The organism is Dorea sp. AF36-15AT, assembly GCF_003477705.1.
Taxonomy (GTDB): domain Bacteria; phylum Bacillota; class Clostridia; order Lachnospirales; family Lachnospiraceae; genus Claveliimonas; species Claveliimonas ammoniilytica.
The window spans coordinates 807,400-865,070 of record NZ_QUDV01000001.1; the positions used below are offsets into that span (position 1 = coordinate 807,400).

General features: G+C 43.4%; 53 protein-coding genes (2 of these 53 only partly in view). 7 read left to right on the forward strand and 46 right to left on the reverse strand.

From position 1 onward, the window contains the following. The 12 genes from DWZ93_RS03840 to mgtE form a co-directional block, all read right to left on the reverse strand. On the reverse strand, nucleotides 1-1,419 hold the 5' portion of the coding sequence (locus tag DWZ93_RS03840; protein WP_118383496.1) for a xanthine dehydrogenase family protein molybdopterin-binding subunit. It extends 873 nt beyond the left edge of the window; the window shows 1,419 of its 2,292 coding nt (coding positions 1-1,419); its start codon is at nucleotides 1,417-1,419; its stop codon lies off the left edge, out of view. A gap of 1 nt (nucleotide 1,420) precedes the next feature. After that, entirely contained in the window at nucleotides 1,421-1,882 is a 462-nt protein-coding gene (locus DWZ93_RS03845) for a (2Fe-2S)-binding protein (RefSeq protein ID WP_118383562.1), read from the reverse strand. Beyond that, nucleotides 1,882-2,676 carry an FAD binding domain-containing protein gene (locus DWZ93_RS03850; protein ID WP_118452015.1) on the reverse strand — a complete coding sequence of 265 codons (795 nt, stop codon included), beginning with the start codon at nucleotides 2,674-2,676 and terminating at the stop codon, nucleotides 1,882-1,884. Before DWZ93_RS03850 ends, DWZ93_RS03845 begins: the two co-directional genes overlap by 1 nt. 139 nt (nucleotides 2,677-2,815) lie before the next feature. After that, nucleotides 2,816-4,207, reverse strand: a complete 1,392-nt coding sequence (locus DWZ93_RS03855; protein WP_118383494.1) for a uracil-xanthine permease family protein — start codon at nucleotides 4,205-4,207, stop codon at nucleotides 2,816-2,818. Nucleotides 4,208-4,316: 109 nt separating this feature from the next. Then, nucleotides 4,317-4,901 carry a nucleotidyltransferase family protein gene (locus tag DWZ93_RS03860; RefSeq protein ID WP_118452016.1) on the reverse strand — a complete coding sequence of 195 codons (585 nt, stop codon included), beginning with the start codon at nucleotides 4,899-4,901 and terminating at the stop codon, nucleotides 4,317-4,319. Then, complete coding sequence (gene yqeB / locus DWZ93_RS03865) at nucleotides 4,891-5,757, reverse strand: selenium-dependent molybdenum cofactor biosynthesis protein YqeB (RefSeq protein WP_118452017.1); 867 nt, start codon at nucleotides 5,755-5,757, stop codon at nucleotides 4,891-4,893. The genes DWZ93_RS03860 and yqeB overlap by 11 nt, the downstream gene beginning before the upstream one ends. Beyond that, entirely contained in the window at nucleotides 5,747-6,385 is a 639-nt protein-coding gene (gene yqeC / locus DWZ93_RS03870) for a selenium cofactor biosynthesis protein YqeC (protein ID WP_118383491.1), read from the reverse strand. The genes yqeB and yqeC overlap by 11 nt, the downstream gene beginning before the upstream one ends. Before the next feature lie 269 nt (nucleotides 6,386-6,654). Next, the gene (rpmF, locus tag DWZ93_RS03875) at nucleotides 6,655-6,834 is read right to left on the reverse strand and encodes a 50S ribosomal protein L32 (RefSeq protein ID WP_118383490.1); all 180 of its coding nucleotides are present in this window, start codon (nucleotides 6,832-6,834) and stop codon (nucleotides 6,655-6,657) included. Nucleotides 6,835-6,837: 3 nt separating this feature from the next. Beyond that, nucleotides 6,838-7,365 (reverse strand): YceD family protein, encoded by a 528-nt coding sequence (locus DWZ93_RS03880; RefSeq protein ID WP_118383489.1) that lies wholly within the window; start codon nucleotides 7,363-7,365, stop codon nucleotides 6,838-6,840. A 66-nt stretch (nucleotides 7,366-7,431) separates the two neighbouring features. Next, nucleotides 7,432-8,619 carry an acetate/propionate family kinase gene (locus DWZ93_RS03885; protein ID WP_118383488.1) on the reverse strand — a complete coding sequence of 396 codons (1,188 nt, stop codon included), beginning with the start codon at nucleotides 8,617-8,619 and terminating at the stop codon, nucleotides 7,432-7,434. Nucleotides 8,620-8,642: 23 nt separating this feature from the next. Next, the gene (gene pta / locus DWZ93_RS03890; RefSeq protein WP_118383487.1) at nucleotides 8,643-9,641 is read right to left on the reverse strand and encodes a phosphate acetyltransferase; all 999 of its coding nucleotides are present in this window, start codon (nucleotides 9,639-9,641) and stop codon (nucleotides 8,643-8,645) included. A gap of 102 nt (nucleotides 9,642-9,743) precedes the next feature. Continuing rightward, nucleotides 9,744-11,084, reverse strand: coding sequence for a magnesium transporter (gene mgtE, locus DWZ93_RS03895; RefSeq protein WP_262581535.1), 1,341 nt, complete (start codon nucleotides 11,082-11,084; stop codon nucleotides 9,744-9,746). A 229-nt stretch (nucleotides 11,085-11,313) separates the two neighbouring features. On the opposite strand from mgtE, the gene DWZ93_RS03900 reads away from it, so the two are divergent. Continuing rightward, entirely contained in the window at nucleotides 11,314-12,555 is a 1,242-nt protein-coding gene (locus DWZ93_RS03900; protein ID WP_118452019.1) for a nucleotidyltransferase, read from the forward strand. A 2-nt stretch (nucleotides 12,556-12,557) separates the two neighbouring features. Here DWZ93_RS03900 and DWZ93_RS03905 read toward each other — a convergent pair whose 3' ends face one another. Then, nucleotides 12,558-13,172, reverse strand: a complete 615-nt coding sequence (locus DWZ93_RS03905) for a histidine phosphatase family protein (protein ID WP_118383486.1) — start codon at nucleotides 13,170-13,172, stop codon at nucleotides 12,558-12,560. A gap of 123 nt (nucleotides 13,173-13,295) precedes the next feature. On the opposite strand from DWZ93_RS03905, the gene DWZ93_RS03910 reads away from it, so the two are divergent. Continuing rightward, complete coding sequence (locus tag DWZ93_RS03910) at nucleotides 13,296-13,775, forward strand: S-ribosylhomocysteine lyase (RefSeq protein WP_118383485.1); 480 nt, start codon at nucleotides 13,296-13,298, stop codon at nucleotides 13,773-13,775. A gap of 52 nt (nucleotides 13,776-13,827) precedes the next feature. On the opposite strand, the gene DWZ93_RS03915 is transcribed toward DWZ93_RS03910, so the two are convergent. The 4 genes from DWZ93_RS03915 to DWZ93_RS03930 are packed head-to-tail and all read right to left on the reverse strand — an operon-like array spanning nucleotide 13,828 to nucleotide 17,891. Continuing rightward, entirely contained in the window at nucleotides 13,828-14,418 is a 591-nt protein-coding gene (locus DWZ93_RS03915; protein ID WP_118452020.1) for a DUF5662 family protein, read from the reverse strand. Nucleotides 14,419-14,442: 24 nt separating this feature from the next. After that, complete coding sequence (locus DWZ93_RS03920) at nucleotides 14,443-15,144, reverse strand: TraX family protein (RefSeq protein ID WP_118452021.1); 702 nt, start codon at nucleotides 15,142-15,144, stop codon at nucleotides 14,443-14,445. A 2-nt stretch (nucleotides 15,145-15,146) separates the two neighbouring features. Beyond that, entirely contained in the window at nucleotides 15,147-16,817 is a 1,671-nt protein-coding gene (locus tag DWZ93_RS03925; RefSeq protein ID WP_118452022.1) for an alpha-amylase family glycosyl hydrolase, read from the reverse strand. 48 nt (nucleotides 16,818-16,865) lie between these two features. Beyond that, nucleotides 16,866-17,891, reverse strand: a complete 1,026-nt coding sequence (locus DWZ93_RS03930; RefSeq protein ID WP_118383481.1) for a sugar ABC transporter substrate-binding protein — start codon at nucleotides 17,889-17,891, stop codon at nucleotides 16,866-16,868. A gap of 197 nt (nucleotides 17,892-18,088) precedes the next feature. Between DWZ93_RS03930 and DWZ93_RS03935 the strand changes: the two genes are divergently transcribed. Next, nucleotides 18,089-18,394 carry a DUF1292 domain-containing protein gene (locus DWZ93_RS03935; RefSeq protein ID WP_118383480.1) on the forward strand — a complete coding sequence of 102 codons (306 nt, stop codon included), beginning with the start codon at nucleotides 18,089-18,091 and terminating at the stop codon, nucleotides 18,392-18,394. On the opposite strand, the gene DWZ93_RS03940 is transcribed toward DWZ93_RS03935, so the two are convergent. The 9 genes from DWZ93_RS03940 to DWZ93_RS03980 form a co-directional block, all read right to left on the reverse strand. Next, nucleotides 18,377-20,218, reverse strand: a complete 1,842-nt coding sequence (locus DWZ93_RS03940; RefSeq protein WP_118452023.1) for an ATP-dependent helicase — start codon at nucleotides 20,216-20,218, stop codon at nucleotides 18,377-18,379. The two genes, DWZ93_RS03935 and DWZ93_RS03940, sit on opposite strands and share 18 nt — an antisense overlap. A gap of 3 nt (nucleotides 20,219-20,221) precedes the next feature. Then, on the reverse strand, nucleotides 20,222-21,682 hold the full coding sequence (gltX, locus tag DWZ93_RS03945; RefSeq protein WP_118452024.1) for a glutamate--tRNA ligase: 1,461 nt from the start codon (nucleotides 21,680-21,682) through the stop codon (nucleotides 20,222-20,224). Between the two features lie 83 nt (nucleotides 21,683-21,765). Beyond that, complete coding sequence (locus tag DWZ93_RS03950; protein ID WP_147364653.1) at nucleotides 21,766-22,506, reverse strand: hypothetical protein; 741 nt, start codon at nucleotides 22,504-22,506, stop codon at nucleotides 21,766-21,768. A gap of 118 nt (nucleotides 22,507-22,624) precedes the next feature. Next, nucleotides 22,625-23,560 carry a thioredoxin-disulfide reductase gene (gene trxB / locus DWZ93_RS03955; RefSeq protein WP_118452026.1) on the reverse strand — a complete coding sequence of 312 codons (936 nt, stop codon included), beginning with the start codon at nucleotides 23,558-23,560 and terminating at the stop codon, nucleotides 22,625-22,627. 22 nt (nucleotides 23,561-23,582) lie between these two features. Beyond that, on the reverse strand, nucleotides 23,583-25,016 hold the full coding sequence (gene purB / locus DWZ93_RS03960) for an adenylosuccinate lyase (protein WP_118452027.1): 1,434 nt from the start codon (nucleotides 25,014-25,016) through the stop codon (nucleotides 23,583-23,585). 15 nt (nucleotides 25,017-25,031) lie between these two features. Then, a complete protein-coding gene (gene purF / locus DWZ93_RS03965; protein ID WP_118452028.1) occupies nucleotides 25,032-26,459 on the reverse strand; it encodes an amidophosphoribosyltransferase in 1,428 nt (475 codons plus the stop codon). 92 nt (nucleotides 26,460-26,551) lie between these two features. Next, a complete protein-coding gene (locus DWZ93_RS03970; RefSeq protein ID WP_118452029.1) occupies nucleotides 26,552-27,319 on the reverse strand; it encodes a hypothetical protein in 768 nt (255 codons plus the stop codon). Then, entirely contained in the window at nucleotides 27,294-28,577 is a 1,284-nt protein-coding gene (locus tag DWZ93_RS03975; RefSeq protein ID WP_118452030.1) for a DUF5716 family protein, read from the reverse strand. The genes DWZ93_RS03970 and DWZ93_RS03975 overlap by 26 nt, the downstream gene beginning before the upstream one ends. A 3-nt stretch (nucleotides 28,578-28,580) precedes the next feature. After that, nucleotides 28,581-31,895 carry a DUF5717 family protein gene (locus DWZ93_RS03980; RefSeq protein WP_243061100.1) on the reverse strand — a complete coding sequence of 1,105 codons (3,315 nt, stop codon included), beginning with the start codon at nucleotides 31,893-31,895 and terminating at the stop codon, nucleotides 28,581-28,583. A 99-nt stretch (nucleotides 31,896-31,994) separates the two neighbouring features. On the opposite strand from DWZ93_RS03980, the gene DWZ93_RS03985 reads away from it, so the two are divergent. Next, entirely contained in the window at nucleotides 31,995-33,107 is a 1,113-nt protein-coding gene (locus tag DWZ93_RS03985; RefSeq protein WP_118452031.1) for a pyridoxal phosphate-dependent aminotransferase, read from the forward strand. Nucleotides 33,108-33,165: 58 nt separating this feature from the next. Here the strand turns inward: DWZ93_RS03985 and DWZ93_RS03990 are convergent, their stop codons facing one another. From DWZ93_RS03990 to DWZ93_RS04015, 6 genes are all read right to left on the reverse strand, one after another. Next, the gene (locus tag DWZ93_RS03990; RefSeq protein ID WP_118383472.1) at nucleotides 33,166-33,810 is read right to left on the reverse strand and encodes a potassium channel family protein; all 645 of its coding nucleotides are present in this window, start codon (nucleotides 33,808-33,810) and stop codon (nucleotides 33,166-33,168) included. A gap of 16 nt (nucleotides 33,811-33,826) precedes the next feature. Further along, complete coding sequence (locus tag DWZ93_RS03995) at nucleotides 33,827-35,209, reverse strand: TrkH family potassium uptake protein (protein ID WP_118452032.1); 1,383 nt, start codon at nucleotides 35,207-35,209, stop codon at nucleotides 33,827-33,829. 91 nt (nucleotides 35,210-35,300) lie between these two features. Continuing rightward, the gene (locus DWZ93_RS04000) at nucleotides 35,301-35,660 is read right to left on the reverse strand and encodes a cupin domain-containing protein (protein WP_118452033.1); all 360 of its coding nucleotides are present in this window, start codon (nucleotides 35,658-35,660) and stop codon (nucleotides 35,301-35,303) included. A gap of 120 nt (nucleotides 35,661-35,780) precedes the next feature. Further along, the gene (locus tag DWZ93_RS04005; RefSeq protein WP_118452034.1) at nucleotides 35,781-36,356 is read right to left on the reverse strand and encodes a cell wall hydrolase; all 576 of its coding nucleotides are present in this window, start codon (nucleotides 36,354-36,356) and stop codon (nucleotides 35,781-35,783) included. A 179-nt stretch (nucleotides 36,357-36,535) separates the two neighbouring features. Continuing rightward, nucleotides 36,536-39,733, reverse strand: a complete 3,198-nt coding sequence (gene carB, locus DWZ93_RS04010) for a carbamoyl-phosphate synthase large subunit (protein WP_118452035.1) — start codon at nucleotides 39,731-39,733, stop codon at nucleotides 36,536-36,538. 1 nt (nucleotide 39,734) lies between these two features. After that, a complete protein-coding gene (locus DWZ93_RS04015) occupies nucleotides 39,735-40,811 on the reverse strand; it encodes a carbamoyl phosphate synthase small subunit (protein ID WP_118452036.1) in 1,077 nt (358 codons plus the stop codon). A 205-nt stretch (nucleotides 40,812-41,016) separates the two neighbouring features. Between DWZ93_RS04015 and DWZ93_RS04020 the strand changes: the two genes are divergently transcribed. Continuing rightward, nucleotides 41,017-42,297, forward strand: coding sequence for a peptidoglycan-binding protein (locus DWZ93_RS04020; RefSeq protein ID WP_118452037.1), 1,281 nt, complete (start codon nucleotides 41,017-41,019; stop codon nucleotides 42,295-42,297). Between the two features lie 67 nt (nucleotides 42,298-42,364). Here DWZ93_RS04020 and DWZ93_RS04025 read toward each other — a convergent pair whose 3' ends face one another. The 14 genes from DWZ93_RS04025 to DWZ93_RS04090 form a co-directional block, all read right to left on the reverse strand. Beyond that, nucleotides 42,365-42,889: a nuclear transport factor 2 family protein gene (locus DWZ93_RS04025; protein WP_118383467.1), complete on the reverse strand. Its 525-nt coding sequence runs from the start codon at nucleotides 42,887-42,889 to the stop codon at nucleotides 42,365-42,367. Nucleotides 42,890-43,180: 291 nt separating this feature from the next. Beyond that, the gene (rseP, locus tag DWZ93_RS04030) at nucleotides 43,181-44,212 is read right to left on the reverse strand and encodes an RIP metalloprotease RseP (protein WP_118452038.1); all 1,032 of its coding nucleotides are present in this window, start codon (nucleotides 44,210-44,212) and stop codon (nucleotides 43,181-43,183) included. A gap of 55 nt (nucleotides 44,213-44,267) precedes the next feature. Beyond that, a complete protein-coding gene (locus DWZ93_RS04035; protein ID WP_118452039.1) occupies nucleotides 44,268-45,068 on the reverse strand; it encodes a phosphatidate cytidylyltransferase in 801 nt (266 codons plus the stop codon). Then, entirely contained in the window at nucleotides 45,061-45,777 is a 717-nt protein-coding gene (locus DWZ93_RS04040; protein ID WP_118384181.1) for an isoprenyl transferase, read from the reverse strand. The genes DWZ93_RS04035 and DWZ93_RS04040 overlap by 8 nt, the downstream gene beginning before the upstream one ends. A gap of 73 nt (nucleotides 45,778-45,850) precedes the next feature. Beyond that, a complete protein-coding gene (gene frr, locus DWZ93_RS04045) occupies nucleotides 45,851-46,402 on the reverse strand; it encodes a ribosome recycling factor (RefSeq protein ID WP_118384182.1) in 552 nt (183 codons plus the stop codon). 19 nt (nucleotides 46,403-46,421) lie between these two features. Then, on the reverse strand, nucleotides 46,422-47,117 hold the full coding sequence (gene pyrH / locus DWZ93_RS04050; RefSeq protein ID WP_118384183.1) for a UMP kinase: 696 nt from the start codon (nucleotides 47,115-47,117) through the stop codon (nucleotides 46,422-46,424). Nucleotides 47,118-47,205: 88 nt separating this feature from the next. After that, the gene (locus DWZ93_RS04055; protein ID WP_118384184.1) at nucleotides 47,206-47,691 is read right to left on the reverse strand and encodes a cytidylate kinase-like family protein; all 486 of its coding nucleotides are present in this window, start codon (nucleotides 47,689-47,691) and stop codon (nucleotides 47,206-47,208) included. A 72-nt stretch (nucleotides 47,692-47,763) separates the two neighbouring features. Next, the gene (locus tag DWZ93_RS04060) at nucleotides 47,764-48,702 is read right to left on the reverse strand and encodes a tRNA dihydrouridine synthase (RefSeq protein ID WP_118452040.1); all 939 of its coding nucleotides are present in this window, start codon (nucleotides 48,700-48,702) and stop codon (nucleotides 47,764-47,766) included. Between the two features lie 115 nt (nucleotides 48,703-48,817). Next, the gene (locus DWZ93_RS04065) at nucleotides 48,818-50,329 is read right to left on the reverse strand and encodes a CoA-transferase (RefSeq protein WP_118452041.1); all 1,512 of its coding nucleotides are present in this window, start codon (nucleotides 50,327-50,329) and stop codon (nucleotides 48,818-48,820) included. A gap of 75 nt (nucleotides 50,330-50,404) precedes the next feature. Continuing rightward, entirely contained in the window at nucleotides 50,405-51,301 is an 897-nt protein-coding gene (locus DWZ93_RS04070) for an ABC transporter permease (protein WP_118384189.1), read from the reverse strand. Next, nucleotides 51,298-52,212 carry an ABC transporter ATP-binding protein gene (locus tag DWZ93_RS04075; RefSeq protein WP_118452042.1) on the reverse strand — a complete coding sequence of 305 codons (915 nt, stop codon included), beginning with the start codon at nucleotides 52,210-52,212 and terminating at the stop codon, nucleotides 51,298-51,300. Before DWZ93_RS04075 ends, DWZ93_RS04070 begins: the two co-directional genes overlap by 4 nt. A 207-nt stretch (nucleotides 52,213-52,419) precedes the next feature. After that, nucleotides 52,420-53,964, reverse strand: coding sequence for an ATP-binding protein (locus tag DWZ93_RS04080; protein WP_118452043.1), 1,545 nt, complete (start codon nucleotides 53,962-53,964; stop codon nucleotides 52,420-52,422). Between the two features lie 83 nt (nucleotides 53,965-54,047). Then, nucleotides 54,048-54,617 carry a hypothetical protein gene (locus tag DWZ93_RS04085; protein WP_118452044.1) on the reverse strand — a complete coding sequence of 190 codons (570 nt, stop codon included), beginning with the start codon at nucleotides 54,615-54,617 and terminating at the stop codon, nucleotides 54,048-54,050. Nucleotides 54,618-54,672: 55 nt separating this feature from the next. Beyond that, nucleotides 54,673-56,505 (reverse strand): hybrid sensor histidine kinase/response regulator, encoded by a 1,833-nt coding sequence (locus tag DWZ93_RS04090; RefSeq protein WP_243061102.1) that lies wholly within the window; start codon nucleotides 56,503-56,505, stop codon nucleotides 54,673-54,675. A gap of 147 nt (nucleotides 56,506-56,652) precedes the next feature. Between DWZ93_RS04090 and DWZ93_RS04095 the strand changes: the two genes are divergently transcribed. Continuing rightward, on the forward strand, nucleotides 56,653-57,021 hold the full coding sequence (locus DWZ93_RS04095; RefSeq protein ID WP_005330465.1) for a BlaI/MecI/CopY family transcriptional regulator: 369 nt from the start codon (nucleotides 56,653-56,655) through the stop codon (nucleotides 57,019-57,021). A 21-nt stretch (nucleotides 57,022-57,042) separates the two neighbouring features. Then, on the forward strand, nucleotides 57,043-57,671 hold the 5' end (the start) of the coding sequence (locus DWZ93_RS04100) for a BlaR1 family beta-lactam sensor/signal transducer (RefSeq protein WP_118452045.1). 1,171 nt of this gene lie beyond the right edge of the window; 629 of the gene's 1,800 nt are visible here — the first part of the coding sequence; it begins with the start codon at nucleotides 57,043-57,045; the stop codon falls past the right edge of the window.

Consider the following 57,671-nt stretch of genomic DNA (forward strand, 5'->3'; position numbering starts at 1 on the left):
CACATCCAGGTTCGAGATACAGGAACCCTGCATTGCCATTGCCACACCAGCTGTACGGACTTTCCCATTCCCCATATCCCTTACCGGATACTTCTCTTCCCAGTTAAAAATCTGTCTACAGCGGTCCATACAGCGATCCAATGCACAGGCATTCGCCGTCTCTCCAAAATATGCAGGCATAAACATGCCTTCTTTTACCATGTTCTGATCACGAAGTACGGTCGGATCCATATGCAATTTTTCTGCCAGTTCATTCACTGCAGATTCCAGCGCAAAAATTCCCTGCGTTGCCCCATAACCCCGGTATGCACCCGCCGCCTGAAGATTCGTATATACAACATCATAATCGAAACGGTACGCTTCCAGTGAGCCGGTATACATCGGGATTGATTTATGTCCGGACAATCCAACCGTCGTCGGTCCATGTTCTCCATAGGCACCGGAATTAGACAATGTATAAATATCAATCGCACGAATCTTACCATTCTTATCTGCGCCCAGACGAAGCTTGATCTCCATCTCGTGTCGCGGCGATCCTGCGATCTGTGATTCTTCTCTTGTATAGATGATCTCGGACGGACGCCCTGTCTTCCAGGTAACAAATGCAGGATAGACATCACATACCGACGTCTGCTTCGCTCCGAAGCCACCACCAATACGAGGTTTCTCAACCCGGACTTTGCTCTTGGAAATGCCAAGTGCGCGTGCGATAATTCGTCTGGTGTGGAACACGATCTGCGTAGATGAGATCATATGAAGTCTTCCATAGCGGTCGATTTCTGCATAACTTCGGAATGTCTCCATCATTGCCTGATTGAAGGCTTTCGTGTGATATACATGATCAATGACCACGTCACAATCAGCCATCACGGCATCCACATCACCCTTAGAATCTCTTTCTGTGGCAACCAGATTCCGTTTATGGTCTCCACCCCATGGGCCATACTGCACCCATTCTTCCTCCGGATGCACCAGAATCTCGCTGTCTTTTGCTGTATGATAATCAAGTACCGCTTCCAGTATCTGATATTTTACCTTAATTAATTTCATTGCTTTCAATGCAGCTTTTTCTGTCTCCGCTGCAATGATCGCTACCGCGTCTCCGCTGAATCTGACATGACGGTCAAGAATCAGTCTGTCATACGGTGATGCCTCTGGATAGGTCTGTCCTGCATTCGTAAACCTCTGATCCGGCACATCCTCCCAGGTATAAATATCTACAACCCCAGGCACTTTTTTTGCAATGGCAGTATTAATCTCTTCCACAATTGCATTGGGATGCGGACTTCTTAAGATCTTGACAACCAGCGGATGATTATTCACCAGATCATCTGTGTAGACTGGCTTACCAAGCAAAAGCTGCATGGAGTCCTTTTTACGGACAGACTTGTTAATCGACTTATATTCTCTGTGTTCCATCCTATTTTTCCTCCTTACGGCTGTTCAAGAAACTTCTGATTCCTCTGAGTTGTCCTTCATATCCGGAACAGCGGCACAGATTACCTGCCAGAAATGCGCGGATCTCATCATCCGTCGGATCCGGATTCTCACGCAACAGCGCAATCGTATTCATCACGAATCCCGGATTACAGAATCCACACTGATCTGCACCCTGATCTGCAATAAATCCTACAAATTCTTCTGCTTCTTCCTGCAGCCCCTCCAGTGTGTCCACACGATGTCCATCTGCTCTTGCTGCAAGTACGGAACAGGAAAGTACCGGAACTTCATCCATTAATACCGTACACAGGCCGCAGTTAGAGGATTCACATCCCCGCTTCACACTGTAGCAGCCATGCTCTCTCACAAAATCTAACAGTGCCATATCCGGTTCGATCTGATCCTGTATTTTCTTTCCATTCAATATAATCGTAATATCCATCATGCTCTCACACCCCCAAGTTCCATAACACCACGTCCGGTCAGTATTTTCACGAGGTGCGTCCGGTATTCGGCACTCCCTCTCATGTTACTTCCTGTCGTCACCTGTTCTGCTACGTATTCCGCAAATGCTTCTGCTTTTTTTTCTGTCACTTCGCCATCCAGCAGATGTCTGTCATCATGAATACATACTGCCTTACCAGGTCTTGCTCCGATTACTGCCTTACAAACTCCGTCCATACATGATACTCCGCAGGTAAGAATCGGGAAATCTGTCTTCTGCACACGCATTGCCTGATAACTGAATACTCCGGGTTTCTTTTTTACGATGACCCGCACCAGCAGATCTCTGTCATACTGCATCCTGGCAAATTGCTCCAGCGGAATCACACCGCCCTTATATAATTCTACATAGGTATCCAATGCCATAAATGCAGTCAGTACATCGGAGAACCCGAATCGTCCCCAGATACTTCCTCCTACAGTAGCAAGATTACGAAATTGTACACCGATAATATCTTTGACCGCTTTTGCAACAATGCCATCACAATAATTTTCAAAACTCTCATGCATCTGAAGCTGCCGCAGTGTTACCATTGCGCCGATAGAGAATTCCTCTTCATTTTCTTCTATCTTGTCAAGTCCCAGATCACACAGATCAATAGCAACCGGAACATTGCCAGACTCCATTCTCGTCCAGAGCATACCTGCCAGGATTCTATTCTTCTTTTTCTGATTTAATGTATATGCTTCTTCAAGGCTTTGTGCCCGTACGTATTTCTGAATATTTATCACGGTGATTCCTCCTTATTTTTATCCAAGCATAATAACTTAATTTATTATAGCAACTGAACCTCATATTGACCAGAAAAAAAATCCCAGACAGTCAAAATTCCTGTCTGGGACACTTCTACTTCCTATCTGTTTCCAATATTTATTTATCCTTCGGCAGCAGGATATTCAATACAATTGCCACAACCGCCGCTGGAACGATACCAGATCCGCCAAAGATCAACGAAATCATCTGTGGCGCATTTGCAAGAATCGCTGAGTTACTTCCAATACCGTATCCTACGCCAAGCGCAACGGATACAATACTTAAGTTTCTTCCAGTCAATGGTTCTTTCGTAATCAGCTGAATACCACTGATGACAATAGATGAGAACATCATAACTGCTGCGCCGCCAAGTACAGCCTGTGGCATAATAGACACAATTGCACCAAGCTTCGGAATCAGTCCGCACAGAATCAGGAATACTGCTCCTGTAGATAATGCAAAGCGGTTCACAACCTTGGTCATAGATACCAGTCCTACATTCTGGCTGAACGAAGTATTCGGAAGTACACCGAACAATGCAGCAATTGTGGAGCCAAGTCCATCACACATGACACCTCCGGACAGCTCTTCTTCTGTTGCCTCACGGTCCATACCACCCATAATTACACCGGAAATATCTCCGACAGTCTCTACTGCTGTTACAATAAACATGATCATAACCGGAGCAATAGCACGCATGTCAAATACTGGCTTCACCGGCATCAGCTTTGGAATCTCAAACCAGTTAGCAGATGCTACTTTATCCCAGTTCAGTACCCATGCCTTAGTAAATTCCACGCCGTCTGCTGTCACACCTGTCGTCGGAAGAACAAATCCCATGATAAATGCTGCTATATATCCCACGATGATACCGATCAGGATGGAAGAAGAACTGAGCAACCCTTTTCCCGTATGTTTAAAGATCAGAATAACTACCAGTACCAGAATTGCCAGGAATAAGTTCTCCGCAGATCCAAAGTCATTCGCAGTACTGCCGCCACCAAAAGAATTCACACCTACCCCGATCAGACTCAGTCCGATAGAAAGTACAACTGTACCTGTTACGACAGATGGAAAAAATCTTCTTAATGGTTTCAGGAAAAATCCAAGAACGGTCTCAAACAGACCACCCAAAATTGACGCACCCATGATCGCGCCATAAGCAATCACGCCGCCTCCCATGCTGGAAGCTACTGCATTAAACACCCCGATGAATCCGGAAGATGTACCCATGATGATCGGTACTTTTCCACCGATCGGTCCTATACTAAACAACTGAATCAGAGTAACGATACCTGCGATCAGCATCGCATTCTGAAGCAATGATACCTGTAAGTCTGCAAACTCACCACCGGATAAGCCACAGGCGCCTGTAATGATCAGGAGCGGAGTCAGGTTGCCGACAAACATTGCCAGTACATGCTGCATTCCCAGAGGTATTGCTTCTTTCAGGGACATCTTGCCCTCAAACTGAAATGCCTCCGGAGCTAATTCGAATTTTTTACTCATATTACTCTTTCTCCTTCGTGTGATAAATCTTGGGTTATTATATCAAATTATAAAATTTTAGTAAATTTAGTAAAAGTTCTAAGTATTAATAAGATATACTTATTAATACTTAGAACTTCAAATCCTCTCTACAATCAATATCCTCTAACTCTCGCTCATTACCTGCTTCCACATAGACACATTTATGTCTTCGCAGAACTTTCCTTCCGCCCTCGTCTCCTCGCAGTTCCATCAACTCTGGAAGCAGTGTTGCCGAAAACATCACCGGATTGCCCATACGGTTTTCACACTTTACTGACGCGCACTCTCCCGTATCACATCCTGCATTTATCAGCTTTTTTACTGTATCCGCAGTAAGCCCTGGCTGATCTGCCACTACAAACATCACAAAATCCTCAGGTTCCACATATTCCAATGCCAGAATACCTGCTTTGATGGTATAGGAGGCTCCATTTTTACTGTCCGGATTATATACAACATGAATATTTTCTTTCCACAATCTGTCATAAATTGCCCATTCCTGCACAACTACAGTAAGTGTTGTATCCGGATAGTTTTTCTGTACTTCTATTAATGTCTCCAGTCCATAACGATACAACGCCTTTCCATTAATAGTATATAAAAGCTTATTCCCCTGAAAACGTCTGCTGTTGCCTGCAGCCATATAGATCATGTGTACTTTCCTATGCTTCATCGGGATTCCTCCCAAAAAACAGGGAACTGTTTTCTTCCATAAGCTTACCGCAGATCACTTCCAGTACACTTCCGGCAATACATCTGGCCTTATCAGAGATCGTAAAGCAATTCTCCAGTTCTTCTTTACGTGGATCGATGTCTGCGATCTTAAATCCCTTTGATACATGATAACCGGTGCGGATCAATCCACGCAGGATACCATTCAGGGTAGCCTTAACCGGAACTCCTTCCCCTGTCATTGACAAATCTTCATAAATTTCAGCTATAATCTGCCCCTTTTCAACCGGGTCACCAATCTTACTGATATTCTTCATATATCCTGCACCAGATGCATGAATCACCCGTTCTTTATCATAGCCGCCGACCTTTCCCGGAATCCCGGTATTAGCAATCGCTGCCCCTTTCGTAATCACACGTCCGAGATTGTGTCCGCGCATAGATTCAATGACTACATCTACATCTGAACCTGCAGTAAATCCAGGTCCCACTCCAATCGTGAGCGGAGCCATATCTTTATATGTTCCCAGATTCTTCTTAGCAATAATCGCATCTACAACTGCAACCGGCTTCAATTCTTCAATCCATTCTCCCTTCGGATCTATAAGAACCGGAACTTCTCTTTTCTGCCACGCAGTGAGAATATCCTCCATATTCTTCACACGAACAGCCTTCATGCCATCCACATACGTCTCACCATCATAGACTGCTTCGCTGAAACACACTTGTCTACGAATGGAACTTGGCTGCTCCGATTCCAGACACACTACCTGAAGTCCTGCCTTCGCCAGACGATGAATGATCCCTGTTGCAAGATCTCCTCCGCCTCTGCACACGACAATTCTATTATAATCCATACTTTTCCCCTGCTTCTTCATATCCGATATAATGTAATTCTCCATTTACTTTCTCTGTAAATAATATCTGCATTTCTATAGAATTCTCTTCTGTCAGAAGTTTCTTCATATATCCATCTCGGATTATCACATTCAACATTTCAAATGTCAAGCCATCCTCTTCCCGCCATCCGAATCTTTTTATCAGTTCTTCATAACGAAATACTGTCTTTTTTATTGGCTCTCCTAGGGTCCACAGTCCCATTACAAGGATAATCTTTGTAGAGTATGGATATATTACCGGCTCATGAGCTCCGGGATATTTTACCGGCAGATGTTTCGAACCATCTGCTTCTATCAGTGTAACATCTGCATGATCCATCGCACGTCTCAGCACATCTTCCGAGAGAGTGGTAATCTTATCTGAGTTCTCCCCGTCCAGCTTCCCAGCCATACAGCTTCCCTGTTGTTCCATTTTTGCGATAATCTGCTCTGCATTACAGGATATATCCGTCTCCGGCTCCCGGAACATGTGGGTTGTTGTACAGATCAGTACTTTATTATTCTGTTTTCTGTATTCATCAGCCAATCGGTGAATCAGCGTTGTCTTACCTCCGGCACCAATGATAGATATTATTTCCTTATGCATAATCTTATTCCTATATACTATGATGCCAGGGTCAAAAGGTCTAAATCCACATGAGCTCGCTCATAAGTGGATGAAAGACCTTGGGACCCGCCCCAATATGAGCCTAAAAGTGGGATGTTAATCCCACGATATGCGAATAATTGGGAGGATTGTGGGAGTGCATAGCACGGAACAATCCGCAGGCATCATAGTTGGGGCTTTTGACCCCAACATCATATTATATAAAAAGGAGTCAAGCATAATGCTCAACTCCTTAACTTGTCTGCAAATTAATCCATTGCAATGATTTCTTTTTTGTTGTAAGAGCCACAGTTCTTGCAAACTCTGTGAGGCATCATTAACTCGCCGCACTTGCTGCACTTAACAAGATTCGGTGCGCTCATTTTCCAGTTTGCTCTTCTCTTATCTCTTCTTGCCTTTGAAGATTTATTCTTTGGACAAATTGACATAGGTTACACCTCCTTAAAATTCTTAAATACGTCGCGGATAACTGACATTCTCGGATCAAGGCTTGTATCCTCGCAATTGCAAGTGCCTCGATTAAGATTTTGACCACATACATTGCAGATGCCTTTACAGTCATCGCTGCACAGAATCTTTGTCGGCCACCCTGTCAATAACTCATTGTAGACCAATTGTTCCACATCTAAGCTGTATCCGTCAATATAGTTATTCTCGTCTAATTCTTCTGACTGATCTTCTGCCTCAGTGTCGGTCGTAATCTTATGCTCAAATTCAAGCTTAACCTTTACTTCCACATCATCCAGACATCTATCACACGGAGCAACTGCGGTAATCTCGCCTTTGCCTCGTATCCACAGCTTACGCTCACCTGCATACTCTACAGATAACTCAAGCGGTGTCGTGTCTGTAATGTTATACGTCCCCATCTCCGACTTAAATGAAGTTATCTCAATCGGAACGGACTCTCTGATTGCTTTATGTTGTTCAGACAGAACGTCGGATAGGTTTAATATCATAGTATCTTCTCCTATTCACACACTAGACTATTATATCATGCAAATAAATTTTGTCAACAGAAAATTTTATACTAATTTAACTGTTTCGCGGGCAATTGCAAGCTCTTCGTTGGTCGGAAGTACAATAACCTTAACTTTTGAATCATCAGAAGAAATTATTGCAGTATCACCTGATACATTCTCATTTTTCTTTTTATCAAGTTCAACACCAAGATATCCAAGTGATTTACAAACATTCTCTCTGATCGGTACAGAATTCTCACCAACGCCTGCTGTAAATACGATCGCGTCCACACCGTTCATTGCAGCTGCGTAAGCACCGATATATTTAACAATACGATATACATATGCTTCAAGTGCAAGCTTAGCTCTTTCATTCTCTTCACCAGCAGCTTTAACTACATCACGCAAATCCGAAGATACTCCACTCAATCCGAGCAGACCTGACTTCTTATTCAGAATATTCAGCATTTCATCTACGCTGATGTGCTCATGGTTGCAGATAAACTGAAGAACAGCCGGATCTACATCTCCGCTTCGTGTTCCCATGATCAAGCCTTCCAAAGGTGTCAGTCCCATACTTGTATCTACACATTTACCACCGATGGATGCTGAAATACTTGCTCCATTACCGATATGGCATACAATAACCTTAGCATCGTCCTTGCCAAGCAGTTTAACAGTCTCACCAGACACAAACATATGACTTGTTCCGTGGAAACCATATCTTCTGATGCTGTATTTCTCATAATACTCATATGGGATTGCATACATAGCAGCTTTCTGTGGCATATTCATACCAAATGCTGTATCGAATACTGCTACGTTCGGCTTGCCAGGCATAGCCTTCTCACAAGCCTCAATACCGATCAGGTTAGCCGGGTTATGGAGTGGTCCAAGGTCAAAGCAGTCACGTACGACTTTCTTCACATCCTCTGTAACCAGTGTAGCATCACTGTATACAGTACCTGCATGCAGTACACGATGTCCGATTGCTGTAATCTCATCTGCGCTCTCGATCACACCATGCTCCGGATCCTGCAGTGCATCGATTACCAGTTTGACAGCTACGCTGTGATCCGGCATTGGCTGCTCTGTCACAAATTTGTCTTTTCCTGCAGGCTTGTGGGTCAGGACAGAACCTTCTGCTCCGATTCTCTCACAGATACCTTTTGCAAGAACGCTTTCGTTCTCCATATCGATCAGCTGATATTTTAAAGATGAACTTCCACAGTTGATAACTAATACTTTCATTCTACTTTTTCTCCTCTTAATTCTTACTGGTTCTGACACTGCACTGCTGTGATAGCAATTACACCTTCGATATCCTCAGCACTGCATCCTCTTGAAAGGTCATTAACCGGTGCTGCGATTCCCTGTGTCATCGGTCCGTATGCTTCTGCCTTAGCAAGTCTCTGAACCAGCTTATATCCGATATTACCTGCATCCAGGTCTGGGAATACAAGTACATTAGCCTTACCAGCTACCGGGCTTCCTGGTGCCTTAGAGGCTCCTACAGATGGAACGATTGCTGCATCAAGCTGCAGTTCTCCATCAACCATAACACCTTCCGGTGCATTTGCCTGAGCGATCTTAACAGCCTCTACTACTTTATCTACATCAGCATGCTTAGCACTTCCCTTTGACGAATGAGAAAGCAGTGCTACTCTCGGCTCGTCACCAACCAGAAGCTTGAATGACTCTGCTGCTGAAAGAGCGATTGCTGCAAGCTTCTCAGAATCCGGATTCTGCTCCAGACCACAGTCAGAGAATACAAATGTTCCGTTCTCTCCCATATCGCAATCTGGCACTACCATTACGAAGAAAGAAGATACTAACTTTGTACCTGGCTTTGTCTTCAGGATCTGCAGACATGGTCTCAGTGTATCTGCTGTAGAGTGGCATGCTCCGGATACCATACCGTCTGCATCACCCATTTTAACCATCATAACGCCATAATATGTATAGCTGCTGAGAAGAAGTTCTCTTGCTTTTTCCTCAGTCATACCTTTCTTCTCACGAAGTTCTACCAACTTGGCAATGTATGCCTCTGTCTTATCGCTTGTTGCCGGATCTACGATAGTTGCTCCAGAAATATCGAATGAACCTTTATTCTTAGCGATCTCTTCTTCGCTTCCGATCAGGATCAGCTTAGCAGTTCCCTCTTTCAGAACTTTCTCTGCTGCTTCATAGGTTCTTGCGTCTTCTGTTTCCGGAAGAACGATTGTCTGTACATTTGCTTTTGCTTTTGCTTTGATTTCATCAATAAATCCCATGATTTAAAGACTCCTTTCCATTTTTCTCATATAGTTCCATTATAACGCAAAGAGACCTTGTCCACAAGGTCTCTTTCCAAGTTATATTAATAACAATTGTACTTAATTTAATCCAAACACATAGCTGACAATAGCAAAATATACACTGATCGTACTGATATCAACCAGGGTAGAGATCAGTGGCGTCGCCATGATCGCAGGATCAAGTCCTACTTTTTTTGCTACCAGCGGCAGCGTACATCCAACCACTTTTGCGATGATAACCGTACATGCCATGGTAAGTCCGATGGTAAGTGCCATCAGCGCATCCCCCTGTCCCATGATCATGATACGGATGCCATTGACCGTAGCAAGTATCAGACTGATGCATACCGCCACCCGCACTTCTTTCCAAATTACTTTAAACAGATCCCGAAATTCGATCTCTCCCACTGCCAGACCACGTATCACCAGCGTCGAACTCTGAGAACCACAGTTACCACCTGTACCGGTTAACATCGGCACAAAACCTGCGATCTGAGGCATCATAGCAAGGGCAGCTTCATAACTGTTCATGATCATTTGCGTCACTGTTGCAGAAAGCATCAGAAACAACAGCCATGGGATACGACTCTTCACATGCTCAAAAATTGTCATCCCAAAATAAGAATCATCATCCGGATTAATACCGGCCATCCTGCTGATGTCTTCCGTTTCCTCATCCTGCAATACCAGCATGGCATCATCTACCGTAACAATACCGACCATACACATCTCGTGATCCACGATCGGCAATGCGATCAATCCGTACTTAGTGATCGTTCTTGCCACATCCTCCTGATCATCTGTTGTTCTTGCATACAGCATATTCGTGTCCATGATTTCCTCGATCAGTCTGGCTTCTCCGGTAGTCAGAAGATCCTTGATATCCACCACGCCGATCAACTTTCTCTTTTCTGTTACATAACAGGTATAGATCGTCTCGCGGTTCAGTCCCACCTGACGGATTTTTAGGATCGCATCTTCTACCGTCATATCCTGTGATAGTGCAATATAGTCTACGTTCATGATACTTCCTGCACTGTCTTCCGGATACTGCAAAAGCTGATTAATCTGCTTCCGCTTTTCTTCGTCCGTAGCCATGAGGAGTCGGTCAACCACATTGGCAGGCATCTCTTCCAGCACATCTACTGTATCGTCCAGATACATCTCTTCCATAACTTCCTCAAGCTCCGAATCTGTCAGAGCATTGATCAGTATCTCTCTCTGGTCACTGTCCATATAGGAAAATGTCTCAGCCGCCTCTTCCTTCTCCAGCAGGCGAAAAATCAGCACCAGCCACTTTTCATCTACTTCCCGCAAAATCTCAGCAAGGTCTACGGGATACATGTTGTTCTTTAATTCTTCTTTTAATTCTTTGAACTGATGCTCATTGATCATTTCTTCAATTCGCTCGATCGTCAGTTCTTCTCTCTCTTCTGGAACGTCATGATCAAATTCACTTGTCGCGACAGCATGTCCCCAGTCCTCCGCATTTAACTGCTCCGGATTGTGTCTCTCTCCCATGTTCCCACTCCTTTACGGTTACTCTATTTTATCATGTTCTGAAATTTTCCAACGATTACCGATATTTGCACTTTTATACTCATTATAGTATAATCAATTTTAAACGATTATACAAGAGGAGAATCTTATGAAAACCGTCGGATTAATCACAGAATACAATCCATTTCACAACGGACATGCCTATCATATCGAAAAAGCAAAAATGCTGACCGGTGCCGACCGTGTGATTGTCGTTATGAGCGGCGACTTCGTACAACGTGGTGCTCCTGCCGTCATGCCCAAACACCTTCGCGCCAAAAGTGCGCTTCTATCCGGCGCCTCTCTCATCATAGAGCTTCCGGTATGTTTTGCTACTGGGAGCGCTGAATATTTTGCACAGGGTTCCATCTCTCTGCTTAACCAGCTGGGATGCATAGATTCCATCTGTTTCGGCAGCGAATGTGGCGACCTCCATCTGTTAAAAGAAATCGCGCAGATCCTTGCTGACGAACCTATAGAATATCAGACTGCTTTAAAACAGGCTTTAAAAGAAGGCGCGTCCTTCCCGGCAGCAAGACAGGAGGCACTTAATATTTATTCCGATAAGTACTCTGAGATTCTTGCCTCGCCAAACAATATCCTGGGTATCGAATATTTAAAAGCATTGGCAAAAATTCACAGCAAAATGGAACCGTTTACCATAAAGCGGATTGGTGCCGGTTATCATGATATGAATATCGACGGGCAGTTCAGCTCTGCCACTGCCATCCGTTCTGATATTTACCAGCTTGCTGATGTAAATTCTTCATCCGAAAGCCTTCCCCTGACTCATATTCAAACACAAGTACCTTCTTCCTGTCATGAATTGATGAAGAAAAACTATCAGACACGTTATCCGGTAAAGGCTGATGATTTTTCATTACTTTTAAAGGCAAAACTATTATCCGAAACGGCGGGCAGTCTCAGTCATTATCTGGACATGAGTCCGGAACTTGCCAACCGTATCCTGCGGCTCCGTAATGATTATCTCAGCTTCGAGCAGTTTTGTGACCTGTTAAAAACAAAAGAGCTGACCCGAAGCCGGATCAGCCGTTCTTTCATACATGTATTACTCGGAATCACAAATGACTGGTTAACTGCCATGAAAGCACCAGCCCCTTATGCGAGAATTCTGGGATTCCGTAGGGATCACGCAGATCTCTTGGGAATCTTAAAGCGGACTTCTGACATTCCACTGATCACAAGTCCTGCAAGAGCTGTGCTTGCAGATACAGCATACCAGATGCTGGAACTTGATATCTACGCATCCAATCTGTATGAGTCTGTGATCACCGATCTGTATGGAACACCCTTTCATAATGAATTGACCAAACAGATCATAAAAATCTGAGATTAATAATAAATTCTGTCTTCTGCCAGAATGACCGGCACTCCGTTTCTTACATCAAGGATTGTCACACCACAGTTATGACTGCATCCATCTCCCCAGAAATTTTCTTTGGGGAGTTTTTTTATATTTGCGATCATAGATGCAAGTGCTCCACCATGTGTAGACACCAGAATTGTATGGTTCTGATATTCCTTTTTATGACAAATTTCCTGAAGAAACTCTCCTGTCCTCTCTTCCAGATGTTCTAATGTTTCTCCGTCATCCGGAGCCTCGTATCTGCCAGGCTCTGTGAAAAAGCACTGAAAATCTCTCGGCATCTCCTCATCCCAAGTATCCGGATTCCAGCAACGTCCCTCGTATCTGCCAAAAGATATTTCAATCAGACGTTTATCAGTAATGATCGGTATATCTCTTCCTTCCAGGATAATCTCTGCTGTCTCTCTGGCTCTGGACAGCGGACTGCACAGACACAGATCAAACGGCACCTCCGCAAGTCCCTCTCTCGTCTTTTCTGCCAGTTCTCTTCCGTATTCATTCAACGGAATATCGATCTGTCCCTGATTGCGTTTCATTTTATTATAATCGGTCTCTCCATGACGGATCAGATAAAGCTTCATGTTCTGTTCCTCCTGTATTTTCTCCATTAAAATTAATTATAGCATGTCGAAACACTACTTGCATACCGGAACATTTTAAACTAGAATAAATAAAGAATATTTACACAAAGGAGTAGACCCGTCATGAAAAAAATCACAAGCTTTACAATAGACCACATTCGTCTGGTACCAGGCGTATATGTATCCAGAGTCGATGCTGTAGCAGGACATCCGGTCACTACATTTGATCTGAGAATGACCGCACCGAACGACGAACCGGTTATGAATACAGCTGAAATGCATACAATCGAACATCTTGCTGCTACATTTCTCCGCAACCATGAAGAATACAAAGACAAGACTCTGTATTTCGGGCCTATGGGATGCCGCACCGGATTCTATCTGCTGTTAGCCGGAGAATATACATCCAAGGATATCGTACCTTTGATGATTGAGATGTTTACATTCATCCGCGACTTTGAAGGCGAAGTACCTGGTGCCGCTCCAAAGGACTGCGGTAACTATCTGGATATGAACCTCGGCATGGCAAAATACCTTGCAAATAAATATCTGGACGAGGTACTGCTGCATATTACTGATGCGCAACTTAATTATCCTGCATAAATCATATAGAAAAAATCATCGGAATGTGCCTTTTACACTTCCGATGATTTTTCTATTTCTTTATTAATTTACGGAATAACCGTATCGTTCTCTCTGTTAACGAATTTTCATTGCGAAGTACGGTTCTGCGTATATACGCACAGGTCGCATCTTCTCCTTCTTCAGCAAGCATTTCCAACAGATGCCGTAATAATGCCGCCGTCTCCGGATGAATCATATTGCCAAGCTTTGCCGCTCCACGGTCATAATATTCTAACGGATTCCAGTCTTCATAAGCATCTTTCTGATAAGTCTTAGATGCCGATACACGGTCTACAAACATCTCTACCACATAACGTGTCGGCATGCGCATACCCACAATTCCTTCTTCTTTATTCAGACTGTAATCAATCCAATATTCGTAATGATGCTTATTGCGTCCCTTGTGATGAAGCCACGCCGAAGATACTCCGGTTGCTTCCCGTTCTGCATTATTCGGACTACGGTTGCCCTGATAATACTTGCATCCCACCAAAAATTCCGAAGGTGTATATTTGGACAGGTCATGCATCAGTCCCTGACGGTACAGTCCAACTTTAAAACACCCTTTCATAACCAGTAATTTGTGATGATTAATCGTACGCAAATGCTCAATAGCTTTCATAGCACATCCCTCTTTTTCGATATGTTACCGACCGATGACGATCATTTGTGATATCCCATATAATATCAACAGATGTACAGGATAGTATAAATAAAAGAAGTATCCTGTGCTCCGTCCCTTTTTCCCATTATACAATGCAATTGGAAGAATCGCAAATATTCCTGCATACTGGATTGGAATTCCAAACAGAAAATTCCATCCGCCGACAAGAACTGCCTGATACCATTTATATTCTCTGGTAAACCAGAAAATCGCGATCAGAAGTACCCCCCATGCTCCGTAATCTGTATGCAGAAATTCTGCAGCAAACATCGCTACAATAACTACTTCTGCTTTCATCGCGTTCCCCGATGCCTTTTCGCAATAATGAAGCATAATCAGACCGATCAACAATGTAAAAAACACATTCTGATGTTCAATTGAAAAAATCTGTCCGGACTCTGCAAGGTTAAAGGGAATCTCTGACAACAGTCCGACAACCAGCATCCGTTGTATATATCGCTTCAGATCATGGGTATGACTGAATCCTTCTGTCAGGGTAAAACAGAAAATAGGAAACGCCAGCCTGCCAATCCCCCGCATCCAAAGTGCCTGTGGAAACAGGATAAATCCCATATGATCTATGGTCATTGTAAGGATTGCGATCATCTTTAAAGCAAAAGAACTCAGACCGATTTTTTGCTGTATTTCTTGCCATTCTGTTGTTCTTTGTTCTGCAACCTTCATGTTCATTCCACCCGTCGGCTTATCAGAAGCATAACAGTACGATCTTCCACCTGGATATCATGTTGATTATCAAGCAGCAACGGTTCCTTAAGCACACCTTCTTTTGTCGATGCTGCCAGATACCATTTCCTTTTTGATGTCAAAGTCGGTAATGCAAAGATGTGCTCTACCCAGTGCATATTATAGATCACAAAACAATCTGACGTACCTTGTGCCTGTCCGGAATAATATACTCCAAGCTGCCTGCTGCTCACTTCGTTCGGAATCCTCCATGCATGCTCACCATGAAAAGAGATGTCCGGGATTCCACATTTTGCCAGATCAGCCCCCATCAATGGTTCTGCCTGAGTAAGTACCGGCTGTGCCTTTCTGAAGCTGATCAGGTCTTTTACAAGTTCTGTAAGCCAGCCATATTGTTTCGCACGACTCCAATTCACCCATCCGGTTACATTATCCTGGCAATAGACATTATTATTGCCCTTCTGGCTGTTTGCAAATTCATCACCTGCAAGAATACATGGCGTTCCCTGTGCCGAGAACAGCAGCAGGAGTGCATTGGTCATCTGCTTCTTTCTCAGCCCCATAACCGCTTTCTTTCTGCTTGGACCCTCAGCTCCACAATTCCAGCTGTAATTGTATTCCGGACCATCCTGATTATTCTCGCCATTCTCCTCATTATGCTTGCGGTCATAAGACACCAGATCATTCAATGTAAAACCATTCTGGTTAGTAATATAGTTATAAATGTGTTCCGTATGATGATTGACCCAATACATTACATCATTCACCATACCCTCGTCTCCTTTCAGGAAACGACGCATGATATTCTGATAATCATTCGAATGTATCAGAATCTTCGTCCGACTGAGGATTGGATCCTTCGCAATCTCTTCCGCAGAGAAGAATACCGGATTCACAATAAAGCCATCCACATGGTACTCCATGCGATAATATCTCAGGCACTCTTCCATCAGCTGTCTGCCGGCTGATGCGTCAAATGGCATTTCGAGAATCACCTCAATTCCTGCTTTATGGCAGGCTTTGATCATATCTTTTAATTCGGTTACAGGATGCTCTCCTGCCGCATAACTGCTTTTAGGTGCAAAAAAGTACCCAGGACCATATCCCCAGTAGTTCACACCATTCTTACCACCGTTATCAAATTCATACACCGGCATACAGTGAATCTGATTAATCCCAAGTCCTGTCAGATATGGTATTTTTTCAACCAATCCTGCAAATGTTCCCTTATGGCGTACTCCTGATGCACTTTGTCTGGTAAAACCTTTAACATGCAGACTATATGCGATCACCTCATGCTGAGGAAGCATGAGCGGCGCATCCTTTTCCCAATCATAAGACTCCTGAACAACCACTCCTCGTCTCTGGCCTTTCATCACAGATACTTCCCTGACATAAGGATCCAGATACTCTTCACCATCTATTCGATACAGATATTCTATGTCTCCGCCCAGACCTTCTACTGCCACAAACCGCACATTACCAATCAATGGTTCCTGTTCAAGTTCACAGACGGAAAATGGCTCGGTATATCCTTTTTTATATAAGCACAGTTCGCAGACACTGTCCGGGGCAGCCGCAACTGAAAAATTAATCTTTTCTTCTGAAATTGTCACTCCAAGAGGTAATGCAGCTCCCCGCACATGCTTCATAATCTTTTCTCCCTGTTTTCTCTGATTATCTGGTGTATCTTTCTGCCGTTACTGCCATCCATCAACACCGTACATTTCTACATTATCACTGTTGATCATATATACTTCTTCATAGGTCTCTGGTTCGTACTCATTATCTTTCAGAATTGCCAATGCAACCTTCGCAGCATCCTTACCCATGTGAATCGGAGACTGTGCCACTGTTCCTGCCACAACACTGTCTTTTTTCACCAGTTCCTTCTTAATATCCGGCGATCCATCGATTCCATAGACAATGATATCTTTTCGTTCTGCCAGGTTCAATGCTGTGATCGCACCTACTGCAATCTGATCATTACCACACATAATAGCGGTAATCTCCGGATGAGCATCCAGCATCGCATTTGTCTCATCAAGTGCTTTCTGGAACTGTCCGTCTGCATCCGCTCTGTCCACAATCTCAAAGCCTACTTCTGCTGATGAGAGCGCTTTTTCAAATCCGGTAATACGGTCATTGACAGAATTCATCGTCGTGCTTTCAAGGATAAGAACGTTACCTCCATCCGGACATCTCTCGATCAGATCCTTCCCGCACAGATACCCGGCTGCCTGATTATCAGATCCTACATAAGCATCTACATATTCACTTTCCTTTACCTGTGTATCTACATTAATAATCTTCACACCGGCATCCTTCAATGCCCGAAGTGATGTACTGATTTTTTCCCAGTCAACCGGGCTCAGGAATATAGCATCAATGCCCTCATCAATCATCTCCTGAATCTGCTGGTTCTGAAGATCAGGATCACTTCCCGGATCCTTCGTGATCATCCGATAATCTTCATCTCCAAGTCCTTCTTTTACAGCACTTTCCAAAGTGATAAAATACGGATTCTGCATATCGATGCCACTGAAGCCAAACTTATATTTGACTTCTTCCTCTTCAGATGTATCCTCTTCTCCCTCTGCATCTGTCTCTGTATTCTCATTTGCTGTTGCATTATCTTCCGGTGTACCTACTGACTTTTTGCATGCTGCAAGAACAACCAGACACGCAGCCAGTACGATAATCACGCTCCATGTTCTTTTTTTCATTCTTTCTTCCTCCTAATGTATAACGCTTTAGATATACATGCCTTTTTATTTTACAACATTTCTTTCTACATTTCCAGTAGAACATCGTTTCTACCAGTCTAACAGATTGCAAACAGATTACAGCGCTCACAGCTTGCTTTTTTGCAGGCTCTCTGTTAAAGTTAAATCATCATAATAATACGAAAAGGAGATTCAGTATGGATGAATTTTTCAATCAGCCAGATGATCTTGGTACTGTCACCCTGACTCTGGATAATGACGAAGAACTGGAATGCGATATCATCACTTTCTTCACTGCCGGTGACAATGAATATGTCGCACTGGCACCGCAGGGTGATGAGTTCGACGGCATCGTATATCTTTATCGCTACATCGAACATGATGGCGAAGAAGAGCCGGAGCTCATAACGATCGAAAGCGATGAAGAATATGAAATTGCATCTGATGGGTTTGACGAATGGTTAGATAACCTGGAATTCGAAGAATTACCGACTGTGGAGTAATTCATCGACAAAGCGGGAAGGATCCAGATCCTTTCCGTTTTTCATTTTTGCATAGCTTATGATAAGTTTCCGTTTTGCTCTTGTCATCGCCACGTAAAACATACGTCGTTCCTCTTCCAGCTCTGCATCTAGCTTTGCTTTCTTATACGGAATCACGCCCTCGTTACACTGGATCATAAATACGGTATCAAACTCCAAGCCTTTTGCGCCATGCATAGTCATCAGCCATACACCGTCATTTCTTCCAGACTGTCTGTTCTTCTGTCCCAGAAGTGCGGCCGAATACCGTTCAATATAATCTAGCCATTCCTGCATATCTGAATAATCTTTCGCTTTTTCCTGAATCTCTGTCAGCACAGTAAACAGATCTTCTTCACTGATTCTTCGTTCTCTGGCATATTCTTTCAGATAATCATCATACCCGATATGCTTGCGTATGTACTGGATCGCCGCATATGGTGTCTGTCCTTCCATCATACTGAGATCCCATTCAAACTGATCGATCCGGTCTAACATCCAACTCTTATCCATATAAAAGCAACGGATATCCTCAAATGATACCACTGCATTCTCCAGACTGTCTCTGCTGATATATCGAACCGGAGCATTCATGACATCCAAAAACAATCTCCGATCACGTTCTCCCAATGCCAACCTGACATAGCTTATCAGATTTCTTGCAATAAAATGATCGTAAATATTCTGAATGGATTCTTTCGCCTGGAATGGAATCTGATATTCCAGCAAAGCCTCCATCATCACTCTTGCATCATTCGCTGTCCGGTAAAGAACCGCCATATCAGAATGCGGAATGCCTTCCTTTTCTGCCTCTCGAATCTTATCGATCAGATACTTACTCTCTTCTTTTGCATCCTTTACTTCCTGTACATGGATACAGGCACCCTTATCACCGGACGTAACCAGCTTCTTCTTATAGCGTCTGCTGTTATTGGAAATAACCCGAAGAGCTCCATTCACAATATTTCTGCTGGATCTGTAATTTACATCCAGCAATATCGTCTCTGTCTCCGGATAATCCTCACCAAAACCAAGCATGATCTCCGGACTTGCTCCCCTGAAATGATAAATTGACTGATCATCATCTCCCACCACAAACAAATTATTCTCCGGCATGGCAAGCATCCGCACCACTTCATACTGAATCCGGTTCACATCTTGAAACTCATCGATCAAAATATAGCGAAACCTCTTCTGCCACTGTTCCAGAATATCCGGCCTTCTGCGGAACAGATCATAACATAGAAGCAGCATATCATCAAAATCAATCTTCCGCATCAGCTTTCTCTGTTTCTCATAGGTCTTGTAAATTCTGGTAAATACTACGCCGTAACGGATAGACTCATATTTTTCAATACTGATCCCGCGGTTCTTTACATTACCAATCTCTGTGATCAAATCTCGTATTTCTTCTTTTTCATCGGATAATTCCGGCTCAAATCCGATCTCCGGTATAGCAAGAATCTGGCGGATCAACTGATACTTTTCTTCCTCTGTCAGGATATTATCTGATGTCAGACGGTATGCCCATTTCAGAATACCAAAATACACTCCGTGAAAGGTTCCAAACGTAACCGGATAGTTCTTCCCTTTGGTATAACCCTGAAACCGCTCTTTCATCTCTCTGGAAGCTGCCCTGGTAAAAGTAATGACCAGAATTTCTTCTGGTCTTACTTTGTAATGCTCTATTAAATACTGTGTTCGTCTGGCAATCGTATATGTTTTGCCAGATCCAGGTCCTGCCAGCACCATGCATGGTCCGTCACCATGCTTTATTGCCCGTTCCTGTGCCTCATTCGGCCCCATGTATTACCTCGTTTCTAACTTCTCAATAGCTTTCTTGATTCGTGCAATGGACTCCTCTTTGCCAAGTACATCCATAATCTCCGTTGCTCCTCCCGGTGTATTCTGCTTACCGGAAATAGCAGTACGGATCGGCCACATTACATAGCCAACTTTCTTCTCGATCTCTCCGGCAAATGCTTTCAGCGTCTCAAACAATGCATCGTTGCTGAAATCTTCCTGCGCTTCCAATACCGGAAGTACGGATTTCAGAAGTTCCAGAGAATTCTCTTCGTTCGTCTTCATCTTCTTATGACAGTACATTGCTGTGTCATACTCCGGAACAGCCTGGAAGAAATCAATCTGATCTTTGATATCCGGCAGAATCTCGATACGAGTCTTCACCAGAGCAGCAATCTTGCGCAGATCATAATCTCCTGTGATCACCTCTTCGATATATGGCTTAGCCAGGTCGAAATATTTTTCAAAATCCATAGCCTTCAGATATTCACCATTCATCCAACGCAGCTTCACAATGTCAAATACTGCCGGGGACTTGCTCATATGGCGATAATCAAATGCTTTTACCAGATCTTCCAGCGAGAAAATCTCCTGATTATCTGTCGGGCACCATCCAAGCAGTGCAACATAGTTCACAATAGCTTCTGATACAAAGCCCTGATCCAGCAAATCTTCGTAAGAAGAATGTCCGCAGCGCTTACTAAGCTTCTTATGATTCTCATCTGTGATCAGCGGACAGTGTACATATACCGGCACATCCCATCCAAACGCTTCATAGAGACGATTATACTTCGGTGCAGAAGAAAGATACTCATTACCTCTTACTACATGTGTAATTCCCATCAGATGGTCATCAATAACATTGGCAAAGTTATAAGTCGGATATCCATCTGACTTAATAAGGATCATATCGTCCAGTTCTGCATTCGGCACAGTAATATCTCCATAAATCTCATCATGGAAGGTTGTCGTGCCTTCTGTCGGCATATTAATACGGATAACATATGGCTTTCCTGCTGCAAGGTTCGCTTCAATCTCTTCTTTAGAAAGGTGAAGGCAATGCTTGTCATATACTACAATCTCTGTACCGGACTCTGATACGGTACTCTTCAGCGATTCCAGTCTCTCTTTGTCACAGAAGCAGTAATAAGCATCTCCCTGCTCGATCAACTGCTTGGCATATTTGAGGTACAGACCTGATTTATTACGCTCACTCTGGACGTACGGACCCACACCGCCATCCTTGTCCGGTCCTTCATCGTGAACCAGACCTGTCTTAGCCAGTGTACGATAAATAATCTCAAGTGCTCCTTCTACAAAACGCTCCTGATCTGTATCTTCGATACGAAGGATAAAATCTCCATCCTCATGCTTAGCGATCAGATATGCATACAATGCTGTTCTCAAATTACCCACATGCATTCTTCCTGTCGGACTTGGGGCAAATCTTGTTCTCACTCTACTCATTTCTCTATCTCCGTTTCTTTTATTATTACTTTATTATTTTATCTGTAAACCAGCTTTCATTGTAACAGAGATAGCCGGTTCATTCAAGGTTTTCTGTACAATTCACCATTAGAACTGCCATACACCGGATTATCCGGATGTACCTCAATGTAAAACAGTTCAGAGAGACCATCAAATGCCGAATCGCTGATATCTACGATATTTGCAGGTATATACACTTCAAAGACCTCACTACCCAGACTGGTAAATGCCCCACCTGCAATAGCTGTACATCTGCTGTCAGCCGGAATATTCAGTACTCCATCTGTAACTGTAATCCCATCACATCCTACTATTCTTCCATCAACATCACATAGAAACCCATTGATACTGGTCACCGTACCTGCATTTTCATCAGGTTCTTCTGTGATCGATCCCTCTGTCCTGTCATATGTAACATCACCTTTCGGCGTATCTGGTACTATGACAGCTGTCACATCCGATGGTCTTTCAGACACATTGCTCTGCATCGGCATTGCAACCTCCTTCGCTGCAGTACCCATCTTCTCCTTAAAATTCTTCATCCCTTCCACAGGTATACTGCATGAATATCGTGCTGTATCCACATTCATCTTGTTCCATGCATACATATGCAGATCATATGTGGTTGCAGTTGGCACAGTCCACGCTTTTGCGGTTCTGTATTCACCATGTTCCATCATACTGAACGTATGAATCTTTTCTGCAGATCCCATCAGAAGTGCTACAGTTAACAGTACCGTGGCTCCCTCTCTGATGCTTTTCTTCTGCAAAATATTTTCTTTTACAGTGTCGTCTTTTGTCAAATCATATTCTACCATGTTTTTATTATATTATGGTTACCGCTTCCAGACAACAGTTTTGGAGGTGTCAAAATGACACCTCCAAATAATCAACATTCATGAAATTATAACTATCTAATATTTAATTACATTTTCCAGATATGTGTACAGCTGCAATCGCGCCATCCGCTGCAGCGGTAACCACTTGCCGCACACTCTTTACACGAATATCACCGGCCACATATACACCAGTCACGCTTGTCTGCATCTCTTCATCCGCACGGATATACCCATTCTCATCCATATCAAGTATTCCCTGAAAGAGAGCTGAATTCGGAATATTTCCCACAAAACCGAACAGACCGATCATACCGTCTTTTGGATCAGCTTCAATCTGCTTCTTCTCTCCGGTCTTAACATTGCGAACAGTCAGTCCCTGCAGGATTCCTGCTCCATGAACCTCTTCTACCACACTGTTCCACAGAAAATCTATCTTAGGATTGGAAAATGCTCTCTCCTGTATAGCCTTCACTGCACGAAGTTCATCTCTTCGGTGGATGATCGTCACCTTTCTCGCAAATCGCGTCAGGTAAATTGCTTCTTCCACCGCAGCATCTCCGCCTCCGGCCACATACACTTCAAGATCTCGGAAAAAATTAGCATCGCAGGTTGCACAATATGAAATACCGCTTCCCCGGTACTTGTCCTCACCTTCACATCCGATTGGACGTGCATGGGCTCCGGCTGCTATGATCACATATCGTCCCTGATAAATCTCTTTTTCACCCTGAAGCTTTTTCACCTCGCCATTAAAATCAACCGACTGGATCTGATCTCTCACCCGCACTGAGCCAAAACGTTCTGCCTGCGCCGACATCCGCTTGATCAATGAAGCGCCGCTCTCGCCTTCCGGCATCTGTCCAGGATAATTCTCAATCTCATCCGTGACTGCAATCTGCCCGCCATCGGCTCCTTTTTCAATTAACAGTACTGACAGCCCGCTTCTGCCGGCATACAAAGCTGCTGACAACCCGGCAGGACCTGCCCCCAGAATCATTACATCATATATCATATTCATACTGTGTCCCTGTTTTTTATTTTTATACGTTAATCTCTGCTTTTACGCCAAGAATACCTTTGTTCTCTTCCAGTAATGGTCGAATCACCTTGGTCAGATACTGATCTACCTGAACAGATGCACGTCCCGTGTATTTAGCCGGATCCATGGTTTTCTTCAGCTCGTCCAGTGTCAAATTGAATGCAGGATCTGCTGCGATCAGTTCCAAAAGATTGTTATCCTTTCCTTCTACCTTGACATTACGTCCTGCTTCCATAGACAGCTCACGGATACGTTCATGCAGCTCCTGTCTGTCTCCGCCGGCCTTAACAGCATCCATCATTATATTCTCTGTAGCCATGAATGGAAGCTCAGACATCAGACGCTTCTCGATAACCTTTGGATATACTACCAGACCGTCTACAACATTCAGGCACAGATCCAGAATACCGTCAATCGCAAGGAATCCTTCCGGTACGCTCAGTCTCTTATTTGCAGAATCATCCAGTGTACGTTCAAACCACTGTGTAGCAGATGTGATCGCCGGATTCAATGCATCAATCATCACATATCTTGACAGAGATGCAATTCTCTCGCTACGCATTGGATTTCTCTTATATGCCATTGCGGAAGAACCGATCTGGCTCTTTTCAAATGGCTCTTCTACTTCCTTTAAATGCTGCAGAAGGCGGATATCATTAGAGAATTTATGTGCGCTTGCAGCAATTCCTGCCAACACATTCAATACACGAGTATCTACCTTACGGGAATAGGTCTGGCCGGATACCGGATAGCACTGTTTGAATCCCATCTTCTCAGCGATCATCGGATCAATCTTATCAATTGTCTCCTGATCTCCATCAAAAAGTTCCAGGAAGCTTGCCTGTGTACCTGTCGTTCCCTTAGAGCCAAGCAGCTTCAACGTGCTCAGTACATAGTCCAGATCTTCCAGATCCATAGAAAATTCCTGAATCCAGAGAGTTGCTCTCTTACCAACTGTTGTCGGCTGTGCCGGCTGGAAATGAGTAAACGCCAGTGTTGGCTGGTCTTTATACTTATCTGCAAAATCTGCCAGCTCTGCAATCACATTCACCAGCTTAGTACGCACCAGCTGCAGTGCTTCATGCATCACGATAATATCGGTATTATCCCCTACATAACAGGAAGTTGCTCCCAGGTGAATGATTCCCTTTGCCTTCGGGCACTGCTGCCCATATGCATATACATGTGACATTACATCATGGCGTACCTTCTTTTCTCTCTCTTTTGCCACTTCGTAATTGATGTCCTCTGCATGCTCCTTCAGTTCTGCAATCTGCTCATCTGTAATATCCAGACCCAATTCTTTCTCGGTCTCTGCCAATGCAATCCATAATCTTCTCCAGGTACGGAACTTCATATCCGGTGAAAAAATGTACTGCATCTCCTTGCTTGCATATCGCTCTGATAATGGGCTGCGGTATCTGTCGTTACTCATCATATTTCCTCCTCGTTAATCAAATGCGTGTGAGATATCCTCATCCGGTACTTCCATCGGATAATTACCGGTGAAGCAGGCATCACAATATCCCAGGTCTCCCACCATTTCTTTTAATTTATCTACTTCCATATAACCAAGCGAATCTGCGCCAATCAGCTCTCTGATCTGCTCGGTTGTATGAGAATGAGCTATTAACTGTTCATTGGACGGTACATCAGTTCCGAAATAACACGGATAAAGGAACGGCGGTGAGCTTATCCTTACATGTACCTCCTTTGCTCCGGCTTTCTTTAACATCCGGATAATATTGGCACAGGTCGTACCTCGCACAATAGAATCGTCTACCATAACGATTCTTTTATCCTTTACGACTTCCTCTATGACATTCAGCTTGATCTTTACGCTGGACTCACGCTCATTCTGCGTCGGCTTAATAAATGTACGTCCTACGTAACTGTTCTTGTGAAATGCCATGCCGTACGGAATACCGGAAGCCTCCGAATATCCCTTGGCCGCCACCAGACCGGAGTCCGGAACGCCTACTACCAGATCAGCCTCTACCGGATAGGACTGTGCCAGTGCCTTGCCGGCAATGATCCGTGAATGATAAACATTCACCTGATCAATGGTACTGTCTGTTCTTGCAAAATAAATATATTCAAATATACATCTGGCATGCTTAGCCGGATCGATTGCCATACTCATATCAGATTGGATACCATTCTTCGTAAATGTAACAATCTCACCAGGTTCTACATCCCGCACAAATTCGCCGCCAACAGCAGCGATCGCACAGCTCTCGGATGCAAGAAAATATGTATCGTCTCTTTTACCGATGCAGAGCGGTTTCAATCCAAACGGATCTCTGGCACCGATCATTTTACGTGGCGATGTAACCACCAGTGCATAGGCACCTTTGATCTTTCCCATCGCATTGCGGACTGCTGCTTCCGCAGTTCCTGCTTTCAGACGTTCTCTGGCAATATGGTATGCGATTACTTCTGAATCAATGGTCGTCTGAAAGATCGCTCCTGTGCGCTCCAGTTCATGACGCAGTTCAATCGCATTGGTCAGATTACCATTATGTGCAATCGCCAGTACACCTTTCACATAATTGATAACCAGAGGCATCGCATTTTCTGCCTTTGATGCTCCTGCTGTTGAATACCGCACATGGCCAACCCCCAGATTGCCATTTAACGCATGCAGAGATTCGCTGTCGAACACTTCATTCACAAGCCCCAATCCCTTCTTGAAGTGTACCTTCCGTTCTCCGTTTGTATCCGTTACCGCGATACCACAGCTCTCCTGTCCTCTGTGCTGCAACGCAAAAAGCCCATAATATATTGTGGGGGCAACATCGCCTCCACTCATATCATAGGCTCCAAATACACCGCACTCTTCTCCAAGACCTGTTGTAATCTTCTCAAATTTATTCATGAATGTTCGTCTCCTTATGTCATATTAATATTCATAGTTCAACACTCAATGACATACATGATTATAATATAGCGTATTCGGAAAATCAATTATCAATTATCAGTTCTCCGATACTCACGCTTCCACTTTTCCAAAACCTGCGCTTCAATATCCAGATCTGCCTGCTGCAAGGCTTCTTTCATATCTTCTTTCAATTCACTGTTCAGATTCAGATATGTCTGCTCTTTGGACAGCATTTTCCCATAAGCATCCTCCGGCAGATATTTGTAACAGCAATAAAGATACGGCTTTAAAATAGAAGCATCCGGATTCACCTCATAAGCTCTCTCATACATATGCGCCGCTTCTTCATACAGAAACATCTTGCCATATGCCGCACCAAGGCAGCTGTATACCTTACTGTAGAACTCTTTACCAATGGACTCATCCCAGTCCTTGTTCACAATAGACTGATACACAAGAATCGCAGATGCGGTCTCACCGGAATTCAACAGATTGTCTGCTTTGTACTTCTCGCGTTCTACTTCGTTCTGATTCTTCAAATGTTCCAGTACATTGTGAATCTTGGTGATCTCCGCTGCAGAATAAATCGCAGCATGACTCAGCACCGTCAGCAGGAACTGTTCCGTTGTGCAGTTCTGATCTAACAATACCCTGAGTTCTGCAGCCAGATCGTCTAATTCCAGTTCTTCTTCCAGCCAGTCACATAATTTTTTATTGATGATCGTATAATCAATCAGATACAGATTATTGCAGAAATAATAGCAGAGTTCTTCTATGGTATAGATATGCATATGAATTCTGGTGATTTCATATGGATGCTTTGCTTTTTTTCTATGACAAAGAATTAAACTGCCCATGACTTCCTCCTAAATGTATGATCTTCTCTACCTGAAAATCCGATGCCGGATAAAATTCTCCGAATCCGATATCCTTAAAAATGATCTTGCAGGTACGTTCGTCCAAAAAGATGGTCTCGATCTGAAGCCGGAGCGCATAATCTCTCCTGCTTTTAAGTCCTTCCAACGAGACAGTCTCCGCCTCTAATTCTCCGGTTGCCAACGATTCAATATGAATCTCAATATCCGAAGTATCTTCCAGAAGTACCTCCCACTGTCCGTCGGATTCATACCAGTGGCTTCCCCACTGCACGATCGGATACCAGCCCTCCTTACCGTGTACCCGCATACGCAGACACACCTGTTCCATCATCTTGCTGTCATCCAGATAAACCGGGATTTCATCCTCTTCTCTGGTCTGATGCCACGCATGATAGCAGGCACCTTTACTATATAAATTATTACCGATAAATGCACGCCGTCCGTTACACAATACCTTCAGGGATAACGGATACCAGTTATTCTCAAAGCCTTCCCCTGTCAGGAATACAGAAGACACGACTTTTTTCTCAAATACACTCTGGATAAATGCACGGAACCGTTCATCGGCGTCCTTTGCCTTATCCACATTCAGTACCGGGTAAACCGCCGCCAGCTCTTTCATTTGTGCATTTGCCACCTGATCTACGGTTACAAACATATCTGCGCCTCTGCCGCTGACCGTCTTTAACTTCCGCAGCATATAAGCACGGATCTCATTGCGGTCACAGTAAAACAATGCGGCCTCATACTGCCAGAGTTCCTTAGGCTGATAAAACATATAATGGCAGAAGCTCTCTTTAAAGTCCTGAACTGCTATATTCTCCTTTGGAATCCCCAGAAATCTTCCCATACCTTTCAACATCTTACTGATGTCAATATCTGTCTTCGGAACGGAGAATGTAATCCGCTCTATATTTTCAAACTGTTCCAGAGCAAGCTGGAGATACTTGGCCAGAAGCCATACTCCATCCTTAACCTGTCCGCCTATCTTAACTTTTTCCTGTTTGACTGCTTTGGTATAAAGATCAGATACCGTGCATTTTTCTTCCACCGATGCAAGCTGTACAGCATCCTTTCCATATACCCATTCATCCTGTAATTCACCAAGGATCATCGGAATCTGAAAATTATCCACTGACACTTCCAGTGTCTCCGGCTCATGCTTTTCCGGTTCGTAATAACTGATCTGGCAAAATTTCTCATTCAGTTCTATTCCAAGTATTTTATCTGCTCTCACCTGTTACCTCCTGCTGCCTGTCTTGCCGAAGATCCGTTCAGCCAGATATGCTTCCTGTTCATACTCGATCATTGCCTGTTTCTTTCTTGCAGGCGCCATACCCGCCATAGCATTCAACTTGCCATATTTACCAATCTCTGGCACCTTCCGTTCCTGTTTCAGCACCTCTTCCGGATCCGTATAGGACTTCTTGCCACTTGTCTCACAGAATGAATAGCGAACCTGTTCATCCTGGAATAACACGAAGCTTTTCACGTAGATATTCTCATATACCGGCATCAGACTCTCTGTCTGATAGCCAAGATCTTCCACATCACCGCGGCGCATCTTATACGTAATACGCACTCTGCCTCCATGGGATGCCTGGAAACTCACCATAGTTTTATCGTAAATCTGTGCCTCTCTGAGCCACGACTCCTCGTATTCCATATAGAATGGAAATACCAGCTGACGCTCACACATTTCCCGCAGAAAACGATGTAGGATCTCTCCCTCTTCCTCGCCGTACTCTTTTCCGGCAAAACGTTTCAGCAGAGCCACTTTACAGATATCTGCCAGATCCTCATCATTTTTCTCTTCATTCATAATGATATCAAAGATGGAGGCACCTACGCTTCTTCCATACACTACATATTCCCTGCTCACATAAGCAAGATATGCCTGTTTCAGGCGGAAATACGGATTGCCATTCAGATAATAATCAATAAATATATCTTCTTCTGCAAACATATCTTCCGAGAACAGCATCTGCGTAATAATACGCTCACCAAGCTTGGTCACAGCAATTCCGTAATCTTTCGCCACTTTCCACAACACTTTCATATTCCGTGTAGAACCACAGTAATAATCAGCAAGATAAGTCAGTGTCATTTTATCATACTGCTGTCTCTTAAAAAGCTCATAGCTCAGATACAGCATAAATTCGTCTTCATCATAATCCTCTTCACGGATCGTCTTACTACACAGGCGAAATACCTCTTTTTCATCAAAAGCCCTGATACCATTCTTCCGGATATTTTCAAAATTCACTTCCAGTTTATTATTCTCTGCACCCCAGTTGGAAATTCTGGACATGTATTTCTTGCACATTTCCAGATAACGTGGTTCATAGAACAGACGCTTCGTCTCAAATGCAATGGAATCCGTATGATATCCTCCATCCATGGTCTGCCAGATAATCCTTGCTTCCTTATCGTACAGATAAACGATCATACCATCCGGTCTGTACGGAATTCTCTGCTTTACTGTACCATCCTTTTCAATGACCAGGGCACATTTCAGATTATGCACCTTAGTCTTCACCAGATATGCATGGCAGATATCACGCATAGCTTCCAGACGTTCTCCGGTCATTTCTTCCTCTGTACAGAACTTCTTATAAATCACCTTCAGCGATTCCGTAATATGACGCTTCATAAGCTGTTCCCATGCAAACGCCACCATCTGCTCCCGGTAGCTGATATACAGATCACTGGCATTCTCTTCATAAGTGATCAGATTCGCATAAAGCAGTGCTGCTTTTTTATAATTCAGTGTGTTACCATGCATAAAATACAGAAAGATAGACTTCGGCAATGCTTCTCTCACATCATCTTCTTCAATCGTAGACATATAATACTCATAAAGCTGTGCAATCTTAAATCCTTCATTAACCGCTCTCTGATACCATACAAAATAACGGTTATCCAGCTTATTGCCCTTGATGAGCAGCGTACAGATTGCATTCAGAATCATCGGTTCTGCATAAAGCTTATATAACCGTTCCAGAATATGAAACAGAAATTCACTGTAATTTTTCTGCTGGCTGGCAAGATTAGCCACATACATGGCCATTTCTCTGGAAATCAGGCGATATTTTGATGCAAAATTCAATACCATCATCTCGAACTGTCCAAGCTTCTTCAAAAGCAGGCTCTTCTCTTCATAACACTGAAATGCTTCTAACAGAAATAAGACTCCATTGGTCCGATAATTCTGATAATGCTGTTCCAGTGCCGCCAGACGTCTGCCCTTGTCCCGATACTGTGGATCAATATCCAGAAGCATCAACAGAAGCATGGTCGAATCCTGCTGTCTGAGATAAATCTTACCAACCTCATCTATCACACGATCCATATGACTTCCATGTCCACGCACCAATGCCGTCAGATACAGATAGTAAGCATTCACCTTCGGATTCTTACCGATCGCAAACCGGTTATAATTATAATTCTCCAGAATCCACTTGGCATCTTCGATCTGATTGCCATGAATATATACATGTGCCTGAAATAACTGAAGATACTCATCCAGCGGATCGATCTGACGCATCTTCTTCACCTTATCCACAGCACTCTCTGTCCATTTATCCAACGTCATGCGGCCTGCCACACAGGAAACATGTTCCTTTACTACTTGTGCCATCAAAAATTCGATCTCTCGATGATTCTCATCATAGGAGCCATTCTGCATAACCTCCACATCATAACTCAGAATCTCATACGGAGTGATCAGATGGATCTTACCAAAGTTACGTCCTGCATGCAGGCCGTCCGGCTTCACAAGAAAATCTACCTGGTATACATTGCCCACAAAATCGTCTGTCGTAAAACGGTTGCGGCTGACGCTTAAGAATTCGCCCTCTGTCTGAATCTGAACCGGCATATATCCCCAGGTATTCTTGATCACTGTCAGCGTCTGCTTGGTAATCTCCTTCACGTCCTGAAACAGCATACCTTCCCCCGGAAGTGTCAGGAAAATACATTCTTTCTGTTTAATACCTACCAGAAACTCTTCCATAGCAGCTTCATCCAGAGACCATTTGCGCATATTATCATATAAATAAAAGATACGCTTATCCTCGTATTTTAACACTTCATAAAATTCACGGGAACGGAATAACTTCAATGCTTCTGTATAATCCTTAACCGCCAGTCTTCGGAAATCATCCGTATTCTGCACCTTACCGTAATTCGTCATTACATAAGGTTTCTCTATCAATGCTGTAAACGGAATCGTATATTCTCCTCCGGTACACACAATGGTAAATGTTCCCTGCTCCACATGTCCCGGCAGCAGTCCTCTGCCATCATATTCAAATTCTACTCTTACCGGATTCCCTTCAAATCCCTGTTCCAGACAACGCATACGAAAAGAAGACGAGTATACCAGCCCTCTGATAGAGCCTTCCCCTCGATTCTTGATCATGAAATATCCCTTATAAACTTCCCCTTCACCAATGGTGAGAATCAGGCTTGTATCCGGAAAGACAACCTGCGGCTGCGCCAGTTGAAAATCTCCTTTTGAAAACTTTTTAATTTTATTTTTCAAGCCATCCACCTCTTCTTGCATTGCTTTTTTCTTTAAACATACTATAATGAAGTATAGCATTGTTTCATGTTTAAAGGCAATACCAACCACAAAATATAGGAGATTATTATGTCTGAGAAGAATATTCAACAGGATCGTCCTGCTTTTCACGGAAGTGATATCGAACAAATCGAACAATATTATAAGATTCCTGCAGAAAGTATTATCAAATTTGGTGCTAATGTGAACCCATTAGGACTTTCTGCTACATTAAAGAAAGACCTGGCTGAACATCTAGATGTGATCACCAGTTATCCGGATCGCGATTACAAAGAACTCCGTTCTGCGATTGCGGATTACTGTGGTGTCAAGATGGAACACGTTGTAACCGGCAATGGTTCCACCGAACTGATCTCTCTGCTGATCAGTGAACGAAATGCCAGACATGCTATGGTCATCGGACCAACCTATTCTGAATATGAACGGGAGCTTTCACTCACAGGTGGACACATTTCCGAATACAATCTTTCTGAAGAACATGACTTTCATCTGGATATTGATGATTTTGCCAAAGCTCTGGCTGATGACGTAGATTTTGTGATTCTGTGTAATCCTAATAATCCTACTTCCTCAGCCATGAAAAAAGACGAGCTTCGCTCTCTTCTTGAGCTCTGTAATTCAAGAGATATTTTCGTAATGATCGATGAGACCTATGTAGAATTTGCTCCAGATGTGTCCGAAATTACCGCCATGCCGTTAGCAGCTACTTATGATAATCTGATGATCCTGCGCGGTGCATCTAAGTTCTATGCAGCTCCGGGACTCCGTCTGGGCTACGGTGTCACAAGTAACCAGGCTTTCCTGGATACACTGAAAGAACACCAGAACCCATGGAGTCTGAACAGTCTGGGCGCTTATGCAGGCGTGCGCATGTTGCAGGATAAAGATTTTATTCAGAAAACGCGTTCTCTGATCCTTTCTGAGCGGGAACGTATCCTCAATGAACTGAATTCTTTCCGTTATGCCAAGACATATCCGGCATACGCCAATTTCATTCTGGTTAAGATACTCCGGGATGACCTGACATCTTTTGATATCTTTGACCGGGCAATCCGCCAGGGCATGATGATCCGCGACTGTTCATCATTTGAAGGACTGCCGGGTGAATACATCCGTTTCTGCATCATGCTTCCGGAAGATAACACAAGACTGCTTCACTGTCTTGCTGAATCACTGGCATAGCGATTATAAAGTGTCAATAGCAGCCGTTTCGCATTTACTTCTCGAAACGGCTGCTATTTTATCCAATCTTACGAAGATCATGATTAGCTCCCACTAATATCAGGATCATATCTTTCTTCAGTTTTTCATCCGGATCAGGATTCACCTCCACCTGACTATTCCACTTAATTCCAACCACAATCACTCCATATTTTTTACGTATATCCAACTCTTTCAGGCTCTTGCCGATCCATGCTTTCGGAACTTCTGATTCCGCAATACTGTAATCTGGCGACAGTGCAATCCAGTCTGCAAAGCTTGCCTTCATTAGATTTCTTGCAAGCTTGATGCCTATTTCCTTTTCCGGGGAAATCACAGCATCTGCTCCAATCTTCTTAAGTATCTCTGCATGCCTTTCGTTCTTTGTCTTGACTACAACATACGGAACACCGATTTCCTTACAGATAACAGTTGCCATAATACTTGCTTCCAGATTAACCGATTCCGCAATGACCACACCGTCCAGATTACGGGTTCCGAGTGAATGGATAAAATCCGGATCACCAAAATCTGCCTGCATAGCATAAGATACAGAATCCGCAATGTGCTCTACCCGCTCCATATCCTTATCCACTGCTATTACTTCACAGCCAAGTCTCTGCAATTCAACAGCCACACTTTCGCCAAACTTTCCTACTCCAAATACTGCAAATTGTTTGTTCATCATTATCCTCCACGTATTATCCGATCATTATCCTCTCTGACGGCAGCGTTCTCAACTTTTCCTTCAGATTTACTTTTCCCGCAAATAAAAGCGCAATTGTCATAGGACCAACTCTTCCAATGTACATCAGGATCATCAGAACAATCTTACTGCCCGTATGTAATTTCGTCGTAAGATCTGCTGTCAGTCCAACTGTCGCAAATGCGGATGCCGTCTCATACATAATCCGTTGAAACCCTATATTATCAGGCTCAATCACTGCAATCGCCGTAGTTCCAATAATATATACTCCAAGTGCCAGCATGATCGCTACAAATCCCACTCGAAAATTGTCCTCGTCAATCTTTCTTCCAAAGCATTCAATATCATGACCACCTCGCAGCATCGTAAGAAATGCTAAAAAAAGCATGGCAAATGTCGTTGTTTTTAATCCACCTGCGGTTCCGCCCGGAGAAGCCCCGATAAACATCAGGATCGTACTGAGAAATCCTGTTTCTTCATGCATTCCCACCTGCGAAAACGTAAAGAAGCCTGCAGTTCTTGTCGTTACCGACTGAAATGCAGAAGCCATAAACTTCTGTCTGATACTTAAGCTGCCAATCGTATCCGGATTATTATATTCCAATATAAATGTCAGGATCGTTCCCAATAAGAAAAGCACCAGTGAGGTGACCAATACTATCTTTGTATGAAGTCTCAGTCTTGTAAACCACCATTTCCGCGGTACTTCATGTCGCCGGATTCTCTTACAATTGTCAACCACATCATACCATACGGTAAAGCCAATTCCTCCAAGCGTAATCAGAAGCATAGTAGTAATATTAATCAATGGATTCGTCACATATTTTGCAAGACTATCTTCTCCAAGAATATCAATTCCGGCATTACAGAATGCTGAAACAGAATGAAACACACCATACCAGATTCCTTTTAGCAGTCCAAAGTCCGGCACAAACTGAATTGCATACAATACCGCTCCTGCGCCCTCGACAACCAGTGTTCCAAGAAGTATCCTCCTGACCATCCCCACCAGTCCGCCAAGCGAATCCATGTTGTAAGTCTCCTGAATCACAATACGTTCTTTCAGAGTGATCTTGCGACGCATAATCATAAAAAATGCAGCTACACATGCTACAATTCCCAATCCACCAATCTGAATCAGTAAAAGAAGCACCACTTTTCCAACAATCGTAAACTGATACTTCGGGACAATTGTGATAAGCCCTGTCACACAAACAGATGTCGTAGATGTAAACAACGCATCTAAGAAGCTGATCGGCTTCTCGTTACAGATTGGAAGCCACAAAAGCACAGCACCAATAAGAATTACCCCCAGGAACCCAACTGCCAGTATTTTCATCGTATTCCACCTGAGATTTTTCTTTTTCTCTTGTCTCATTCATTTTCCCCTTCACAATAATATCCTATACAATTCCTGATTGAGCCAGAGACTGTATAGGATATTTTCAGCTTATTCTATATAGATAGGACTATTTTTTCAGGATCACAGCCACCATGACGAGTTCTTCCTTACCATTGTTCTTCAGACCATGGCCATGTCCGTCCTCACAGTAAGTCACATCACCTGCTTCCACTGCCACCGCTTCACCATCTTCTTCGTACATTCCGGTTCCCTCAAGAATGTAATACATCTCAGCTTCACCGTGATGCTCGTGATGACCGATCTCACAGTTTGGCTTCAAAGCGATCCGGTTCAGCAAACCGCAATGTTCACCACGCTGTTCAGGCGTAATCAACTCTTCTTTCATAATAAATCCCGCACCGCCATTTACATGCTCTGCTGTCTTTGTTACTCTGTCCTTAGCTGTTGTTTTAAGCATCTTCTCCATTGTGCTCTTCCTCCTCTCGTGTACTTTTGATTATACACGAATCCATTCTGTAATTCAACTTAGAAGCCTGTCTGTCAGACTATTCCGAAAATCATATGCCATCAGCCTCTCTGCATAACCTTAATGAAAATAATGTGCACCAATCTGATAGCCATATCCTCCTTGGTCAAAATACAGGCAGTCACCGATCGGATTCTCCCCAGCGAGTGCTGCTTCTGCCGCCTGCATAGCCGATTCCGTATATCCATCCGTACTACGCACTCTGTCCAGCCATCCGCTTCCTGCCGGACAGAACTGTCCCGGCTGATAAATCACTTCCTCCATGGTATCTGGATATGCTTCATTCGCCATACGATTCAATACCACAGCCCCCACTGCCACCTGTCCGGTAAAAGACTGGTTACCGGCTTCACAGAAAATAATGGAAGCCAGAAGTTTCTCAGCTCTCTCTTCCTCTTCTTTTAGTGTATCTTCTATCTTTGATGTAAGCTTTGTCTGTAACCCGGTCTGCATTTTATTTTTCTTAATACACTCTATTCCAGACGCACTTTTGACAACCTGTCCGACAGTTAGAATTGCTTTGCTCTCCGGTGTACCTATTTGATCAATCTCTGCCGCCTGACTGCTAAATCCTATACTTAGTGCCACGATCGCTGCTAACACCATACGCCATCTGCAATTATTTAATTTAAACATAATAAAATGATGCCCTCCTGTTACATATTTTATTTTGTTAATAAAGTATACTCATTTTTTTCGAGTTTATTACATTTATTACAAAATTGTTACATGTGATAACGAGGGCATCATAACATCTTTACTTATTCAATTCAATTACAGATGCATTCCAGAACTGGTAGGGATTGACTGGCTTGCTATAATTTTGCAATATCAATCAATGTCAGTTTCTTAATATCTGTGTTCTCCAGACTGGTGATCAACGCCTTGGCTGTATCAATCGCAGTCAGTACATTGACTCCTGTCTCAATTGCGCTTCTGCGAATCACAAAACCATCCTTAGAGTGCTCTACTCCCTGTGGCGGTGTATCGATAACCAGATCGATCTTGTGTCCAAGGATCAGATCCATCAGGTTCGGAGATTCCTGTTCGATCTTATTGACAGCGATTGCCTTTACTCCGGCATTCTTCAGAGTCTCTGCTGTTCCTGCCGTAGCAAAGATTTTATATCCGATCTCAGCAAATCTGCGTCCGATCTCAACAGCCTCTTCTTTATCTTCATCCTTTACTGTCATGATCATATTCTTAAACTTCGGAAGCTTGATTCCTGCACCAAGGAATGCCTTGTACAATGCCTCATCAAATGTCTTTGCAATACCCAGACACTCTCCGGTAGACTTCATCTCTGGTCCAAGGCTGATATCTGCATCACGGATCTTCTCAAAGGAGAATACAGGCATCTTCACTGCAAAGTAATCTGCTTCCGGCTGCAATCCCGGTGTATATCCAAGATCTTTGATCTTATGTCCCATAATAACTTTTGATGCAAGCGGAACAATCGGAATACCGGTAACTTTACTGATATACGGTACGGTACGGCTGGATCTCGGGTTCACCTCAATTACATACACATCTTCTCCACATACAATGAACTGGATGTTAATCAGACCGATTACGTGCAGAGACTGTGCGAGTCTCTTTGTGTACTCTTCAATCGTCTTCTTTGTCTTCTCTGTAATACTCTTTGCAGGATATACAGAAATACTGTCTCCGGAATGGATACCTGCTCTCTCTATATGTTCCATGATACCAGGAATCAGGATATCTTCGCCATCGCATACGGCATCGACCTCAATTTCCTTGCCCTGCAGATATTTATCTACCAGGATTGGATGATCCTGTGCGATACGGTTAATAATACCAATAAATTCATCCACATCGTGATCATCAATTGCAATCTGCATACCCTGTCCGCCAAGTACGTAAGACGGTCTTACCAGAACCGGGTATCCCAGACGGTTCGCAACTTCTTTTGCTTCCTCCGCTGTAAATACAGTACCGCCGGTCGGTCTTGGAATTTCACACTTCTCAAGGATCTCATCGAAGAGCTCTCTATCCTCTGCTGCATCTACGTTCTCAGCAGATGTACCAAGGATCGGCACGCCCATCTTCATCAGAGACTCTGTCAGCTTGATCGCTGTCTGTCCGCCAAACTGTACTACTGCTCCGTCCGGTTTTTCAAGATCTACAATGCTTTCTACATCTTCCGGTGTCAAAGGCTCAAAATACAGCTTGTCTGCAATATCAAAGTCTGTACTTACCGTCTCCGGGTTATTATTTACGATAATTGTTTCATAGCCTTCTTTTGCAAATGCCCAGGTACAGTGTACAGAACAGAAGTCAAATTCAATACCCTGACCGATACGGATCGGACCAGAACCAAGTACCAGAACCTTCTTACGGTCATTCGTCTCTGTCACTTCATTTTCACTGCCATATACAGAATAGTAATATGGAGTCTCTGCTGCGAACTCTGCCGCACAGGTATCTACCATCTTATATGCTGCAGTAATGCCATACTGATGGCGCATGTCATGAATCTCACGCTCAGTGTGTCCTGTAATCTCAGCAATCACATTATCTGGGAACTCCATACGTTTCGCTTCACGAAGCAGATCCTCATCCAGTGCGCTGCGCTTCATCTGAAGCTCTATCTCTACCAGATGTGCAATCTTGTCGATAAACCATTTATCAATCTTGGTCACTCTGTGAATCTCATCATAGCTGATCCCCTGACGAATTGCTTCTGCGATCTTCCAGATACGTCTGTCATCTACAACCTTCAATACTTCCAGAAGTTCCTCTCCTGTCAGATAAGAATAATCATAAGACATCAGACTGTCCACATGCTGCTCCAGAGAACGGATAGCTTTCATCAGCGCTCCTTCAAAGTTATCACAGATACTCATAACCTCTCCGGTAGCTTTCATCTGAGTTGTCAGTGTTCTCTTTGCACTGATAAATTTATCAAATGGCAGACGCGGGATCTTAACTACACAGTAGTCCAGCATCGGCTCAAAACTTGCATAAGTCTTCTTAGTAACTGCGTTCTTGATCTCATCAAGTGTGTAACCAAGTGCAATTTTAGCAGCAACCTTAGCAATCGGATATCCTGTTGCCTTAGATGCCAGCGCAGAAGAACGGCTCACACGAGGGTTAACCTCGATTACACAGTATTCGAATGTATCCGGATGCAGCGCATACTGCACATTACATCCACCGGTAATATTCAGTTCACTGATGATATTCAGTGCAGATGTACGCAACATCTGATACTCTTTATCGCCCAGTGTCTGAGAAGGTGCTACTACGATACTATCTCCGGTATGTACACCAACCGGATCAATATTTTCCATATTACATACAGTAATGCAGTTACCATTGCTGTCACGCATTACCTCGTACTCGATCTCTTTCCATCCTGCGATGCATCGCTCTACCAGTACCTGACCAACACGAGACAGGCGAAGTCCGTTTTCCAGAATTTCCACCAACTGTACTCTGTCGTGAGCGATACCGCCGCCGCTTCCGCCCAGTGTATAAGCAGGTCTTAACACAACCGGATATCCGATGCTCTCAGCAAACTGGACACCGTCTTCCACATTTTCAACGACCAGTGAAGCTGCACATGGCTCACCGATCTTCTCCATGGTCTTCTTAAATTCCAGACGGTCTTCGGCTTTCTTGATCGTCTCAGATGTAGTACCGATCAGACGTACGTTATTCTCTTTTAAGAAACCAGCTTCCTCAAGCTCCATAGCAAGGTTAAGCGCAGCCTGTCCGCCCAGTGTAGGAAGTACGCTGTCCGGCTTCTCTTTCTTTATCAGCTGCTCTACTACTTCTACGGTCAGCGGCTCGATATATACACGGTCTGCAATGTCCTTATCAGTCATAATAGTTGCAGGGTTAGAGTTCAGTAAGACAACCTCTACTCCCTCTTCTTTCAGAGAACGACATGCCTGTGTTCCTGCATAATCAAATTCTGCTGCCTGACCGATTACAATTGGTCCCGATCCGATTACAAGTACTTTTTTAATATCTTTTATCCTAGGCATCTTACTTCTCCTCCCTGTTGTTCATCATGTCAATAAAGCGGTCAAACAGATATCCGGAATCCTGTGGTCCAGGGCAAGCCTCCGGATGGAACTGTACAGTAAAAATATTCTTACCAATGTATGCAAGTCCTTCATTGGTTCCATCGTTAACATTTACAAATGCTTCTTTCGCCACATCCGCATCTACAGTTGATGCATCTACCGCATATCCATGGTTCTGTGAAGAAATGTATACACGGTTATTACTCAGGTCTTTTACCGGATGATTGCCTCCTCTGTGACCATATTTTAACTTGTATGTTTTAGCGCCATGAGCAAGGGCCATCAGCTGATGTCCCAGACAAATAGCAAATATTGGAATGTCTGTTTCGGACAATTTCTTGATCTCTTTGATAATTGATACGTTGGTCTCCGGATCCCCAGGGCCATTGGATAACATGATGCCGTCCGGATGACTTTCGATAATCTCTTCCGCAGATGTATGTGCCGGATAAATTGTCACTTCACAGCCTCTGCTATTTAAAGATCTGGCAATATTATTCTTAGCACCAAAGTCCATCAACGCAACCTTCGGTCCATCGCCAGGAAGAACTTCTTTTTCTAAGCATGTAGTCACAGTAACTACATCTCCCACTCTATACTCTTTCAGCTTCGGAACAATCTCATCTACGTTATAATTCTCATTCGTAGTGATCATACCGTTCATAGTTCCTTTTTCACGGAGTATCTTTGTCAATGCTCTTGTATCAATTCCTGCAATACCCGGAATATCCTGCTCCTTCAGGAAATCCTGAATCGTGCCTTCCGAGCGGAAGTTACTAGGTATTCTTGACAGCTCCCTTACAATATAACCATCCGGCCATGCCTTTTTTGACTCCATGTCTGGTGTAATGCCGTAATTGCCGATCAATGGGTATGTCATTACCACGGCCTGTCCTGCATAAGAAGGATCTGTCAGCACCTCCAGATACCCCGTCATCGAAGTATTGAAAACAATCTCGCTGATTACATCCTTTGTCGAACCTATGCTGGTTCCGGTAAAAACTGTCCCATCTTCCAAGATAAGAAATGCTTTCATATGTCCACCTGTCCCCTTCCAATTTTGTCTTGTAAACTATAAATGTCCAAATTGTCGTAATTATACAACAAGTTTTAACATTTTTCAACCCTTAGATTGTGCATAATCAAATGCATGCATGAAACGATAGCTTTTTTCATTATTCACATACGCTTCTTATACACATATATTATTGTAACAGAATTTGCGAGGTTATACAATTATCATGGCTCAAGTTATCAGTTCTCCTGACCACCCAGATATCGGTCGTCTGCAGATCAGCCTTACCTCTTCTATCACCGCTTATCCTATCGCAGACGCATCTATAAGCATCTCCTATACCGGAGTTCCAGAAAGCACGCTGGAACAACTCACGACCAACTCGTCCGGACAGACCGAAACCATCGATCTCCCGGCTCCGCCTGTCGAATATAGTACGAATCCCGAAAATGAAGTACAGCCCTATTCCGAATATACATTTCAAGTTACCGCAGAAGGCTATGAGCCAGTCACCATTGCCGGTGCAGAGATTCTGGCAGACGTAACTGCCCTGCAGAATATCGCTCTGAATCCTGTCACCGCACCTGCCTCTGAAGACGCCTCTCAGGAAGAGATCTTCGTTATTCCGGCACATACCCTTTACGGCAATTATCCTGCAAAAATCCCAGAAGCTGAGATCAAGCCCATTCCTGAAAGTGGCGAAATCGTACTCAGCCGTGTGGTTGTTCCGGAATACATTGTCGTTCACGACGGCAGTCCAAGGGACAGTACCGCAAAGAATTACTATGTCCGCTACAAAGACTATATTAAAAATGTAGCCTCCAGCGAGATTTACGCCACTTGGCCGGAGAATACCATCCGTGCAAATGTGCTTGCGATCATGTCCTTTACACTGAACCGCGTGTACACGGAATTCTATCGCAATCAGGGATATGACTTTACAATCACATCTTCTACAGCCTTCGACCACAAATGGATCCCGGAGCGCAACATCTTCGACACCATCTCTGTCATTGTAGACGAACTATTTGCCGACTATCTGTCCCGTCCGAATGTCCGCCAGCCAATCCTCACCCAGTACTGCGACGGCCGACAGGTACAGTGCACCAGCAACGGCTGGATGACGCAGTGGGGTTCCAAGTCCCTTGGCGATCAAGGCTACACACCGATTGAAATCCTGCGCTACTATTACGGCGATAACATGTACATCAACACTGCTGAAGCCATTTCCGGCATTCCATCCTCATGGCCCGGCTATGACCTTGAAATCGGTTCTTCCGGCAATAAAGTCCGCCAGATGCAGGAGCAGTTAAATGTGATCGCCGGTGCTTATCCGGCAATTCCAAAAATCAACGCAGACGGCATCTATGGTCCTGCTACAGCCGAAGCCGTTCGCGTATTCCAGTCCATATTTGGGCTTCCGCAAACCGGTGTGACCGATTACTCCACCTGGTATAAAATTTCAGAAATCTATGTCGGCGTATCGCGGATCGCAGAATTATCCTAAAAAGCAAAAGGCTCTGGGAATATTTGCCCGGAGCCCTGTTAAATCATACGTTCTTTTACTATATATATTACTCAAAATCTGCAAAGAATTTGTAAGATGGATCTTTCTTATTATTACGTTCTGTATTGTAATTCTCCAGATCCTGGCCAGGAACAACAATCATCGTATTATCTCCGGCAACTACTCTTTCTACAATCAACCATTTACCATCTCTGCATTCCCATTTATCAATATCACGACATCTTGCTTCTACGGTAAATGTAGATTTCTTACCATTTTTCTGCTTCTTCGGGAATTTGCAGGCAGCGTACATATAAGTCTCACTTGCTGCCTTATTGCCATCTACCTTAATCAAAATATTCGTCATCATATGATGGGTAGATATCATGTGGCGATGCTGGTTCAGCATGTTATCAATAAACTGTCTTCCGGTTCCCTTCGGGAATGTTGGTCCATAGTTCACCTTACTGTCTTCAGCAAACACACTGTAACCCAATTCATTGTCGATTCGATCCAGAGCACGGCAATATGTATAGATCTGATCGCGAATTGCCTCTTTTGCCAATAATGTTTCGATGTCTTTGTTCTCCATGTCTTTTGTCTCCTTTTTTATTATTTATTACAGAACTTAAATCATATGAGTATAGTATAGCACTTTGTTATTTTTTTAGTAGCTATTATCAGTTTTTTGGTAGACACTTTCTAAAGTTTTATTAACATTTTCAGTTTTTAAATATTTTGCGCACACAAGTTTAAGCTCAATCTGCAAATTTAATTCCCATATTCGCCTATATCACTTTAGCTAGGACTTCGACTCATCACGATACAAAAAAGATGTATCCACAGCATGTTCTTCAGACATGCCACAGATACATCCACCTTATCACATGATTAATTTTCGAATATCGTTAAACATTACAACTACCATAAGTGCCATCAACAGTGCGAATCCTATCAGATGCACATAGCCTTCTTTCTCAGGCGGTATCTTCTTTCTGCGGATTGCCTCTACAAATAGAAATACCAGGCGGCCTCCATCCAGTGCCGGAATCGGAAGCAGATTCATTACACCCAAGTTCGCCGACAGCAAAATTGCAATGTTCAGCATACTGGCGATCACAGTCAACACGCCATACTGAGACGATGCCTGATACGTTTCATCCACCACACCGACGATTCCGACAGGGCCTGACATCTGATCTATGCCCACCTGTCTCATAATTAACATCTTCAGACTGGATACTGTAGTACAGATCCAGTATTTCACCTCATACATACCATACTGAAGCGACTTGAAAAATCCTGCTTTTTCATTCGCTCCTCTCGAAATTCCCAGACGGTAATACTGATTCTCTTCATCATATTTTGGCGTCAATGTAACCGTATACTTCTCTCCATTGTGCTCATAGGTAACGTCAACCGTCTCCCCCTGATGGAACTGATTATAGGTCGAAATCTCGCGAAAGATATTGATCTTCTTATTCCCGATCCTGACAATCCTGTCTCCAGGCTGGATTCCTGCTTCCGCAGCCGGATAGCCATTCTCCACCTGTTCTGCTACCGGCTGGTCATAACCTACCATAGCGATCAGAATCACTGACAAGATAAATGCCAGAATAAAATTAAACACCGGACCTCCCGCAATCACTGCGATTCTCGCCCACACAGATTTGCTGTGGAAATTGCCTTCCGAACCGGTTGCCTCGTCATCCTCACCCATCATACAGGCACCGCCGATCGGCAGCAGTCTCAGGCAGTATCTCGTTCCTTTATATTCTTTTGAGAACAAAAGTGGTCCCATGCCTAGTGCAAACTCTTCCACCTCTATACCATTTGCTTTTGCAATCAGAAAATGTCCCATCTCGTGAAAGATCACGATAAAGCTGAACAATAATATTGCTATGATAATCCCCAATTTATGCCTCCCTGAATTGTAAGTATAACCTCATATCCTTATCGTGCTGTATCTGTTATTTGATCAGCCACAACGTCAGATAGTAGATAATCGGTGCGGTAAAGATCACACTGTCAAAACGGTCTAAGATACCGCCATGACCAGGAATCAGCTTACCGTAATCCTTAATCTCATGATTTCTCTTAATCGCAGATGCTGACAAATCGCCAATCTGAGAAATCGCACCGCCGACGCCACAGATCACTGCACAGAGTACCGGACTTACATCTGCACTTGCGAAATGATTCATACATGCCGCAAAAATCGCACCGAGAAGTGCTGCACCTACGACTCCGCCAACTCCGCCTTCAACAGATTTCTTCGGACTGAGGATCGGTGCCATCTTATGCTTGCCAATCAGCATACCAACACAGTATGCACAGGTATCGCATCCCCAGGAACTTAAGAATATCAGCCATACCATGACCATTCCGTCCGGCAGGCATCTGGTCTGATATACAAATGACAGCATTACTGCTACATAGATCACACCAAAAAACACCGTCATAACCTGCTCAGCCACAAACTTAGGATATGCAAATACATACACTGCCATCGCAAGCATCAATACCAGGATGATAAGCGGCATTATATATTCCATTTTATTCTGATACATTAAGATATAATACCCGATCGCGCCCAAATATCCTACTACACCAAGTGCCTGATTCTGCACCTTAACAGTTCTGTATAATTCCATCAGACCGATCAGGCTGGCTGCCAGAAGCACAGTATACAGCACAGGACCTCCCATGCCGACCGTGAGGATCAGTACTGCAACCAGTACAATTCCGCTTAACAGTCTTGTCTTAAACATTTTGCTCCTCCTTCACACCACCAAAGCGTCTGTCCCGCTTATTATACTGCTCGATCGCTTTAATAAGTTCTTCTTTCGTAAATGCCGGCCAATGCACATCGGTAAAATAAAACTCCGTATATGCAAGTTGCCACAGCAGGAAATTTGAAAGTCTCTGTTCCCCGCTGGTACGGATCAGAAGATCCGGATCCGGAATCCCATGGGTATCCAGATAGCGTTCGATCACGGCTTCCGTAATCTCTGCCGGATCCTGCTTGTTATCTACACAATCCTGCGCAAGTCTGCGGATACCTCGCACGAGCTCATCCCTGCTTCCATAATTGATTGCGATCTGGAAATTCAGTCCACCATTATTCTTTGTTGCCTCTTCCAGCTCCAGAATACGGCTTCTGATATCTTCATCCAGTCTGGTAATATCTCCGATCACACGGACTTTCATATCATTTTTCGAAGCCGTTGTAAGGCATGTCTTCATATAACGACGCAACAGATTCATCAGTGCATCTACTTCATCCTGCGGACGATTCCAGTTCTCTGTGGAAAATGCATACACGGTCAGATACTTAATTCCCAATCTCCACGCCTCTTCACAGATTCTCTCCACATTCTTACTTCCCTGTGCATGCCCATAATTACGCGGCATGCCTTTGGACTTTGCCCACCGGCCATTTCCATCCAGAATTATTGCCACATGCTGTGGTACATTCATATCTTATCCTCCTGACTCATTGCAATGCAAAGGGAGACGAGACACACGCCCCGCCCCCGATATTGCGATGTTCCTAAACTGTCATTACCTCTTTGGACTTCTCATCAACAGCTTTATCTACTTCTTTGATGTATTTATCTGTAACCTTCTGAAGTTCTGTCTCCAGATCCTTGATCTCATCCTCTGATACATCACTGCCCTTCAGTTTCTTGAATGCATCATTACCATCGCGTCGGATATTTCTGACAGCAACTTTTGCCTGCTCGCCTTTTTTCTTAACGTCCTTCACCAGTTCTTTTCTTCGATCCTCAGTAAGTTCCGGGAATACCAGACGTACAACCTGTCCATCATTGGTAGGGTTGATGCCGATATCTGACATGTTGATCGCTTTTTCAATCTCTTTGATCATGCTCTTCTCCCATGGCTGGATCACGATCATACGAGCCTCCGGAACAGAAATGTTACCAACCTGCTGAATCGGTGTAGGTGTTCCATAATAATCTACTGTCAGCTTGTTCAAGATATTAGGATTGGCACGTCCTGCACGGATTGTCATCAGTTCTGACTCCAGACTTGCCAGTGTCTTTTTCATCTTACTTTCGTATACGCTTACCTGTTCACTCATTCTAAAATCCTCCTCAATACTATACGGTTACTTTCGTACCGTTAAACTTACCTGATACGGTATTGACAATACTGTTCTCTTCATTCAGACCAAATACAAGCATCGGCATCTTATTCTCCAGACAGAGGATCGATGCTGTCAGGTCTATCGCCGCCAGTTTCTGATCAATAATGTCCTGAATAGAAAGCTCATCATACTTCTTCGCCTCCGGGTTCACCTTCGGATCACTGTCATAGATACCGTCAATCGCCTTGGCAAGCAGCATCGTATCTGCTTCGATCTCGATGGCACGAAGAACAGCTCCTGTATCCGTTGAGAAATACGGATGACCTGTACCACCTGCGAAAAAGATTACCTTACCTTCATCCAATGCTTTCAGAGCACTGTCCTTCGAAAACAGTGTAGTAAATGCGCCACATACAAAAGGTGTAAACACCTCAGTCTTCATACCTACATGACGAAAAATATCAGATACATAGATACAGTTCATTACTGTTGCCAGCATACCGATCTGATCTGCCTTGGTACGGTCGATTGTCTCACTGGTACGTCCTCTCCAGAAGTTACCGCCTCCTGTAACGATCGCCACCTGCATACCGTCGTCCACAAGCTGCTTTACCTGTTTGGCAACGCCGATACAGGTTGCTTCATCAAATCCTGTTTTCTTATCCCCTGCAAGGGCCTCTCCACTTAATTTTAATAACACTCTTTTCATAAGTCTGCTCCTTGTTCTTCATTTGTCTGCAAAGCACTGCATACTTAATAGTAAGTATAGCACAGATCTGTGCAGATTAGCAATTTATCTATATAATTTCTTTCTGTTCAAAATACCGGATCAGTGCATCTGCACAGCGGTCTACTCCAATATCGGAAGTATTAAGGATCATATGGTAGTTATTCACATCTCCCCATGCTTTGCCTGTATGTTCATAATAATACTCAGAACGCTCTGCATCCGTTGTATCCAGCTTCTTCGCAGCCTCTTCTTCGGATATATTCTCCTTCTTCATAATCCGCGCGATACGATCCTTACGGTCTGCACACACATATATATTAAATACATTCTTCTGATCCTTCAGAATCTCAGAAGCACATCTTCCCAGTATAATGCACGGCTTCATAGCCAGTTCCTTAATAACTGCTGCCTCTGAATCATAGGAATTACTGCACATTTTTTCTTCCACATGTGTCTTATCATACACAGGAATCCCAAGTTGCTCAGACAACTCTCCTGCTATCTGGCTTGCACCGGTTCCGTATCTTCTGCTTATTGTAATTACAAGTTTCATAAGCCTGTCCTCCTTTGTAATGTCCAAAACACAAGCCCATTATAACATATCCTTTTCAAAATGGAATAGAAATTATGACACAAAGTCCTGCTCCGCAAATAACGCATTGACTGCTGATTCGTACACCGGAAGCCGCTCTGCCTTACGGATCTTCTTCGCATATTTTGCAGAATCAGTAAAATGCTGTGCCAGATAATACCATAATTCTTTCATCTTAAAGAGCACCACGCGGTCGCCCGGCATATGCTCTCTGTAAGCCTCATACATCCGGTCATGATATTCCCGGATCTGCTCTTTGGACGGCGCAGCTTTCCCTTTCAGCATTCCTGCCAGTCCGGGATTCACAAGCAATCCTCTTCCAATCATGACTTTATCCGTATCCGGATATGCCTTCATAAATGTCTTATAAGACGTCACATCTGTAATATCTCCGTTATAGCAAAGTGGTGCTTTTCCATGCTCCACAGCGTATGTATACCACTCCATATTCGGATGATTCCGATAATAATCTTTCTGTGTACGCGGATGCACAATCAGTTCCTTTAACGGATATTTGTTGTAGATTTCCAACAGTCTCTCAAATTCTTCCCCATCTTCTACTCCGATCCTTGTCTTCAGTGAAATCTCACATTCTGTTCTGGCAAATACCTCTTCCAGAAAATGATCCAGTTCCTCCGGTTTTGCCAAAAATCCCGAACCACGATACTTAGTCACAACAGTCTTAGACGGACAGCCAAGATTCAGATTCAATTCCGTATATCCATATTCCCGTAGTGTCCGTTCTACCGCCAGAAAGCAGTCTGCCTGATTCGTCAGTATCTGTGGAATCACATACATTCCTTTATTATGATCCGGCAAAATGTCATTCTTCTCTTTGGTACTAAGCTTCCCCTTCTGATTGGCCGCAATAAACGGTGTCATATATTTATCAATATCCGGAAATACTGCCCGACTCACATTTCGATGCAGATATCCGGTAATTCCTTCCATTGGTGCATAATATAATTCCATTTTCTCTCCTGTTATCCCAGCTGCAGTTTTGTCTGACACGACTTACTGCCAAAAAACGCAGGAGCATTTTCCTGCGTTTTATCTTGATTTTATCTTAACACTTATTTTCGTTTTCTTAAATCTCCACATCAAACGGAAGTAAATCCAAAATATCTTTCTGCTGATCCACACCCGGATATACTTCGATCAGTTTCAGTCCCTTCGGTGTCAAACGGAACACACAACGCTCTGTCACATACAGAACTTTCTGACCGTTCTCGATCGCACGTTTGGCTGAGAAGCTGACGCTGTTCACTTTATCTACAAACTTCGGAACAGAGCCTTCCTTCTCGATCGTTACAACGCCTTTCTTCTGTGCCACTTCCAGTCCTTTGGCATTGAATGTCATGCAGAACACAACCGTCGGTGTCTTAGCCGTAATATTAGCAAATCCTCCAATTCCGGCAAATGCTCCCGGTCCTCTGTGAGCATTAACATTCCCCTGCTTATCTACTTCCAACGCACCCATAAAGCAGATGTCCAGACCACCATTATCATACAGGTCAAACTGGTTCGCCATATCATATACGGATGCTGCACCGATCATCGCTCCAAAAGCTTCTCCTGACACCGGGAATCCTCCGATACCGCCTGACTCAACAGTCAGTGTGATCATATCCAGAATTCCATTTTTTCTCGCATATCTGGATACCATCTCCGGCAGACCAATTCCGATATTTACAATGTCGTCTACCCGAAGTTCCTTAGCTGCTCTTCTGCCAATAATATTGCCAGCTACACTGTTCTTAGAATGCTTCGAAGATACCGTATCAATCTTTTCATTCCAAGTATTCCACTCTTCATATGGAATCTCGAAGCTTCCGGTCAATGCCGTATATGCTTCGTTACGCTTCTCCGGTTCTGCTACTACGATCGCATCTACCAGACACCCCGGAATGATCGCATTACGCGGACGAGACGGCGTATCCACCAGACGGTCTACCTGCACAATAACCTTACCGCGGTTCGCTTTAACGGCCTGACAAATAGACAGTGCGTCTCCTGACATAAACATATCATCGAATGTAATATTTCCCTTGCGGTCTGCTGCTGTACCCTTGATCAATGCTACTGTGATCTTCGGCAGTTTATAATAAAGGAATTCATCTCCATCCACCTCTACATGCTTCACCAGAGAATCATCGATCGAGATGCGGTTGATTCCTGGACCTCCTTTTCTAGGATCCACAAAGATATCCAGTCCGACTTTAGACAATGCTCCAGGAAGTCCGCCTGCCTGCGCACGGATTGCATGAGAAATGCATCCAAGAGGCAGATTATATGCTTCAAAGCGATCTTCTAATACTAATTTCTTAGTACTCATCATGGCGCCAAAATGCCCACAGATCAGACGATCCACAGCACCTTCGCGAATATATCTCTCTGCATTATGATCCTCGTCCCAGACGCCAAATCCGGCACTGGATATTATCGTCAAATGGGTCGGTGACTGCATTCTCTCGTATCTGCGGTAAATCGCCTCATGCAATTCAACCGGGTTCTCGATGCCAACAAATGAATTCACGCAGATGCAGTCCCCATCTCGGATCAGGCGGATTGCCTCATCCGAACTCATAATTTCATACATAAATCTTTCTCCTGTTCCATATTCTGATTACGTCGTATCTTTTTTATTTTAACTGATTCATGTATGTAAGTCCAGTTATTTCTTACGTTCTGCAAGTGTTGTAACTGCAAGATAGACCATTCCAAGTAGCACAATACTTCCAATTAACACTGCGATCATTTCAGATGTGCTCACCACGTGCCCGCGAAAGACCGGATTACAATCCAGTGTACCTGCAATTGCTGTCACTGCATCATCCGGAAACTTCTGATCTTTCATTTCTTCAAATACACCCCGGAGCATATGATTCTTCAGCAAAGAGGTACCATAGGTTCCCGGGAGATATGACAGAAATTTCTGCAGACCACTGCTAAAATTAGACATAGGCATATAGGCACCGCAGACAAATCCATATCCTGCACTCACGATCGTTCCGACAGCTGACAGCTGTCCCTGCGTCTTCAGCGGATAACAGATGATACTGGACAGCACTGCGCCAAATAATACTAACAGAATCACATCCAGAATGATCCAGGCAATATCTGTTCCATTCAGGTACCATCCCATATGCTTCACATAGATCAGACACATCACTACTGCCAGAAAATTAACCATAAGCGAGTTCAACACCGTTGAGAAGAAATATCCGATATAAAGTGTCGGTCTGTGCACCGGTGATACATCAAAATCTTTTCTAGCACCACTTGCTTTATCCTGTATCATCGTCAGATTCACGCAGAAAGTCACAGTCACACAGCTGACTGCAAGCAGTGCCGCTGCAAGCTGTCCAGCTACCGTACCGTTCACCAGCTTTTCTGATACATTCATCACCCCTGGCAGAGCTGATTGCAAGGAATCCTTATATACATTCTGCAGAAATGTCGCATATAACACAATCAGAATGATTGGTGTGATCAGAGACGAAATCAGCATTCCTTTATCCCGGAAAAATAATTGACGGTTACGCTTAATCAATGCAAATACTGTTCTCATTTCTCATCACCTCCCAACGACTTACCTGTGACCGTCAAAAAGACATCGTCCATGCCTCCTTTTACCACTTCAAAATCACGGAATCTATCTTTATTCGCTGCGATCAGTTCCGCCGCCTCTGCCGTTGAAGCAACCGTAAGCTGATAACCGTCCCGGATCTCTTTATATTTCTTGCCCAGCAGCTTCACTTCATCTTCCGTCACTCCATACAGTAAAATGTAATCTTCCACATATTTTTCTTTCAGTTCGTGAGGCGTTCCCTCCGCCACAATACTTCCACTGTCCAGGATTACTACATAATCCGCCGTTGCAGCTTCCTCCATATAGTGAGTTGTAAGGAATACTGTCATCTGTTCCTTCTTACGCAGTTCTTCGATCACGCTCCAGATTATTTTCCTGGTCTGCGGATCAAGTCCTGTCGTCGGTTCATCCAGAATCAGAATTTCCGGTCTGTGAAGCAAGGCTCTTGCTATATCAATTCTTCTCCTCTGTCCGCCGGATAGCTTTCCAACCGGCCGGATCAGATAATCATCAAACTTCAGTAACTCAATCAATTCTTTCAATCGATCATCAAATGCTTCCCCGGTAATACCGTATAATGCTGCCCTGCTTCTCAGATTTTCCTTCACAGTCAACGGTTTGTCCAATACACTATCCTGGAACACAAGCCCAAGCAGATACCGTTTATCCAGTCCTGCTTTCGTGCTGTCTGCACCGTGGATCTGCACCTCGCCGCTATCCTTGCCAAGTTGTCCGCAGAGGATGGATATCGTCGTACTCTTGCCTGCTCCATTTACTCCAAGGAATGCAAACAATTCCCCGCGCTTCACCCGGAAGCTTAAGTCTTTCACTGCATGTACATTGCCAAAAGATTTATTCAGCTCTCTTACTTCAATTACATTCTTATTCATAACGCTCTCCAATCATCTCATTCCCAGTTACAATTCTATTGTAGCAGATATTATTAAAAAGAAATGTTAAATCTTTTTTTTGCTGTCACATATGCAATTCTTGTGGATTCTTTAATTCCAATACTTCCTGAATTTTCACAGCCTGCTTCTTCTAAGGAATAAAAAAACAGAACATATAACAACTTTATATGTTCTGTCTTTTTATTCCTACAAATCTTCATGCAATTTTACATCGCTATTATCTGCCATGCATTGTTTTAAGGCAATGATTATTTTTTCCGCATCCAGTGGCTTTGCAAGATGAACATTCATTCCAGCCAGCCGGCTGTTGATAATGTCTTCTGCAAAGGCATTTGCGGACATTGCAATGATTGGAACCCTCCTGGCATCCCTTCTTTTCATTTCTCTGATTGTCCTTGCAGCATCCAGACCATTCATCCTCGGCATCATAATATCCATATAAATTACCCCAAAATAATCCGGTGCAGATTTCTCGAAAATTTCAACTGCTTCCTGCCCGTCTACTGCACATGTAACTTCCATACCGTTGTCTTCCAGTATACATCTGAAGATTTCCATGTTCAACTCATTGTCTTCCACAACCAATGCCCGTATGCCTTCTACCGAATAATCATCAAGGCTTACTGGTTTATCTGATAAATTACTGTTTTTATCCTGTGTGCCAATTTTGAACGGAATTTTTACAATAACTGTTGTCCCGACACCTGCTTTGCTCTTCAGTTCAATACTTCCATCCATTCTGTCCACGAGTTGCTTCGTAATTGCAAGCCCCAGTCCGGTGCCTTCATACCTGGATCTGCTTGTCTCGCTTTCCTGAGAGAACATATCAAAAGCATGTGCAATAAAATCTTCACTCATACCCACACCCTGGTCTTTACAGTAGAAAGTGAAATTTGCTCTGTCATCATCCAGAGTTTCTTCCTTAACCCCGACCGTGAGCACACTACCCACCTGACTGAATTTTATGGCATTGTCCATAATATTCGACAGAATCCTTCCAAGATATATCGGGTTTCCAACCAGAGCGCTGTGACTGTATGTACCATTTTTCCAGTCAATCTCATACCGGATGCCTTTCTTGGCAGCCCGCTCATCATAAATCTGGTTCAATTCCCGCAGTACCTCTGTCAGATCAAAGGTTAGCTGCTGGTCCTTCAAATCTCCGCTCTGTAGTTTATTCATATCCAACACATCATTTACCAGAGATACCAGATATTTCAGGGTTTCCATTGCCTTTTCTCTGATCTTCTGTTGCATCTGTGGATCATCTGCGTACTGATTTCCCATATTTACCATACCGATAATACCATTCAGTGGTGTACGGATATCATGACTCATAGTTGCCAGAAACCTTGTTTTCATTTCGGCTTCCCGCTTTGCTGCTTCCGCTGCAAAGTTAAGATTCTCTTCACGTCTCTTGGAATCGCTGATACTACGAACCGTACATAAAACATGGGTTACATTTCCAGACTCATCCCTTTTTTTTACAGTAAAAAGCATCCTGTGCCAGCTGCCATCACACATACGGTATTCTGTAGAAATGCATTCTTCCGTCTTCAATCTTGCTGAAAGTGTAGAGACATCCAGAAATGGACAGATCAGCGAGCGGTATTCCGATGCAACCATTGTATCACAAAGCTGATACAGTTTCTCCGATGCACAGCCTCTGTTTCCTGTCAGTTTGTGTATTTCACTGTCATTTGATATCTCTTCAAAAAAATCTTTCTGCACATCAATCCTGTAGATAGAACAGTAACTCTTAGCAATTGCTGAGATTATTTCATTACTCAGCCGTGCTTCATCCAGTGCCTGCTTTAACTGATTCTGGATGGTGGTTTCTTTTCCATGATATCATCAATATGCCGAAAACCCACCAGTGCGAAAAAATGTTTCTCATCCTCGTATATTTTGACTGCCTGTGCCTCAAAAAATTCATGCTGGTTCGGATTCGGTTTGCTTCTGTAATGATATGTAATGCGCTCCTTCCGGGAAAGCTGTTCCTTTAGATGCCCTGTCGAAATCCAGTCCTTAAATTCCTGTCTTTCTTTCTCATACAGATATTGAACCGCATATTGGTCAGCAGAAGAATTGAAATTATCACCCTGTTTCAGATTCATTTTTTTTGCGTTGGTTCCATCGTTTATATGGAGAATTTCAAAGGAACCGGTATTTAATTCAACATAATAGACAGCCGTAAAATCTGCACATATCTTGTCCAAAAGCCGTCTTTCCGCCATCTGTTCTTCCAGCGTACGTTTCAGTTTTCTGTTCCTCATATGTACCATCACAGTCAGGATAAGAAGCAGAACGATCAGCACGGTTATAAAAACCAAAACAGTCACAGACTGCGGTTGCTTCGGAAATATATATTTAGTTTCTGTCATAACAAAACCCTCTCTATGTTTCCTAGCTGCTTTTCCCATGCATCCAGGAAGGCAATTACAGCCAGTTTTCCAGAACATCATTCAGCTTATTCATATCCAGCGGTTTCGCGATATGTCCATTCATGCCTGTATTTTTGGCCAGCTGTACATCTTCTGCAAAAGCATTGGCAGTCATGGCAACAATAGGCAGTTTTCCCTTTTCGCCCGGAAGGCTCCTAATTGCTGCAGTTGCCTCATAACCATTCATGACAGGCATTTGGATATCCATAAAAACAAGATCATACAATCCTTCCGGAGAAGCTTCCACTTTTTCAACTGCGATTTTTCCATTTTCTGCTGTTTCCACTTCTGCCCCTGTCATCTGCAAAATTTCAACACCAATTTCTCTGTTCAACTCATTATCCTCAGCCAGCAGAATCCTTTTTCCTGTGTAGTCTGATTCTGACAACTTCTCCAGATAATTTCTTGCTGTTTTTTCTTTTCTGCCTGAAGTAAACTGCCGCAGTGTTGCCGTCAGCCGGGAACGGAACAGCGGTTTTGCAATAAAAGCATCTACACCTGCAGCCTTTGCTTCTTCTTCAATTTCGCTGAATTCATAGGATGTCAATACAATGATGGTGATCTCTTTTCCTATCCGTTTCCGGATCTGTCTGGCAGTCTCTATGCCATCCATATCTGGCATCTTCCAGTCTAAAATAACAGCAAAGTAATCATCTTTCAACTCATGCCGTGCATAACAGCGCTCAACCGCTTCCCTGCCAGAGAGAACCCATTCACCCATAATACCGATTTCCTTCAGTGTGGCAACTGTACTTTCACAGCATGTCTTATCATCATCCACTACCAGAACCGGCAGATTCATCAGATTTTCATCCTGTTCTTTTTCTTTTTCCTGCAGTTCCAGATAAATTGTTATCGTAATTCTGGTTCCCTTGTGTAAGGTACTGTCCACTTTAATATTACCATTCATCAGGTTCACAATATTTCTGCTGATTGCCATTCCAAGACCGGTTCCCTGAACTCTGGTTGTCCGGTGGTCATCTGCACGGCTGAAAGGATCAAACATGATTTTCTGGAATTCCGGTGACATACCGATTCCATTATCCTCAATCGTAAATTCATAGCATCCAAGTTCTGAAAATCCATTGGGTTTTTCCTCTATCGAAAAAGTAATATTTCCACCATCCGGTGTATACTTGATCGCATTACTCATCAGATTCACAAATACCTGCTGAATCCTCAAGCTGTCACCACAGACAGCCTCATGTTCAATATGATTGATGTGTATATCAAAATTATGTTTATGTTCATCAAGCACCGGTTTCGTAAGTGTAATAAGATTATCTACCAGCTCTGACAGATTGAAATCTTCCTGTGCCAGTGTCATTTTTCCACTTTCAATACGTGCCATATCCAATACTTCATTGATCAGCCCCAGCAGATGGCGGCTTGATTCTGTGATCTTGCCGAGGCATTCAATGACTCTGTCCTGGCTCTCAACATTTGCTCCTGCGATTGCCGTCAGACCCACAATCGCATTCATTGGTGTCCGGATATCATGGGACATATTGGAAAGGAATTCTGTTTTCGCACGATTTGCATTTTCTGCGGACCGGTAAGCCTCTTTCAGTGCCTGACGGGATTCAATCTCTGCTTTCTTCTCCTGTGTCACATCCATGGATGCCAGCAATACCTTTTCCAGCTTTCCATTCTTCCATTCCAAGGGAATATAAGAAGCGATTTTATAAGTCTTTTCATCCAGGCTGCAATACTCAAACTTATAAATATCATTTTCACTTTTCAGTTTTTTCCGAATATTATCCGGGGCTATCAGGATATCGATAGCTTCCAATGGTTCCAGTGTCTTATATTTTTCAAGAACCTGCATCTGAAAATCATGATAAAATCCCAGAGGTTTATATATCATCTGTCCATTCAGATTGTAGAATTCATATCTGTCATTTTCCGTTGACAGAATAACCTTTTAAGATATATAATATTTTTATTACATTTGTAAGATTTGGAGGAATATCACATGAGCAATCTGCCTCAAATTTCAGAAGCCGAATTTGAAGTTATGAAAATCGTTTGGAAATATGCACCAATCAGCACCAATGAAATTACTGAAAAATTAACACAAATTTCCCGTTGGAGTCCTAAAACAATTCAGACATTGATTAAACGTCTCGTTTCTAAAAAAGCACTAACCTACGAAAAACAAAGCCGGGTTTTTGTCTATACTCCATTGGTCAAAGAAGACGAATATATTCGGCAGGAAAGTAATTCTTTTTTAAAACGATATTATAATGGTAATATCACTTCTATGCTTGCCTCTTACATTGAGGATGATAAATTGTCTGAAGAAGACATTGCCAGCTTACGGAATCTTCTTTCCAATCATTAACCATGGGAGGAGGAGCATATTTTGATATATTTTAGTTTTCGATTTTTACTGTGTAATGCCATCATTTGTATTTTTTTAGGTAGTTTACTGGGATTAAAAAATTTATTGCAAAGGCAATTATCCGCACGTATGCAATATAATCTTTCGATTATATTTCTTGCCGTTCTAATTGTTCCCTTTTTACCAATAAGCTCTGCCCCATCTTCTATATCGTGGAGCCATTTGCTGACAGCCAGTTCAAGTACCAATGGTGACATTCAAACCACTTTTCTTTCTGGTAATGGTTATAATTTGGATAAAATAAATGATTTTGCTGTCTCTGTCAGCACCCAAATACCAACTTTTATTCACACATTACTTGTATTTTTCTGGAGTATCGGTATATTCATAATGTTTTTTCTTCTCTACCGCTCAGTAAAACAAGTAAAAGCCTTACATAGTTCTGCTTTACCTCTTCAAAATGAAGAACTAAACGCTCTTTATATAGAATGTTTAAACGAAGTGAACAGCAAGCATACCATTCCGATTTATAGTACAGCATTTTTGAAATCTCCTGTTTTGGCTGGTTTCCTGCATCCTCGCATTTATCTTCCAATTCATTTGATTTCAGATTTTAACGCTGGAACTATAAGCGCAACTGATATTCGCTA

Excerpts from the sequence above, each read along its gene's own strand:
- pyrH (WP_118384183.1), bottom strand. The coding sequence starts at position 47,117 with ATGAAAAGAGTGTTATTAAAATTAAGTGGAGAGGCCCTTGCAGGGGAT.
- DWZ93_RS03930 (WP_118383481.1), bottom strand. The coding sequence starts at position 17,891 with ATGAAAAAAAGAACATGGAGCGTGATTATCGTACTGGCTGCGTGTCTG.
- DWZ93_RS04070 (WP_118384189.1), bottom strand. The coding sequence starts at position 51,301 with ATGAGAACAGTATTTGCATTGATTAAGCGTAACCGTCAATTATTTTTC.
- DWZ93_RS03880 (WP_118383489.1), bottom strand. The coding sequence starts at position 7,365 with ATGATATTAAACCTATCCGACGTTCTGTCTGAACAACATAAAGCAATC.
- purB (WP_118452027.1), bottom strand. The coding sequence starts at position 25,016 with ATGAGTAACGACAGATACCGCAGCCCATTATCAGAGCGATATGCAAGC.
- DWZ93_RS03860 (WP_118452016.1), bottom strand. The coding sequence starts at position 4,901 with ATGAAGCATAGGAAAGTACACATGATCTATATGGCTGCAGGCAACAGC.
- DWZ93_RS04090 (WP_243061102.1), bottom strand. The coding sequence starts at position 56,505 with ATGCAGGTTCTTGAAAAATATAAGACACTGGAACCATTGGAAGCTATC.
- DWZ93_RS03885 (WP_118383488.1), bottom strand. The coding sequence starts at position 8,619 with ATGAAAGTATTAGTTATCAACTGTGGAAGTTCATCTTTAAAATATCAG.
- DWZ93_RS04095 (WP_005330465.1), top strand. The coding sequence starts at position 56,653 with ATGAGCAATCTGCCTCAAATTTCAGAAGCCGAATTTGAAGTTATGAAA.
- DWZ93_RS04015 (WP_118452036.1), bottom strand. The coding sequence starts at position 40,811 with ATGAAAGCATTTCTTATCTTGGAAGATGGGACAGTTTTTACCGGAACC.
- DWZ93_RS04065 (WP_118452041.1), bottom strand. The coding sequence starts at position 50,329 with ATGTATGAAATTATGAGTTCGGATGAGGCAATCCGCCTGATCCGAGAT.
- DWZ93_RS03855 (WP_118383494.1), bottom strand. The coding sequence starts at position 4,207 with ATGAGTAAAAAATTCGAATTAGCTCCGGAGGCATTTCAGTTTGAGGGC.
- pta (WP_118383487.1), bottom strand. The coding sequence starts at position 9,641 with ATGGGATTTATTGATGAAATCAAAGCAAAAGCAAAAGCAAATGTACAG.
- yqeC (WP_118383491.1), bottom strand. The coding sequence starts at position 6,385 with ATGCATAAGGAAATAATATCTATCATTGGTGCCGGAGGTAAGACAACG.
- DWZ93_RS03905 (WP_118383486.1), bottom strand. The coding sequence starts at position 13,172 with ATGAAGCTTTATCTGATCCGTCATGGAGAGACCGATTATAATAAAATG.
- DWZ93_RS04025 (WP_118383467.1), bottom strand. The coding sequence starts at position 42,889 with ATGGAGAACAAAGACATCGAAACATTATTGGCAAAAGAGGCAATTCGC.
- DWZ93_RS04000 (WP_118452033.1), bottom strand. The coding sequence starts at position 35,660 with ATGGAGAAGATGCTTAAAACAACAGCTAAGGACAGAGTAACAAAGACA.
- DWZ93_RS03940 (WP_118452023.1), bottom strand. The coding sequence starts at position 20,218 with ATGGGGCCGAATGAGGCACAGGAACGGGCAATAAAGCATGGTGACGGA.
- yqeB (WP_118452017.1), bottom strand. The coding sequence starts at position 5,757 with ATGGATTATAATAGAATTGTCGTGTGCAGAGGCGGAGGAGATCTTGCA.
- DWZ93_RS03995 (WP_118452032.1), bottom strand. The coding sequence starts at position 35,209 with ATGAGACAAGAGAAAAAGAAAAATCTCAGGTGGAATACGATGAAAATA.
- carB (WP_118452035.1), bottom strand. The coding sequence starts at position 39,733 with ATGCCTAGGATAAAAGATATTAAAAAAGTACTTGTAATCGGATCGGGA.
- DWZ93_RS03910 (WP_118383485.1), top strand. The coding sequence starts at position 13,296 with ATGAAAAAAATCACAAGCTTTACAATAGACCACATTCGTCTGGTACCA.
- DWZ93_RS03900 (WP_118452019.1), top strand. The coding sequence starts at position 11,314 with ATGAAAACCGTCGGATTAATCACAGAATACAATCCATTTCACAACGGA.
- DWZ93_RS04060 (WP_118452040.1), bottom strand. The coding sequence starts at position 48,702 with ATGGAATTATATTATGCACCAATGGAAGGAATTACCGGATATCTGCAT.
- trxB (WP_118452026.1), bottom strand. The coding sequence starts at position 23,560 with ATGAATATGATATATGATGTAATGATTCTGGGGGCAGGTCCTGCCGGG.
- DWZ93_RS03970 (WP_118452029.1), bottom strand. The coding sequence starts at position 27,319 with ATGGGCAGTTTAATTCTTTGTCATAGAAAAAAAGCAAAGCATCCATAT.
- DWZ93_RS03915 (WP_118452020.1), bottom strand. The coding sequence starts at position 14,418 with ATGAAAGCTATTGAGCATTTGCGTACGATTAATCATCACAAATTACTG.
- DWZ93_RS03990 (WP_118383472.1), bottom strand. The coding sequence starts at position 33,810 with ATGAACAAACAATTTGCAGTATTTGGAGTAGGAAAGTTTGGCGAAAGT.
- rpmF (WP_118383490.1), bottom strand. The coding sequence starts at position 6,834 with ATGTCAATTTGTCCAAAGAATAAATCTTCAAAGGCAAGAAGAGATAAG.
- DWZ93_RS03845 (WP_118383562.1), bottom strand. The coding sequence starts at position 1,882 with ATGGATATTACGATTATATTGAATGGAAAGAAAATACAGGATCAGATC.
- gltX (WP_118452024.1), bottom strand. The coding sequence starts at position 21,682 with ATGAGTAGAGTGAGAACAAGATTTGCCCCAAGTCCGACAGGAAGAATG.
- DWZ93_RS03985 (WP_118452031.1), top strand. The coding sequence starts at position 31,995 with ATGTCTGAGAAGAATATTCAACAGGATCGTCCTGCTTTTCACGGAAGT.
- frr (WP_118384182.1), bottom strand. The coding sequence starts at position 46,402 with ATGAGTGAACAGGTAAGCGTATACGAAAGTAAGATGAAAAAGACACTG.
- DWZ93_RS03935 (WP_118383480.1), top strand. The coding sequence starts at position 18,089 with ATGGATGAATTTTTCAATCAGCCAGATGATCTTGGTACTGTCACCCTG.
- DWZ93_RS03925 (WP_118452022.1), bottom strand. The coding sequence starts at position 16,817 with ATGAAGCATGTGCGGGGAGCTGCATTACCTCTTGGAGTGACAATTTCA.
- DWZ93_RS04035 (WP_118452039.1), bottom strand. The coding sequence starts at position 45,068 with ATGTTTAAGACAAGACTGTTAAGCGGAATTGTACTGGTTGCAGTACTG.
- DWZ93_RS04055 (WP_118384184.1), bottom strand. The coding sequence starts at position 47,691 with ATGAAACTTGTAATTACAATAAGCAGAAGATACGGAACCGGTGCAAGC.
- purF (WP_118452028.1), bottom strand. The coding sequence starts at position 26,459 with ATGAATAAATTTGAGAAGATTACAACAGGTCTTGGAGAAGAGTGCGGT.
- DWZ93_RS04040 (WP_118384181.1), bottom strand. The coding sequence starts at position 45,777 with ATGAATGTACCACAGCATGTGGCAATAATTCTGGATGGAAATGGCCGG.
- DWZ93_RS04075 (WP_118452042.1), bottom strand. The coding sequence starts at position 52,212 with ATGAATAAGAATGTAATTGAAGTAAGAGAGCTGAATAAATCTTTTGGC.
- DWZ93_RS04005 (WP_118452034.1), bottom strand. The coding sequence starts at position 36,356 with ATGTTTAAATTAAATAATTGCAGATGGCGTATGGTGTTAGCAGCGATC.
- DWZ93_RS04085 (WP_118452044.1), bottom strand. The coding sequence starts at position 54,617 with ATGACAGAAACTAAATATATATTTCCGAAGCAACCGCAGTCTGTGACT.
- DWZ93_RS04020 (WP_118452037.1), top strand. The coding sequence starts at position 41,017 with ATGGCTCAAGTTATCAGTTCTCCTGACCACCCAGATATCGGTCGTCTG.
- DWZ93_RS03920 (WP_118452021.1), bottom strand. The coding sequence starts at position 15,144 with ATGAAGGTTGCAGAACAAAGAACAACAGAATGGCAAGAAATACAGCAA.